The sequence below is a fragment of the Shewanella sp. MF08487 genome (assembly GCF_050848685.1).
GTDB lineage: Bacteria > Pseudomonadota > Gammaproteobacteria > Enterobacterales > Shewanellaceae > Shewanella > Shewanella glacialipiscicola.
Genome location: NZ_JBOZPB010000012.1, coordinates 1 through 57,671, shown reverse-complemented (window position 1 = coordinate 57,671; position 57,671 = coordinate 1). Strand labels below are relative to the sequence as shown.

At 45.8% G+C, this 57,671-nt stretch carries 46 protein-coding genes and 1 pseudogene; 21 read left to right on the top strand and 26 right to left on the bottom strand.

Features of this window, described 5'->3' with window-relative positions; genetic code table 11:
* The first annotated feature begins 84 nt into the window (after positions 1–84).
* Complete coding sequence (locus tag ACRN9H_RS10310; protein WP_432313613.1) at positions 85–1,824, top strand: M1 family metallopeptidase; 1,740 nt, start codon at positions 85–87, stop codon at positions 1,822–1,824.
* A gap of 554 nt (positions 1,825–2,378) precedes the next feature.
* Here the strand turns inward: ACRN9H_RS10310 and ACRN9H_RS10305 are convergent.
* The gene (locus tag ACRN9H_RS10305; protein WP_432313575.1) at positions 2,379–2,864 is read right to left on the bottom strand and encodes a glutathione peroxidase; all 486 of its coding nucleotides are present in this window, start codon (positions 2,862–2,864) and stop codon (positions 2,379–2,381) included.
* A gap of 149 nt (positions 2,865–3,013) precedes the next feature.
* On the opposite strand from ACRN9H_RS10305, the gene ACRN9H_RS10300 reads away from it, so the two are divergent.
* From ACRN9H_RS10300 to ACRN9H_RS10290, 3 genes are all read left to right on the top strand, one after another.
* The gene (locus ACRN9H_RS10300; protein WP_432313574.1) at positions 3,014–4,384 is read left to right on the top strand and encodes a magnesium transporter; all 1,371 of its coding nucleotides are present in this window, start codon (positions 3,014–3,016) and stop codon (positions 4,382–4,384) included.
* Between the two features lie 92 nt (positions 4,385–4,476).
* Positions 4,477–5,004 (top strand): GNAT family N-acetyltransferase, encoded by a 528-nt coding sequence (locus tag ACRN9H_RS10295; RefSeq protein ID WP_432313573.1) that lies wholly within the window; start codon positions 4,477–4,479, stop codon positions 5,002–5,004.
* 150 nt (positions 5,005–5,154) lie between these two features.
* Positions 5,155–5,694, top strand: a complete 540-nt coding sequence (locus ACRN9H_RS10290) for a YfaZ family outer membrane protein (protein WP_220774648.1) — start codon at positions 5,155–5,157, stop codon at positions 5,692–5,694.
* Positions 5,695–6,042: 348 nt separating this feature from the next.
* On the opposite strand, the gene ACRN9H_RS10285 is transcribed toward ACRN9H_RS10290, so the two are convergent.
* From ACRN9H_RS10285 to ACRN9H_RS10270, 4 genes are all read right to left on the bottom strand, one after another.
* On the bottom strand, positions 6,043–6,201 hold the full coding sequence (locus ACRN9H_RS10285; protein WP_220774647.1) for a small highly charged protein: 159 nt from the start codon (positions 6,199–6,201) through the stop codon (positions 6,043–6,045).
* A gap of 282 nt (positions 6,202–6,483) precedes the next feature.
* Positions 6,484–7,881: an RsmB/NOP family class I SAM-dependent RNA methyltransferase gene (locus tag ACRN9H_RS10280; RefSeq protein ID WP_432313572.1), complete on the bottom strand. Its 1,398-nt coding sequence runs from the start codon at positions 7,879–7,881 to the stop codon at positions 6,484–6,486.
* A gap of 238 nt (positions 7,882–8,119) precedes the next feature.
* The gene (locus tag ACRN9H_RS10275) at positions 8,120–8,788 is read right to left on the bottom strand and encodes a glutathione S-transferase family protein (RefSeq protein WP_432313571.1); all 669 of its coding nucleotides are present in this window, start codon (positions 8,786–8,788) and stop codon (positions 8,120–8,122) included.
* A gap of 78 nt (positions 8,789–8,866) precedes the next feature.
* On the bottom strand, positions 8,867–9,493 hold the full coding sequence (locus ACRN9H_RS10270; protein WP_432313570.1) for a glutathione S-transferase: 627 nt from the start codon (positions 9,491–9,493) through the stop codon (positions 8,867–8,869).
* A 196-nt stretch (positions 9,494–9,689) separates the two neighbouring features.
* Between ACRN9H_RS10270 and ACRN9H_RS10265 the strand changes: the two genes are divergently transcribed.
* Entirely contained in the window at positions 9,690–10,280 is a 591-nt protein-coding gene (locus ACRN9H_RS10265; RefSeq protein WP_432313569.1) for a TetR/AcrR family transcriptional regulator, read from the top strand.
* Positions 10,281–10,435: 155 nt separating this feature from the next.
* On the opposite strand, the gene ACRN9H_RS10260 is transcribed toward ACRN9H_RS10265, so the two are convergent.
* Entirely contained in the window at positions 10,436–11,149 is a 714-nt protein-coding gene (locus tag ACRN9H_RS10260) for a DUF2461 domain-containing protein (protein WP_432313568.1), read from the bottom strand.
* Positions 11,150–11,562: 413 nt separating this feature from the next.
* Here ACRN9H_RS10260 and ACRN9H_RS10255 point away from each other — a divergent pair, with 413 nt between their 5' ends.
* Entirely contained in the window at positions 11,563–12,126 is a 564-nt protein-coding gene (locus ACRN9H_RS10255) for a PhnA domain-containing protein (RefSeq protein WP_220774367.1), read from the top strand.
* A gap of 100 nt (positions 12,127–12,226) precedes the next feature.
* Here the strand turns inward: ACRN9H_RS10255 and ACRN9H_RS10250 are convergent, their stop codons facing one another.
* The gene (locus tag ACRN9H_RS10250) at positions 12,227–13,432 is read right to left on the bottom strand and encodes an MFS transporter (protein WP_432313567.1); all 1,206 of its coding nucleotides are present in this window, start codon (positions 13,430–13,432) and stop codon (positions 12,227–12,229) included.
* A gap of 232 nt (positions 13,433–13,664) precedes the next feature.
* Between ACRN9H_RS10250 and ACRN9H_RS10245 the strand changes: the two genes are divergently transcribed.
* The 3 genes from ACRN9H_RS10245 (at position 13,665) to ACRN9H_RS10235 (ending at position 16,053) form a co-directional block, all read left to right on the top strand.
* Positions 13,665–14,222: a MarR family winged helix-turn-helix transcriptional regulator gene (locus tag ACRN9H_RS10245; RefSeq protein ID WP_432313566.1), complete on the top strand. Its 558-nt coding sequence runs from the start codon at positions 13,665–13,667 to the stop codon at positions 14,220–14,222.
* Between the two features lie 168 nt (positions 14,223–14,390).
* Entirely contained in the window at positions 14,391–15,404 is a 1,014-nt protein-coding gene (locus ACRN9H_RS10240; protein ID WP_220774369.1) for a succinylglutamate desuccinylase/aspartoacylase family protein, read from the top strand.
* A 22-nt stretch (positions 15,405–15,426) separates the two neighbouring features.
* Complete coding sequence (locus ACRN9H_RS10235) at positions 15,427–16,053, top strand: fumarylacetoacetate hydrolase family protein (protein ID WP_432313565.1); 627 nt, start codon at positions 15,427–15,429, stop codon at positions 16,051–16,053.
* A gap of 36 nt (positions 16,054–16,089) precedes the next feature.
* Here the strand turns inward: ACRN9H_RS10235 and ACRN9H_RS10230 are convergent, their stop codons facing one another.
* Complete coding sequence (locus tag ACRN9H_RS10230) at positions 16,090–16,332, bottom strand: hypothetical protein (protein ID WP_432313564.1); 243 nt, start codon at positions 16,330–16,332, stop codon at positions 16,090–16,092.
* A 333-nt stretch (positions 16,333–16,665) separates the two neighbouring features.
* On the opposite strand from ACRN9H_RS10230, the gene ACRN9H_RS10225 reads away from it, so the two are divergent.
* A complete protein-coding gene (locus tag ACRN9H_RS10225) occupies positions 16,666–17,451 on the top strand; it encodes a hypothetical protein (RefSeq protein ID WP_432313612.1) in 786 nt (261 codons plus the stop codon).
* A gap of 255 nt (positions 17,452–17,706) precedes the next feature.
* On the opposite strand, the gene ACRN9H_RS10220 is transcribed toward ACRN9H_RS10225, so the two are convergent.
* Together ACRN9H_RS10220 and ACRN9H_RS10215 are read right to left on the bottom strand one after the other, a co-directional pair.
* Positions 17,707–18,264 carry a BON domain-containing protein gene (locus tag ACRN9H_RS10220; protein WP_432313563.1) on the bottom strand — a complete coding sequence of 186 codons (558 nt, stop codon included), beginning with the start codon at positions 18,262–18,264 and terminating at the stop codon, positions 17,707–17,709.
* Positions 18,265–18,529: 265 nt separating this feature from the next.
* Complete coding sequence (locus ACRN9H_RS10215; RefSeq protein ID WP_432313562.1) at positions 18,530–19,006, bottom strand: glutamyl-tRNA reductase; 477 nt, start codon at positions 19,004–19,006, stop codon at positions 18,530–18,532.
* Between the two features lie 246 nt (positions 19,007–19,252).
* Between ACRN9H_RS10215 and ACRN9H_RS10210 the strand changes: the two genes are divergently transcribed.
* Positions 19,253–20,626 (top strand): sigma-54 interaction domain-containing protein, encoded by a 1,374-nt coding sequence (locus ACRN9H_RS10210; protein WP_432313561.1) that lies wholly within the window; start codon positions 19,253–19,255, stop codon positions 20,624–20,626.
* A gap of 230 nt (positions 20,627–20,856) precedes the next feature.
* Here the strand turns inward: ACRN9H_RS10210 and ACRN9H_RS10205 are convergent, their stop codons facing one another.
* The 8 genes from ACRN9H_RS10205 to ACRN9H_RS10170 all read right to left on the bottom strand — a co-directional run bounded on the left by ACRN9H_RS10205 (position 20,857) and on the right by ACRN9H_RS10170 (position 42,683).
* Entirely contained in the window at positions 20,857–22,560 is a 1,704-nt protein-coding gene (locus tag ACRN9H_RS10205; protein WP_432313560.1) for a diacylglycerol kinase family protein, read from the bottom strand.
* A 114-nt stretch (positions 22,561–22,674) separates the two neighbouring features.
* On the bottom strand, positions 22,675–22,869 hold the full coding sequence (locus ACRN9H_RS10200) for a hypothetical protein (RefSeq protein ID WP_432313559.1): 195 nt from the start codon (positions 22,867–22,869) through the stop codon (positions 22,675–22,677).
* A 28-nt stretch (positions 22,870–22,897) separates the two neighbouring features.
* Positions 22,898–23,074: a DUF1328 domain-containing protein gene (locus tag ACRN9H_RS10195; protein WP_076496813.1), complete on the bottom strand. Its 177-nt coding sequence runs from the start codon at positions 23,072–23,074 to the stop codon at positions 22,898–22,900.
* A gap of 374 nt (positions 23,075–23,448) precedes the next feature.
* A complete protein-coding gene (gene pfaD / locus ACRN9H_RS10190; protein WP_432313558.1) occupies positions 23,449–25,095 on the bottom strand; it encodes an eicosapentaenoate synthase subunit PfaD in 1,647 nt (548 codons plus the stop codon).
* 119 nt (positions 25,096–25,214) lie between these two features.
* Complete coding sequence (locus ACRN9H_RS10185) at positions 25,215–31,238, bottom strand: beta-ketoacyl synthase N-terminal-like domain-containing protein (protein ID WP_432313557.1); 6,024 nt, start codon at positions 31,236–31,238, stop codon at positions 25,215–25,217.
* Complete coding sequence (locus ACRN9H_RS10180; RefSeq protein ID WP_432313556.1) at positions 31,235–33,559, bottom strand: PfaB family protein; 2,325 nt, start codon at positions 33,557–33,559, stop codon at positions 31,235–31,237. Before ACRN9H_RS10180 ends, ACRN9H_RS10185 begins: the two co-directional genes overlap by 4 nt.
* The gene (locus tag ACRN9H_RS10175) at positions 33,556–41,817 is read right to left on the bottom strand and encodes an SDR family NAD(P)-dependent oxidoreductase (protein WP_432313555.1); all 8,262 of its coding nucleotides are present in this window, start codon (positions 41,815–41,817) and stop codon (positions 33,556–33,558) included. Before ACRN9H_RS10175 ends, ACRN9H_RS10180 begins: the two co-directional genes overlap by 4 nt.
* Complete coding sequence (locus tag ACRN9H_RS10170) at positions 41,814–42,683, bottom strand: transcriptional regulator (RefSeq protein WP_432313554.1); 870 nt, start codon at positions 42,681–42,683, stop codon at positions 41,814–41,816. Before ACRN9H_RS10170 ends, ACRN9H_RS10175 begins: the two co-directional genes overlap by 4 nt.
* A gap of 505 nt (positions 42,684–43,188) precedes the next feature.
* On the opposite strand from ACRN9H_RS10170, the gene ACRN9H_RS10165 reads away from it, so the two are divergent.
* Together ACRN9H_RS10165 and ACRN9H_RS10160 are read left to right on the top strand one after the other, a co-directional pair.
* On the top strand, positions 43,189–44,157 hold the full coding sequence (locus ACRN9H_RS10165) for a 4'-phosphopantetheinyl transferase family protein (RefSeq protein ID WP_432313553.1): 969 nt from the start codon (positions 43,189–43,191) through the stop codon (positions 44,155–44,157).
* 88 nt (positions 44,158–44,245) lie between these two features.
* Entirely contained in the window at positions 44,246–44,791 is a 546-nt protein-coding gene (locus ACRN9H_RS10160) for a hypothetical protein (protein WP_432313552.1), read from the top strand.
* Between the two features lie 224 nt (positions 44,792–45,015).
* Here ACRN9H_RS10160 and queF read toward each other — a convergent pair whose 3' ends face one another.
* The gene (queF, locus tag ACRN9H_RS10155; RefSeq protein ID WP_432313551.1) at positions 45,016–45,873 is read right to left on the bottom strand and encodes an NADPH-dependent 7-cyano-7-deazaguanine reductase QueF; all 858 of its coding nucleotides are present in this window, start codon (positions 45,871–45,873) and stop codon (positions 45,016–45,018) included.
* 59 nt (positions 45,874–45,932) lie between these two features.
* Here queF and syd point away from each other — a divergent pair, with 59 nt between their 5' ends.
* A complete protein-coding gene (gene syd, locus ACRN9H_RS10150; RefSeq protein WP_432313550.1) occupies positions 45,933–46,583 on the top strand; it encodes a SecY-interacting protein in 651 nt (216 codons plus the stop codon).
* 90 nt (positions 46,584–46,673) lie between these two features.
* Here the strand turns inward: syd and ACRN9H_RS10145 are convergent, their stop codons facing one another.
* The 3 genes from ACRN9H_RS10145 to ACRN9H_RS10135 all read right to left on the bottom strand — a co-directional run bounded on the left by ACRN9H_RS10145 (position 46,674) and on the right by ACRN9H_RS10135 (position 48,514).
* The gene (locus ACRN9H_RS10145; protein ID WP_432313549.1) at positions 46,674–47,447 is read right to left on the bottom strand and encodes a Zn-ribbon-containing protein; all 774 of its coding nucleotides are present in this window, start codon (positions 47,445–47,447) and stop codon (positions 46,674–46,676) included.
* Entirely contained in the window at positions 47,447–47,830 is a 384-nt protein-coding gene (locus ACRN9H_RS10140; protein ID WP_432313611.1) for a hypothetical protein, read from the bottom strand. Before ACRN9H_RS10140 ends, ACRN9H_RS10145 begins: the two co-directional genes overlap by 1 nt.
* Positions 47,831–48,283: 453 nt before the next feature.
* Positions 48,284–48,514 (bottom strand): DUF2789 domain-containing protein, encoded by a 231-nt coding sequence (locus tag ACRN9H_RS10135; RefSeq protein ID WP_432313548.1) that lies wholly within the window; start codon positions 48,512–48,514, stop codon positions 48,284–48,286.
* A 150-nt stretch (positions 48,515–48,664) separates the two neighbouring features.
* On the opposite strand from ACRN9H_RS10135, the gene ACRN9H_RS10130 reads away from it, so the two are divergent.
* Both ACRN9H_RS10130 and ACRN9H_RS10125 read left to right on the top strand, forming a co-directional pair.
* On the top strand, positions 48,665–49,312 hold the full coding sequence (locus ACRN9H_RS10130) for a GNAT family N-acetyltransferase (protein ID WP_432313547.1): 648 nt from the start codon (positions 48,665–48,667) through the stop codon (positions 49,310–49,312).
* On the top strand, positions 49,296–49,601 hold the full coding sequence (locus ACRN9H_RS10125) for a DUF962 domain-containing protein (protein WP_259577292.1): 306 nt from the start codon (positions 49,296–49,298) through the stop codon (positions 49,599–49,601). Before ACRN9H_RS10130 ends, ACRN9H_RS10125 begins: the two co-directional genes overlap by 17 nt.
* Before the next feature lie 1,741 nt (positions 49,602–51,342).
* Here ACRN9H_RS10125 and ACRN9H_RS10120 read toward each other — a convergent pair.
* Both ACRN9H_RS10120 and ACRN9H_RS10115 read right to left on the bottom strand, forming a co-directional pair.
* Positions 51,343–51,729 carry a DUF3301 domain-containing protein gene (locus ACRN9H_RS10120; protein WP_432313546.1) on the bottom strand — a complete coding sequence of 129 codons (387 nt, stop codon included), beginning with the start codon at positions 51,727–51,729 and terminating at the stop codon, positions 51,343–51,345.
* Positions 51,726–52,739 (bottom strand): DUF3549 family protein, encoded by a 1,014-nt coding sequence (locus ACRN9H_RS10115; RefSeq protein WP_432313545.1) that lies wholly within the window; start codon positions 52,737–52,739, stop codon positions 51,726–51,728. Before ACRN9H_RS10115 ends, ACRN9H_RS10120 begins: the two co-directional genes overlap by 4 nt.
* Positions 52,740–52,902: 163 nt before the next feature.
* On the opposite strand from ACRN9H_RS10115, the gene ACRN9H_RS10110 reads away from it, so the two are divergent.
* On the top strand, positions 52,903–53,223 hold the full coding sequence (locus tag ACRN9H_RS10110) for a YqcC family protein (protein WP_263165815.1): 321 nt from the start codon (positions 52,903–52,905) through the stop codon (positions 53,221–53,223).
* The gene (gene truC, locus ACRN9H_RS10105; RefSeq protein ID WP_432313544.1) at positions 53,210–54,055 is read left to right on the top strand and encodes a tRNA pseudouridine(65) synthase TruC; all 846 of its coding nucleotides are present in this window, start codon (positions 53,210–53,212) and stop codon (positions 54,053–54,055) included. Before ACRN9H_RS10110 ends, truC begins: the two co-directional genes overlap by 14 nt.
* 121 nt (positions 54,056–54,176) lie before the next feature.
* Here truC and ACRN9H_RS10100 read toward each other — a convergent pair whose 3' ends face one another.
* Positions 54,177–54,371, bottom strand: a complete 195-nt coding sequence (locus tag ACRN9H_RS10100; RefSeq protein ID WP_432313543.1) for a hypothetical protein — start codon at positions 54,369–54,371, stop codon at positions 54,177–54,179.
* A 124-nt stretch (positions 54,372–54,495) separates the two neighbouring features.
* On the opposite strand from ACRN9H_RS10100, the gene ACRN9H_RS10095 reads away from it, so the two are divergent.
* From ACRN9H_RS10095 to purU, 3 genes are all read left to right on the top strand, one after another.
* The gene (locus ACRN9H_RS10095; protein ID WP_432313542.1) at positions 54,496–54,960 is read left to right on the top strand and encodes a flavodoxin; all 465 of its coding nucleotides are present in this window, start codon (positions 54,496–54,498) and stop codon (positions 54,958–54,960) included.
* Positions 54,912–56,393 (top strand): PTS transporter subunit EIIC, encoded by a 1,482-nt coding sequence (locus ACRN9H_RS10090; RefSeq protein WP_432313541.1) that lies wholly within the window; start codon positions 54,912–54,914, stop codon positions 56,391–56,393. Before ACRN9H_RS10095 ends, ACRN9H_RS10090 begins: the two co-directional genes overlap by 49 nt.
* Positions 56,394–56,579: 186 nt before the next feature.
* Positions 56,580–57,446 (top strand): formyltetrahydrofolate deformylase, encoded by an 867-nt coding sequence (gene purU, locus ACRN9H_RS10085; protein ID WP_432313610.1) that lies wholly within the window; start codon positions 56,580–56,582, stop codon positions 57,444–57,446.
* Positions 57,447–57,579: 133 nt separating this feature from the next.
* Here the strand turns inward: purU and ACRN9H_RS10080 are convergent.
* Positions 57,580–57,671: pseudogene (locus ACRN9H_RS10080) on the bottom strand (IS5/IS1182 family transposase); the annotation flags it as partial.

Genomic DNA, 57,671 nt, shown 5'->3' with positions numbered 1-57,671 from the left:
AACAAGCGAGCTAAAGGCAGATTAACGAATAGCCCCAACTTAGATTTAACCCTAGATTACCATTCTTTTGCCAATACGGAGCAAGTGCAAGTCACCCATGTATCGCTCGACTTAGTGGTCGATTTTGACGCGCAGCGTCTTTCTGGTTCTGCGACTTTGACCTTAAACTATCTTGAACATAAGGTGACTGAATTATGGCTTGATAGCCGAGATTTGACCGTACTTTCTGTTACAGCGGCGAATGATGAACCGCTTGATTATGTATTTAGTGAAATGAATCCCATTTTAGGGCGAAAACTGTGTATCCATTTGCCAAAGCCTTATTGCGAAAAAGTGTGTATTTTCTATCAAACCTCTCCCACAGCCCAAGGGCTACAGTGGTTAATGCCCGAACAAACTGCTGGGAAATGTTTACCTTATCTTTTTAGCCAGTCCCAACCCATAAATGCTCGCAGTTGGATTCCTTTGCAAGATACGCCTAAGGCACGTATTACTTTCGATGCTAAGGTGCAAGTCCCTAAAGGAATGCGGGCTGTCATGAGCGCGATGAACTCCCCTCAAACGCCACTGGATGGTGAGTTTTATTTTGAAATGGAATTGCCTATTCCCACGCATTTAATGGCGCTGGCGGTGGGCGATATCGCTTTTAAAACCGTAGGCCTAAGGTGTGGCGTATACACTGAACCGAGCATGCTCAGTGCTGCCGCTGCGGAGTTTGAAGATACCGAATATATGCTGGAGGTTGCCGAATCATTACTCGGCCCTTACGCGTGGGGTCGCTATGATATGATTATTTTGCCTCCGAGTTTCCCCTTTGGTGGTATGGAAAATCCCCGTTTAGCGTTTTTAACGCCCACACTTATTGTAGGAGATAAGAGTTTAGTATCCACCGTTGCCCATGAGTTAGCGCATTCGTGGACGGGGAATTTAGTGAGTAATGCGACTTGGCGTGATCTTTGGTTAAATGAAGGGTTTACCACCTATTTTACGAATCGTATCGTCGAGGCCGTTTATGGCAAAGAGCAGGCTGAACTTGAATGGGTGCTTGAGTTTGGGCGCTTAAAAGAGGAAATGGCATCTTTGCCTAAGGATAAGCAAACCTTGCCTTCCAATGTGCAACGGGACGATCCTAACTTAGCTTTCAATCGTTTTACTTACGATAAAGCGTCGATGTTCGTCCATGATTTAGAGCGCAGGCTGGGACGAATAGCGTTCGATGCATTCTTATTCAACTACGTGAAGCAGTTTGCCTTTCAAGCAATAACTACAGAGGTGTTTGTTGAATATGCAAAGCAAACCTTACTGCAATTACACCCAGATAAAATCACTGAAGCAGAGTTATTAACTTGGATTTATGGTGAAGGTTTGCCCAAGGGTTATTGTGCGCCGACTTCATCGAGTTTAGACAAAGTGGATGATGCGCTTGCGCTGTTTTTGCAAGGCACCGCTGCGAATCGCTTAATGGTTAAGGGGTGGCGCGTACATCATTGGCAATATTTTCTGAGCCAATTACCTGAAGTCATCAGCCAAATACAATTGATGGATCTGGACGATACTTTCCATTTCACTCAATCAAGTAATGCCGAAATAGCCTGTGATTGGTTTAGAGTCGCGATTCGTAATCACTACGACCCTATATTACCGACCTTAAGTGCTTTTTTAAACCGTATCGGACGAGGTAAATTTGTGCGCTCTCTTTATGCGGAGCTGCAAGTTGCTGGATACCATAAAGAGTTAGCTGGCATTTATGCTAAAGCCCGTCCGACATATCACCCATCGATTCAAGCACAGCTCGACAAAGCATTAAATATAAGTGCTGAGTAAAATAAGCAAAAAAAATGGCAACCAATGGTTGCCACAAGTAAATCAGTGCGGGATACCAATAGAATTCAGTGCGCTAGCGTGTTTTCTACAGTGTCCCAAAAGGGAGATGATGATGAACGATTAACTCATAAGATAAAATGTGATAAAACAGAAACTGTGTCATTTGAAATAATGAAACGATAAACAATTCCATAGTTCAATGTGCATTTAATCTTATCCGTTAATCCTTACATATACTCAGAGTCATGGTTTTTGATTAAGTTCCTTTAGAACAGAAAAAATATCATCTTTTTACAAAATTTATATTCCATAACGATGAAGTACATTTATTTTACAATTAAACGTAGAGATAAAAAAAGGCAACCAAATGGTTGCCTAGTGACCTATTTCTAGGTCAAGGGAGCCGCGCTAGAAGCTCCAGGGAGATGATGAACATGAAAAAGACATTCACTGTTCAATATATTTGAGGGCGCGTGTACGGTTAAGTTCCATAAAAAATGAAAATAAATTTAAAAATTAATAAGTTCAATAATTTCAGATGGATAACTAATCAATTATTTTAATAGCGCGACGATTTTACTTTCGAGCGCTTCTGGTTTTGTGGTTGAGGCAAAGCGTTCGATTGCTTCCCCCTGACGATTAATTAAGAATTTAGTGAAATTCCATTTTATGGCTTCAGTACCTAATACACCGGGGGCGGCTTTTTTAAGATATTGATAAAGGGGATGGGTATGCTCGCCATTGACCTCTATCTTGGAAAATAGTGGAAACGTCACGCCAAAGTTGAGCTCGCAGAACGCTTGAATACCCTGTTCATCGGCTTTTTCTTGAGCACCGAATTGATTGCAAGGAAAGCCCAAAATAACAAACCCTTTATCTTTATATTGTTGGTATAGTCTTTCTAATCCTTTGTATTGCGGTGTAAATCCACATTCACTTGCCGTGTTAACGATCAAAAGCACTTTGTCCTGATATAGGTCTAAGCTGACTGTGTTGCCTTGGATATCTATTGCTGATTGGCTGTATATATTTTTCGTCATGTTCACCTCCATTAAATCCCAATAACAAGCATAAACTTAAACATAAATATACACAAAATAATCGCGCACAATTTATTTGTGCGTTTGCTAATTTACTTCACTATCAATATAGTTACGATAATTTTGTAGCTAAATATAAGGGCATCTGTGTGACAGAACATGAGGCCGAATATGAAACCAATATGCCAACCGATGTGGGGCAAGTTGTTCAACAACTCACTGAAGCAGAAGGCGAAGACCAAGCTGAAGTTTTCAATGACATCTTAAATGATTCAGAGCCAGGAACTATTGCTCTCGCCCTTGAATCCTTGCCATTAGATGAACGTTATGATCGATGGCAACAAATTGAGTTTGCCGATCGCGTAACGGTATTGAGCTTAATGCGTGCAGATCCTCGCATGGGGATCCTAAAGCGGATGCCTAGTGAAGAAGTGGATTTACTATTTGCGCAGCTCAGTCCAGAGGACTTGATTGAGTGGAGTGACTATCTTCCTGAGAGTTTTACAGATCGTGCTTTGGCGCAGATGGGTGAGCGTCAGCGCCAAAGATTTGAGTTATATGATAAATATTCTGAGAATGAAATCGGTCGTTATACCGATCACCAGATGTTGGTGCTCAGTGATAAAGCCAGTGTGGCTCAAGCACAGCGTTTTTTTCGCCGTATAGAACTCGACTGTAACGATAATTTGTTTATCGTCGATGATAAAGACAGGTATCAAGGTACCGTGCGTCGTTATGATATTTTTAAACATAATCCCGATGAATTATTGATTTCGTTATTGGCTGATGACAGTCGCGCTTTATCTGCCGACACTAGCTTACTTGAAGCCGCTGAAGCGATAGAGCATAGCCGCGAAATTGAATTACCTATTATCGATGAGTCAGGCGAACTGATTGGCCGTGTGACTCTGCGTACGGCAACCGCATTAGTGCGCGAGCACTATGAGGCGCAATTGATGGCAACGGCAGGTATGGACGAATCCGACGACTTGTTTGCTCCTATTATGAAAGGCGCTCAGCGCCGTGCGGTATGGCTGGGAATAAACTTGCTGACGGCTTTTCTCGCCTCCGCGACCATAGGTTTATTTGAAAATGTATTATCTCAAGTTGTTGCTCTGGCAGTATTGATGCCGATAGTGGCATCTATGGGCGGTATCGCAGGCAGTCAGTCGTTGACGCTGATGATCCGCGGTATGGCCATGGGACAGATATCAGCGGGTAATCTCTTTTCATTGATGAAGAACGAATTGGGCATTGGTATCGTTAATGGGCTGTTGTGGGCAGTCGTTATCGGATTAGTAGCAGGCTGGTGGTTCAATGAAGTGACCATCGGCATTGTGATAGGCAGTGCGATTCTTATTAATATGGCCGTTGCTGCGATAGCGGGCGTTGTGGTGCCTATGGTGCTGCAGAAGTTTAATCAAGATGCGGCGCTGTCAGGATCGGTGATATTAACGACTGTGACCGATGTAATTGGTTTTTTTACTTTCTTAGGGATGGCGACGTTACTGTATCTCTAAAATTACGAGATTTATCAGTGATGCCAGTACGATAAACGGATACCGAGTGAGTGACTCATTCTGGTCTACCACGGTTTTATTTGAGTCAGCTTATGAGCAAAATTAATTTTGTGATCAGTAATGTGCCCGCTGAGTTAGCTTTAGCTGCACAGTTAATCGATAACCGCGATGATAATGCCCATCCCCTTAACCATAATGATTTTTATAAATCTCGCGCTGTTATCTTAGCAAAAACGGTTGTGGGAGAGATTGTTGGGTGTGCGGCGATTAAAGCGGGCGAGGGTATGGTCGGTGAATTAGGTTATTTGGTGGTATCACGCCACCATAGGCGGCGGGGAATTGCGCAAGGGCTCACCCAAAAGCGTATCGAAGTGGCACAGACGCTGGGTATTGCTATCTTATATGCGACTATTCGCGCCGAAAACGCTGCAAGTAAAGCAAATTTATTAAAAGCAGGTTTTCAATTTTGGCATAATTATTTAAGTATTCGCGGCACGGGTAATACCGTGGGGTGGTATTTCTTAGCCCTAAGAGAGGATATTGATGCGAGTGAGGTGATGCAGTCTTTGGTTGGCGATCGCATTCCTGTGAAGGAATGTTTTTTAGCTGAAAAGTCTTAGCTTCTTTTGTGTGGTAAATTTGTTTCGCACTTGTGCTTTATTCATGGGTTATTTCTATTTTTCAGTGTTTAATCGTAAAAAAGCTGTTTTTATCTATTTATTCGGTATGATCCGCGCTTATTACCCCACAGTCATTATCGAGGTGTTTTTATGGCTAAGTTCAAAGTAGCAAGTGTCTTATTATTGAGTGCAGCGGCGCTGCAAGTGAATGCTTCAGAATTTAATCTTGGGTTGAACAATGATGTTGTTTATACAGAATTAGAACTGCAACTAAACAAAGATACGAATGCGGTTTTAAGTTATATCTACGGAGATGAGAGCGGCCATATTGCTCAAGGTGCAATGCATATGACCCACGATTCTGGTGTGCATCACTTTGAAGTGGGCGCACAGTTAAGCCAACTTTGGGCTGATTATGCGCCCAATGGTAGTGCGTTATCGGTTGGCGGTCGCTATGTGCTAGCTATGGGACCAAAGATTTCTTTACATGCTGCGGCTTATTATGCGCCTTCTGTTTTGTCCTTTGGTGACGTTGATGGCCACTACGAGCTGGATTCAAAAGTACAATATCGTGTAACGCCAAATATGGCGCTGTATGTCGGTTATCGCAAAATAGCTTTCGAATACGATCACGCACGCGATTTTACCTTTGAAGATGGTGCTTATATTGGTGGTAAATACCGCTTTTAAGTGATGATTTATTGCTAGTAAAAGTCGGCTAAGGGCAACCTTTGCCGACTTTTTTATTGGTTGAGATTATGAGCTGTGTATTAAGTTAACAATGATATCTTGCTCGAGTTGAGAACGTTATCTGAGTTTAGGATGAGTCTTGTATTGCTTCAAAGCTGCTTCCGCTTGATTTTTGGCTTAGAACTGAAGATTTATCTGACACTATTCGATGTATGATTTTGATGAACTATAAAGCAGGGGAGAGGAGTTTTTAAAATAAATTAGCAAGTTGCAATGACTGCAACTTGCTCAGATTGGGTCAACTTTCATAAAGTACAAATTTGTGTAGGCAAACTCGTTAAAAACACGTTATTTGGTTTTATTCTGATAAACATTCACCTCTGTATCGTCCGAATAACTACGCTTTGTATCTCTACGGCGTTGTTTTACACGTTTGTTCTTTTGTTTACCTTTGACGTTATCGCCCCATGGCGCATCATCGTCGTCAAATTCATAAGAGTGTGACATGGTCAAAATTCCAAAAATATCTGTGCCATTCGCAGCACCCGATCTTTTTACCCAAAGGTGAGATGAAGCTAAAGCGAAATATTTCATCATTGATGGTGAAAAGTTTTGCCCAAGAGCGATATTTTGTCACTGAAATAGAGCCATTTGAGATTTTAACTGGGGATATGTGGTTTATCTTAATGATAATAAAAGAGTAAATTTTATTAGTATCGTAAATCATATTATGCAGTTGAAGTTGGCGCCCAGAACTAAGTGCGCCAAGTTTTGATACAAAATAATGAGTTAGTGTGACTTGCTGCGCTGCATACGTGCGACGAACATGCCATCACTGTTGGCCTCAAAGGGCCACACGGTCAGCATTTCTGTTTGTTCACCGCTAAAAGGGTGGCGTATCAGCGTGAGCGTGAACTCTGGATGTTGCTGTAAAAATGTCGTCACCACATCTTGATTTTCGATGGGCGACAAGGAGCACGTGGCGTAAACGAGTATGCCGCCGGCCTTAACTGCGCGGCTACTGCGGCTTAAAATATCGAGCTGTAACGCAGCTTTATCGGCCACAGACTCAACACCATCCAACCAGCGCATATCGGGATTACGTCGCCAAGTGCCTGTGCAACTGCACGGGGCATCGACTAACACACCGTCGAAATGAGCCGTAAGTACGGGCAGGGCATCACTCTTCCAACGGGCCACGCTAATGCCGTTAAAGTGGGCTCTTTGGGCGCGTTTAGTGAGTTCTTCTAGGGCATTGGAGCGAATATCGGACGATATGATGCTGCCCGCAGATGACGTTTGGTTGTCAGCCGCTTTAGCTAACATCAAAGAGCGCAGTTGCAGGGTTTTTCCGCCAGCACCGCTACAGGCATCCCACCAATGGGCATCGGGTTCAGGTGCGCAAATTTGTCCTATGACCTGTGAAGCCAAATCTTGGATCTCAATGTTACCGTCTTTATACAGGGCGATTTCATTAAGATTCATGCTCTTGCTGCCAAGATTGATGGTATCGTTAAAGTAATGACCATAACTTGCATCTATGCCGAGCGCTTGAAGTTGTGTCGCCGCATCTTGGCTAGTGATCCCCTGTGCGCGGCCCCAAATCGGTGGGCGACTGGACATAGCCTCAATTAATTGCGTTTGCTGCGCAGCATCAACAGGACACACTTGCCAGAACCAGTCGGGTAATAAATCCTGTGGTTTAAGCTTCGCCGTGGGAAATAAATGCTGCATTAGTGCCAGTTTGTCGTCGAGACTTTCAACGGCAAGTGCTTGAGCTTGCTGATAATCGATGGGCGATTGCGATAACTCATGCCAAGCAGTGGCGATATCTTGCCAAGCATGGGCTTCCAATAGGGCACTGGCGCTTAGGCTGGCAAAATAAACGGCAGATTCTTGCTGATCGCCTAATCGCTGAAACCAACCCCACCAGCGGAACAGACTAAATAAGGATTCACGAATGACTTTACGATCCTTTGAACCGTGTTTTTTATGTTCTCTAAAGTAGTTTGCCAGAATACGGTCGGCGGGCATTTTACTGCTTTGAATTTCATCAAATAATTGCTTAATTGTACTGGCGTAACTGAGCGCACGTTTTTGCGCTGGAGTGTTCGCCTGAACATTTAACGCCGATGATGTGACTGAGTTAGATGCCATACCGGAAGAGAAGCTGCTTGGATTACCCATAAATTTAGCCTAGATCATGCTTCTGTGACTGCGCCTTTATGTAAGAGGCATAGCTGAACAGAGGGGAAAAATAAGTGGCGCAGAGTGTAGCAGTTTTGCCCGATAACAGGCAGTAAAAAAGCCCCGAATTAGCATCAGCTAACGGGGCTTTTTGTGGTTGAGTCACTGAGACTCATGGTGCATTCAGTACCTAACGGTTATTTGCAGGCTATTCGCGCAATGACCCTTTAGCAGATGACTATTTCGTCACCATCTTTTGGATTTGTTTAGCCCGTTCTTCATCGCTCATTTCCACCGGTGGCGGCGTGATTATGCCTTTTTGGCACGCAGGTCTGAGCGCTAATTCATCTAACCAACGTTGCAAATGGATCAAACCTTCCATATTGATGCCGCTCCACTCGTTGATACGTACCCAAGGCCAAGTGGCGATGTCGGCAATCGTGTATTCGTCACCTGCAAGATATTGATTTTTCGCGAGTTGAGTATTCATGACTTCGAATAAACGTCGACCTTCTTTTTGATAGCGGTCAATGGCTGCGGGGATTTTCTCTGGGAAGTATCGGAAGAATACGTTTGCCTGTCCCATCATGGGTCCGACGCCGCTCATTTGGAACATTAACCACTGGATCACCTGTGAGCGCTTTTTCGGATCGGCTGGCAGGAATTTACCTGTTTTTTCGGCGAGATACAGCAGAATTGCACCCGATTCGAATACCACAAAATCTTCGTTGTCGCGGTCGATAATGGCGGGAATTCGGCCATTGGGATTAATGGCAATAAACTCAGGCTGTTTTTGCTCACTGGTGCTGAAATCTAATTTATGGACGCGATATTCAAGTCCCATTTCTTCCAGAGCGATGGAAATTTTAAAACCGTTAGGGGTCGCGGCGGTGTATAAATCTATCATGATGATTCCTTTAGGTTATAACGCTTATAGCTACTCACTTTAGTGCCCATGAATATTCATCATTAGGCATTAGTGCCGCTATTTTTTAGGGGTTAACGATACTATGGCAGGACGCTGCGCCATAGTGATGAACCAAGCCTTGAGATGCGGCAAGTTATTAGCCACTTCGATATCTAAATTTTTAATAAAACTGATAAAAACGTAAGCCGAAATATCGGCAATACTAAATGCATCGCCTGCTACAAAGGGCGACGTGTTCAATTGTTGGTCTAAGGTCGGTAGGAAGTCAATGACCCTTTGGCGTGATTCTATGCCCCAAGACTCGACACAATTTTCCCTGTCTTTATAGACACCGCTTAAATTACGAAAGGCTTGAAACCCGACCATTAATCCTTGTAACTCTATGATGCGTTGCCACATTTCTACTTTGGCGCGCTCAAGCGGTGTATTACCAAACAGTGAACGCTCACTCGGGTGGATTTCGTCTAAATAGCGGCAAATGGCAACGGATTCACACAGGTAGCTGCCATCATCGAGTTCGAGTAATGGAATGCGGCCATTTACACTTTTGGCTTTAAATTCAGCGCTTAAATTTTCCCCTCCGCGGATATCGACGTTCACTCTTGGCACTTCTATGCCTTTTTCCGCAAGAAAAATACTGACGCGGCGCGCGCTGGGAGTCGGAGCTAATTCGTAGAGTTTCATCTAAAGTCCTGTAGTTTTTATCAGTGCTTTATGCTCGATTTGAGCATATAAGGCTTTAACGGAACGATCGGTTAGGATAGAATTTACGTCATATCTAAACGATCAGTCAAGAATGATTTGCCCTTCAACTTTCTGCAGTAAAGAGGAATGGTAAAGCTGATCGTTAGCGCGTATTCAGAGATTAGGTCGCAGGCTTATGGCACGAAGTTGTAATTTTGATCGGCAAGAAAAACTCATATTGGCGATGGAGCTTTTTTGGCAAAAGGGCTTTGCCGAAACCTCGATTTCCGATCTCGTCGGCCATTTAGGCATTAATCGATTTAGTCTCTATAACAGTTTCGGCGACAAGCAGAAGCTTTACCGCGAGTGCCTCAGTTTCTACCTTGATCACTACTCCTTTGGTGCCTCAGATACTTTGCTGCATGAAAAAGCGGGCTTAGCTGAAATAGAAGCTTATTTAGCGCGCTTTGTTGCTTTGCAGCGGGAGCAAAAGTATGGCTGTTTTATGCAAAATGCTGTGCTCGAAAAGAGCCTTAACGATGAAAGTGTACTGCAGGAGTGTCAGCGTTTATTTTGCCGATTACAGACCTCATTCACCCAAGTGTTGTTGGACTGCCAAGCGCGAGGCGAGTTATTGGCCAATGTACAGCCGCATCAGGTCTCTGCATTTTTAGTACTGCAATTACAAGGGATTAGAGTGTTAGGTAAAGCGGGTGAATATGAGCTGTTAGACGATGCATTTGCGGTATTGCAGGGCTACTTAGGCAGTTTAAATACAAAAGTTTAAGTGCAGTTTAACTACAAATGCTTAAGTGCAAATCATGCCGTTTAACAGCAAAAGTTGCTGTTTAAATAGCCTAGGTTTTGCCTAGGCCATTTTGCTTTTAGCAATCTGTTTTTAACGGTCTATTTTTACAAATCAATTGGTTAAAAGTCTATTGTCTAGAAATCCAAATCCAGCGCGAAACACAAATAGGCCATCAATTGAGTACAGTGCGCAAATTGCTCGGCACAGAAACGGGCGGCATCTGGGTGGCAGAGGTCTTCAAAAGCGATATTTTTTATGGCGATAAAATCTTTGCGTTTTAGCTCTGCCAGCATAGAGTGATTTTTATCAAATCCCTTTGGCGGTCTAATCAAACTGTCACCATCCATGTTAAACCCATGACTCAGCAAGGTTTGTAGCGCCTTTTTATAGCCATTGGGATTCTCATCGATACAAGTGCGAATGGCATTTAAGGCTTTCGATTCTGGGTGCCAAATCCCCGCAGCAATAAAACAGCCTTCTTCGGCAATGTGCACATATAGCCCTGGCGCATGCACGTCTTTGCCCTGAAAATGCCGAAATTGAATACCGACATTGGTTTTATAGGGCGTTTTATCTTTACTGAAACGACTGTCTCGCTGTGGGCGCATCAGACTGCCACCGACTTTTTTCGGCACCGCAGTCAGTCTAGGTGAGAGGGCGAGAATACTAGGCTGCATTTGCTCGATAAACTGCAGCGCGGGGGTTCGCACAGTCTCTTCGTATTCTGCTTGGTGGGCTTTAAACCAGTCGCGGGAGTTGTTTTGCGCCAGTTGATGTAAAAATTGCAAACTCGTGGCACTGAACGTTGCACCAGTGGCAAAGGGAATTTTAGTTGTGAGAGTGGCCATTATTGGTGAACCTTTTTAATGCAAGTGAAACAGATTGTTCTGAACTCAATAAGTTTGTACTGAGCGAAAATAATACCTTAAAAATGATCTGTTTTTATTAAATAAGTATTTTATCACTGTTAGTTCTTCAAAAAATATCACTTCAACTTAGTTAACCCTATGCTTTACTTAGTTTTTTAAATCTATTATTAACATATGAGTTGCCAGTAAGATAATGCGAACCTGACGGTTCTTTTTACTACGTGGCGACATTCGTTTGAGTTTAACCTATGAGTTTTAAGCATAAATAAAAGTAACGTAATGGGACCTGTGTAGAAAACTTATAAAATATAAGGTTATCTCGCCGTGTCATCTGCCGTCTAAAGTCTATTTATGGCATAATCCATGTTTTACTTGGCATGAATGATAGAAAAATGACTGAAAATGAATTGTTAACCCGCTGTGGCGGCAAGTGTGAACTGTGTGGTAGCGAGCTTGAACTCTCTATTTATGATCTGCCGGCTTCAGATGGCTATGAGAATGAGATCATGATTTGTGAAACTTGCAGTAGCCAAATTGCAGCAGCGGATACTATGGACATGAACCACTGGCGTTGTTTGAACGACAGCATGTGGAGTCCTGTACCGGCAGTTCAAGTGATGTCATATCGTATGCTTAAGCGCTTAAATGGTGAAGGTTGGGCGCAAGATTTACTGGATATGTTGTATCTTGAAGATGATGTAAAAGCGTGGGGCGATGCTGAAGTGGCCGCAACGGGTGATGATACAACACCAACATTAGACAGTAATGGCGCCGTGATCAACGCCGGCGATACTGTGGTGATTATCAAAGATTTAAACGTTAAAGGCACCAGTTTTGTGGCTAAGCGCGGCACTGCAGTGCGTAACATTGCATTGACCAATAATCCAGAGCATATTGAAGGCCGTGTTAACGGTACTCGTATTGTGATCCTGACGTGCTTCGTTAAAAAGTCTTAAGTTGTACCTAGTGTGGGCTCGATTTATCGAGCCGCACACAATAAAAAACCGTCATGCTCGTTAATCGATATGGCGGTTTTTTTTATTTTAAATGTGAGTCTTAAGATACGCAGCGCGTGGCTTGGTACTGGCGTGCATAGCCTTGCGGATTAAATTGCCAAGATAGTATCCACGCTATCAGACTTAAGCCCCCGAGCAACAACCACGCACTGTTAAAGCTGTTGAAATTATCGCGAATTAATCCGGCAATCCAAGGCGAGATAGCCGCTATGGTATATCCCACACCCTGCACGAAGGCTGTTAACTTACCCGCTAACATCGGATTTTGTTGATGATCCATAGTTACAATCAGCCCTAGTGGAAAAATCCCGCCTATGCCTAAACCCGCAAGTCCCGCCCATAAAAATAGTGACACTTGAGGGGCGAGTGCAAGCCCCATAAAGCCGATGAGTTGCAGTAAGCACAGTAGGGCTATAATGGCGCGTCTGTCCGTTGACTTACTCGCTAGCCAAGGAAACACTAAGCCCGCGATCACTTCCATGCTGGTTAAAAAACCTAACACTAATCCTGATTGAGTTTGGCTATAACCTAGCTCGACTGCGTAGGGGGCTAACCATGCCAGCACACAGACATAACAGCTTGTGCCTAAAGCAAAAAATATCGCCAATAACCAGCTGCGACGAAAACGCCAAAAGCTAAGTTGCACAGCTTGTTTTTCAGTTTGACTCGGTAATGCGGCTTTGTGCTTAACAATAAGCCATAGCGCGAGTGCCAGTAAGCCTAGCCAAGTCCAATGACCTAATCCTGCACGCCAACCTAAGTTCATCCCGATAAAAGGCGCACTGCTTGCGGCCACAGCGGCGCCGCCCATAATGGCTGTAATATAAAGCCCCATCATTAAGGGCACCCGTTCACCGAAATTGAGTTTGATCATGGCAGGCATTATGGTCTGAATAAGGGCTATACCTACTCCGGCCAGTAATGCCGAGCAGATAAGCCAATTGGCATCTATTGCCCAGAATCGCATCGCCGTGGCAAGGATCAGCAGGAGCAATGATCCCGTCATCACGGTATTAAATCCTAACCGTTTAGCGATACTAAAGCCTGCAAAACAGCCGAGTCCCATGGCGAGTACGGGCAGCAATGTCAGCATAGACGCTAAGGTAAAACTTAAGCTGATATCCTCTTGTATGCTGGGCAGCAAAGGCCCGACGGAGGCGAGAATGGGACGTAAATTTAGACCGATAAGAATGAACGCGAATCCGAGCAGCAATAAATTCGCTTTCTCTGTCTGGGGTGACGACATTGTTTTCTCCAACAAAAACGGATATCAGTTTACGAAAAGTCTATAGGTGTGCACTGTATTAGATGCGAGTGTTGCGTTGCTTAGGTTTTTATCCTCGATGGGTTTAAGGGATAAACAACGCAAAAGAATCTCTTTTAAATGTATCTCTACATAAAGATATTTTAATTTTGCGGGAAAATGTCTAATATGTAAAGAATCTTTATGTAGAGATAAACCTATGGCGGCAAAACCGATGACATCAAACATTAAGATGGCTAACACTAGTCCAGCAGAAATTGACTCCACCATGACAATCAATCAACAAGATGGCCTTGACCGAATTGTTAATCAGTGGCAACAACAAGGAGTGCTAGAGGATTTGATTCCTATGGCGGCGCTGGGTCGTATTGCCCGGTTAACGAAATATATTGAGGCGATGTTACTGCAATGCCATGCCGAATTCGGTTTAGGTCAAGGCGAGTTTGATGTGCTCGCAACCCTAAGGCGTGCGGGGAAACCTTTTATGCTATCCCCCTCGCAACTGTATCAAAGCATGATGTTAAGTTCAGGCGCTATGACTAGCCGTTTAGACAGACTTGAAAATAAGCAGCTTATTGAACGAGCGCACAGCAAGGAAGATCGTCGCGCCGTACATGTGTCGTTAACCCTTGAGGGTAAGGCGCTTATTGATAAGGTTTTGCCGCATCACATTCAATGTCAGAGTACACTGTTAACGGGCGTTTCTACTGAGGATAGGCCTATTCTATTGCAGATATTAAAAACCTGGTTGAATCAGTTTGAGCCGCAATAAAACGTTTATTTTACGGTACTTAAATCAGTTTATTTATCATCACACGCTCTACAAAGTATAGACAAATCATCAAATTCATAGCTTTATGTTTAAGGGTACAGTTCTAGCCCTGATGGGCAGTGCCAATGTGTGCAGCGGGATAATATTTGATAGTACAAGGGAGTCGCCATGGTAAAAAGACGAGAAGCTTTTGAGTTAGCAGGAAACCGAGTCACCGCAGGAACCCAGTTAGGGATCAAATTACCCGCTGCAAAGTTATATACCGATACGCAACTTGATATCCATGTAGAAGTGTTTCACGGGACTAAACCTGGCCCTACGTTACTGGTGTGCGCCGCTATTCATGGGGATGAACTTAATGGTATCGAAATTTGCCGCCGACTATTAGCCAGAGTCAACCCTAAAAACTTAACGGGCACGTTAATTGTGGTGCCAATAGTTAATGTGTTTGGTTTTATTCAACAATCCCGTTATTTACCCGATCGGCGCGATCTTAATCGTTGCTTTCCTGGTTCCAGCAAAGGGGCGCTAGCCAGCCGTTTAGCGAATTTATTTGCGACTCAACTATTAGTCCATGCAACCCATGTAATTGATTTACATACCGGCGCCATCCATCGGGATAACTTGCCGCAAATTCGCTGCGATACAAATAACGAAACTATGCTCGCGATGGCGAATGCCTTTGGTGCGCCGTTGATCATGCACTCAAAGGCGCGCGGTGTATCTATGCGTGGCTATGCGAATCAACAAGGCATTCCTTGTATTTTGTACGAGGCGGGTGAAGCGCTGCGTTTTAGTGAATTATCGATAAAATCTGGCCTAAAAGGTGTGCTTAACGTGATGCGCAGTTTAGGCATGCAAAAGGGGCGGGTGAGCAACAAGGGCTCAAGTGTTAGCGCTATCCGCAGTTATTGGGTACGTAGTGAATCCGACGGTTTAGTGAATATGAAGCTTAAGCTCGGCCAACGGGTCACTAAGGGATATATCATTGCACATATCGTTAGCCCTCACGGTGGTGACAGTGTGGCGATTCGTGCGCCTACTGACGGCATCATTATCGGGATCAGTAATATTCCTGTGACTAATGAAGGTGAGGGTATGTTCCATATTGCCCAGTTTGAAGGTGATGAAATTGAAATTGCCAACGAACAACTCGATGAATTTTTGATGGAATATGCTTGATTAGACAACGAGAAGATAAAAGATGAAATCAGTCGTGTTAGGTGAAAATACCGTAGTACCCACCAAAATTATCTGTATTGGACGTAATTATGTCGACCATATTCATGAGTTAGGTAATGAAATAACTGACGACATGGTGGTATTTCTAAAGCCCAACTCGGCAATTTCGACTGTACTGCTTGCTAAGCATCAAGGCGAAACTCTGCATTATGAAACTGAGCTGTGTTTTATGTTTCAAGATGGACGTTTTAGTAGCGTTGCTGTGGGTTTAGATCTCACCAAACGTGAGTTACAAACTCAATTAAAAGCAAAAGGCTTACCGTGGGAACGGGCAAAGGCCTTCGACGGTGCCGCATTATTTAGCCCTTTTGTAGCGATTGATGATGTCGAGGCTGCGCTGTATTTTAGTTTGAGCATCAACGATAAACAGGTTCAAGAGGGGAGTATAGATTTAATGATTTATAAGCCCCAGTGCATAATGTCAGAGCTACGAACGTTTATTAGTTTAGATGAAGGTGACATTGTTATGACTGGCACACCCAAGGGCGTGGGGATGATTCCAACTAATAGTGTATTTAACGTCAAGCTATACCGTGGTTCGCAACTCAGTGCTGAACCTTTACTCGAATGGCAATGGTTAAGTGTTTGATAAAAATCTTTAAATGAAGCCGAATGACTAGGATAGTTAGAGTCCTGCGACGGCTTCCATATCAAGTTCAATATCAGTGCAACCTTTAGCACAATAGATGCCTGTCATTTGTTCTGCTTTTACCTGCTCAGGCAATATTACTTTTAGTGTTTGTTTACAGCTAGGGCATTGTACAGGCTTGCCCTTGAATACTCTTTTAATAAGATTTTTCTGCTCATTAAATGAGCTTGCAGTGGATTGATTTAATATGGCAAAAGGGCTGGTAGAAGCAGTTGTCATCGGCAGAGGGATCCATTATTAAGGCTAAGTGAATAAGAACAAATTAGTCAGGCAAGATATCTCGCCAATTTGAGGGATTATAGCCTGAGTTGGCTCTTTATTGAAAAGACCAATATCAGTACGCCTCCCAGTACTTTTACTCATGTTTTAATTTCTTGGTCATTCCAAGTACATAAGTGAACTCAGTCTAACCAAAATATAAAATATTTTTTACTTTTTTGATTTTTCCCCGCACCGTTTTAGTCCACTATCTGTAATACTGCACCAGCATTGATTTGATGTTTATCAGTGTTTAAAACGTAGCGCGCCAAGAGCGTGATTGGGGGAGATAAAATAAGTATGTTTTCAAAATTAACCATAACTGCAACCTTAGTGATATTGAGCATACTCGCTGCGGGTATTTACCGTTTTAATCTGACCAGTGATGATCTTTATGGTGAGATTGAAGAAGAGCAGGTGATGTTCGATGACAGCGCTGTTAATGAGGTTATGGCGGAGCAACCCATAAAACCGCAAGCGGGAGACGTTGAATCGGCAACATTTTTTGATAGTGAATCGGTTGTCAATGCATCGGAAGTGATGTCAAAACTCTTTAACTTACAGATAGTTAATTCTTTTAACGTTATTTTACCTGAAAGTGCTAAGCCTGTTGAATTGACCCATTTTATTAAGATTAATCAGACAGATTTGGCTATAGGAGATTATCAAGATGGTGAGGTAAAAGGTCGAGTGTTATTTGATTATTTGCGTATCACACCGCTTAATTTTGATCCAGCCCTTGAGCCAGATACCCAGAGTAGCGCTCCAATTCAAGACGATCCTACAGTGCAGATTATGCCTTTTGTTGCCCCCTTTATAGTTACGACCCAAGGCTCGGGAGCATTTTGGTATCTTGGATTTTTTAATCTTGATTATGAATACAAAAGCCTGAAACATTTAAACAGTGTGATGCTTGGCGATAGAATTGAAATTGAGAGCATTGAGCCTATCTATCCTTTCGAAGCACCCTATAAACTGTTAGTCACTTATCGGGATAGGGCGCCAAATCAACCTATGTCAGCTAATCCTGAAATCGTTAAAACCTTAGAGGTGAATGTGAGCGAAACCGGCATACACTAACTAAGTGCTTGGCCACCTTTGATTACAGAGTCCAGCTACGAGTAGATGTCATGGTTATTAGTCGCGTCACGTTTAAACGTATGCTTTGTATCTGTCAGGTAAAATATTTTAAGGTGAGTAGGTTAACTAAGAGTTATGTGTGGAGTAAGCATAAAAAAACCAGCCTAGGCTGGTTTTTTATGACTCTTTTTTATGAGGTACTCTAAAAAATAATCTACATTTATGTACGGTTAAAATTGCGAGTATTCGTGAGTTCTAAGAGGCTTTTTTAACCACTTTAATCTTATCAACGACCTTTTTCACATCGTCGGTATTTTCAGCGATTTTAAGTGCTAACTGACGTTCAGCATCGCTCGCAACCTCACCTTTTAAAGTAACAACGCCATTGGCGACATTAACATCAATCTGGGTACCAGAAACATCGGTTGAAAATAGTAAACGAGTTTTGATGACGGTAGCAACTTTAGAATCGGTTAAAGTGGCGACAACTTCACTCGTGCCTTCTTTCTCATTCATCACTGTTAGTTGGTTATCAACATCTTTCACGCCGTCTAAGCTTTTAATCAACTCAGTGGCAAGTGCTTTATCTACGCTACTTTCTACTTTACCTGTTAGTGTCACCTTACCGTCTTTCACATCGGTATTGATGTCAAAGGAATTCAGGTTAGTGTTAAGCAGTAAAGTGGTTTCTGCTTTACCATCGATCCATGCATCTTTAGCCCCATCTTTCCAGTCTTGAGCGGCGACATTTAAGCTGATTGAACCGACAAGTAAGGTCGCAATTATTGATGCTGCTACAGTTGTGGTTTTCATAAGAATATCCTCCGTTGTTTTCTTGAATAAAGATAATGCTCGAATCGTGCCATCTTTTATATTTGATTGATTTTAAAGTCATTTTTTATTTTTACGGATATTAAGTTTATTTTTCTTCTATTCTTTTCGGTCTTTTTTACCGACTCAATGTAATTGTTGCATCGCAGTTTTTCAGCTGTGGGAGCGTGGGCGTCAGTGAAATATAAACCTTAAGTAATAAAAAACCGCACTTTGTGTGCGGTATGGCCTAAGGCGAACTCGAATGTTAACGTCGGCAAAAAGAGATCATTTCATCACAACTGCTTTGTAGCCAAGCGGCACTATCGGCAAGCTTTTGGGCAATATGAGGTTGATAGACTTGTTTAACGGCATGTTTTAGTTGTACTAACCTGCATTGTTCAAGTTCAATTAAGTGGGCGACGCCCTTATGCCAACAATCTTGTTGAAGTAAGATTTGTGCCTGTGCGTAAGTCGTATGCTGTGTATGTCCCCCGTACGCTGGCAAGGCTAGGTATGCTGTATTTGATAGTATAATTCGCCGTTGTGGTGGATCCAGCAGTGCCAATATTCGTTGGTAGATATGTATCTGCATTGAAAAAATACGTTTCAGATTGTAGTCGTCAATCGCCGTTATAGCGTGAGTGTAAAACCTCAAGCTATGCTGACTAGATGTCACAATCTCATCAATTAACATGATGTCTGCGTTGATATCGGTCTGATGTTGCACAACATTAGACTTCATAATGTGCCTCCTTAATGCGTGTAGCTAACATGCTTAGTAAATAATTGAATGTTGTTCAGCTACCATGCATTTTTTGTTCTCTTTTTAAGTGATATTTTAAGAGGCTGATTTTTAGAATGATATTTTTTATACACACTAGATTAACGCTAGATTAACGCTTTTGATTAGGAAACTATTACCGCTCTTATTGTTAAAATTTCACGGTTAACATACAGTTGCTATCTACACACAGGGAGTGAAACTCGCATGACTCGACCCACACTTTTTTATCATCTGCATGACATTGGCAGCGAGCAAGCCTTAATCCAACTTGAGGGAGCAAAAGAGTTTAATAAATTACGCAGTGTTGATGATATCTCTTGGCTAGCACAACTTGAGTCGAATCGTATTGATGTAGCAATTATAGAGTTACCCCGCCTGAGCCATGAAGATTATTTAAGCTTAATAGAAAGTGCTGCGATGACACATATCGAGTTTATCTTTCTGTCTGATGGGCAACCTAATCCGCATCTTGATAAATTAATGTCCCAGTGCGCGGGTTACCATTTTCGCCAGCCCTACGATATGGCGCTCATTAGCGATACTTTAGCTGAGTTTGCACAGTATTTAGTGTCGACCTCCGTCCACCGCCCACGACCTTTTTCGAGTGAATTGGACCAATACGGTGTACTGGTTGGCTCTTCGGGCGCTATGCATAAACTTTATCGTACTATTCGCCGAGTTTCAGTGACTGACAGTAATGTGCTGATCATCGGTGAAAGTGGTGCTGGTAAAGAACTGGTTGCCAATACCATCCATCTTGCCAGCCCACGGGTGAATGCACCTTTTATTGCCATTAACTGCGGGGCGTTGAGCCCTGAATTAGTGGATAGTGAGTTATTTGGTCATGTAAAAGGTGCCTTTACCGGTGCCAACCGTGATCATAAAGGGGTGTTTGAGCAGGCCGAAGGGGGAACGCTATTTCTTGATGAAGTCACTGAAATGCCCATTGAGCATCAAGTTAAGCTATTGCGGGTGCTTGAAAATAGCGAATATCGTCCCGTTGGTGGCGCTAAGGTGCAATTAGCCAATGTGCGTATTGTGGCGGCAACCAACCGCGATCCTATTATGGCGATTGAAGAAGGGCATTTCCGAGAGGATTTATACTTCCGCCTAGCCCAGTTTCCTATTCGTGTTCCTCCCTTACGAGAACGTGGCGATGATATTATCGGGCTGGCGCGACATTTTTTGGCTTACCGTAATGTGGCTGAAAAGCAAAGTAAGTATTTCACTGACGAGAGTATTCAACTTATTATTGCTCATCCTTGGTGTGGCAATGTGCGTGAATTAAAGCATGCCATTGAGCGGGCGTATATTTTGGCAGATCAAGAGATTCTCCCTAGCCATTTGCAATTAACTACAGCAAGCCAAATCAATAGTCTAGAAGCTGAACACGTTGTGATCCCTCAAGGAATGCGTTTAGACGATTTAGAAAGGATCGCCATTTATCAAGCGTTAGAAACGACTCAAGGTAATAAAACTGATACGGCAGAGCAACTTGGGATCAGTGTAAAAACTCTTTATAACAAACTTAGCAAGTATGAGCATCAAGTTGAGTTAGATGAGCCTGCAGTAGAATAATCATTATATTTCGCTGATGCTAAGCTATTAGCATCAGTTTTAATTTGATGTTAGCCCGCGAGTTAACGGGCTGCAGTTAGGATCCTAGCATCAGTTTTATAATGCCTAAGTTTTTGGATTGATTTACAACAAGCGTGACCTCAATAGTGTTGGCCATTAAATATTGATGCTTTACGTCAGTCGTTATTTGCTTTGGCCGCCAATTAACTAAAAAACATTTATGATAAAGGTTACTCAGTTTCTGTTAGCGGATCCTGGTAAGGAATAAAAACCTTAAGGGATGCTGGTTGGATTTCAATATTTAGATCGTCTGGCTCAAATAGTTCGCCATCGATCACGTACTTATACTTCGGTTGGCAGCTAATACGCACTTTTTTGGCATGGGCGTGGTTAACTTTACTGCTGCGAGTTTGCAGAGTCTGCTCCGTCATGGCTGCTTTTTTATGTGCCTCAGAACGGTCTTCTTTAACCCATCCGGCCATCATGAGCTCTGCGAGACTCAAGAGTTTATCGCTAGGTTCATCCGCTGAATTTAACCAAGTAATATCGAGCAAACCATCCGTCATATTTGGCTCACCATCCCCCTGTGCGAGAACGCTGGTGAAGGGAGCGGCATTAGCGATAACAAGGCTGTGAGTGGTGATATTCTGCGGCTCGGCATCGTCTAAACTCAGCTGGATTGTTAATGCATTATTGGCTTTTACTGCGCGCCACAACCCATCAAGATAGGCGAGTTGCCCCAGGGCATTCTTACGCTCACGACTTGCAGATTCAATCATTTGTTGCTCAAACCCTATACCCACAAGTAACAACACTAAATGTCCATTACAGCGGGCGGTATCTATGGCTTGGTAATGGCCTTGTATAATATTATCCAAGGCTTGAGATACAGGGATCAGTTTACTGCTTAAGCCGAATAGCGCATGGCTTAAGGCGTTGGTAGTACCTAATGGGATAATGCCTAATGCGATATCGGTATCGACAATTTCTGAGGCAACCTCAGTCACTGTGCCATCACCTCCGCAGGCGATAATAATATCAGCGCCAGCATCGCGGGCTTGTTTGGTGAGGGTGTTGGCTGAAACGTCTTCAGTTGTTAACGCTAAATGAACATCAAAATATGCCTTAAGTTCACCTTGAATTTGTTCGTTATATTCTTGCCATTTTCCGCCACCCGAGACAGGGTTAGCGATAATCCATGCCATTTTATGGATGTTAATTTGTTTTTGGTGGTACATTTTTTCAACGGCTCTTAATTGCCATTTATTTAATCCCGCCGTTTTGCGGGCTTGTTTTATGCGTTGCAAAACCTTAGGGAAACTTTGGTGTTTATCTTGGCAAACAAGATAGGCCGCAAGAACCAATACTGAGCGGCCACGGCCCATAGCACAATGAATGAGTACGTTTTTTTGAGCTCTCACTTGGCGGTGTAACCAGTTAACCGCTTGATTAAGCTGGGCACTCGTTGGCACACTATGGTCTAGAATGGGAATATTTAAATATTCGATATGATCTTCAAATTGTGACCAATCCAGCGCATCAAATTCAGCAGTAACATCGAGAATCGCGGTGATCCCATTGGCTTTTATCTTGGCAAGATCGGCAGGCACTAACCTGCTACCGAGGTAAAGTTGCTCGTCAATCTTTTGCATTGACGGTACAGAATCGTATTTTCTGGCCCAGTAATTATAGAATTGACTGCCCAGTAAAAAAGGAATAAACCCCCAGCGAATATACCAAGGAATAGTGCCATCTTGGCGTTTCCTAAAAATACTCGCCATATTAAACCAATACGCCGAGCTGACTAAAAATAGTGACAAACTTACCCAAGCATATATAAACGTCAGCAGAGGAGAGGTACCGATTATCGCAAAATAGGCCAGTATTACAGCACCCACAGAATAGAAATACTTGATGTGAATATTGGCTAGCATGGGTCTCCTCCAAGGTCATTGGTATCCGTTATGGTAGGTAATTTATTGCGGTTCAGGCGGATCAAAAAGGGTGGTAATAGATTTATCTATTACCACCCTTAAACTTAACGGCTATTAGCACTTTTTATCTTTAGCATTAACGCCTTCTTTAACATCTTCACAGGCATCTTCGATAGCGTTACCTGCATCGGTAATCGCTTCATCAATTTTTTCACCCGCATTTTCGGCTTTGTTATCACTACAAGCGGATAAACCTAAAGCAAGAAATAATGTTAGTGCTGCGGTGCTCATCAGGGTAAATGGTTTCATATCTATTCTCCTTTCTAAAAAATTAAAATTAAAGTCGCGGTCCTTTACCTTTAAAGGCGTTGATCAGCAGTGAAATCACGAGTAATACAATAAACAAAAAGAAAATGATTTTTGCGATCCCAGCTGCGGCGCCCGCAATACCGGTGAATCCAAATACACCTGCAATTAGTGCAACAATTAGAAATATCAATGTCCAACCTAACATATAAACCTCCTTGCCCTTGTATTAATCCTGCATCTGACCTTTTGTATCATTTGAAGGTTAATGGCGACTGGTTAATGGTAATGGTTATATTGCTATCTTAGTGCCAACTTTTACGCGTGGCATTAACTACTTGATTTTATTTGTATTTTAAAATTCACATCAGTGTGTGTAGGCCATGAAGTGGGGAGGGGGTAGGCAATTTTTACCTAACCTTCGGTAAGAGTTTCAGTCGTAAAACGCCCCAAATAACATCATGCATAATCCCATTAAAATACAGCCTATTTAAAAGTATAGCCTCTTAATAAATAACGTTTATTAAAAAGCCGACATTGTTATAAGTGTTGGCTTTTAGTAAGACTGTCTGCTGCTAGCGTTTAAAAACGATTCAGCGGTTTCCAGCGTAGTAGTGTGACCGGAATGCTCGCGCCTTGGGATAACAGCAGGTTAATCCGGGATTGATACGCTGCGCCTACCATTAAATGTTTGGCTAAATCCACCGCATTACGGGCCTTATAGTCATCTAAATAACTGCCTTTGGCCCACGCATTAAATGCGCCGAGCGCTGGGCCTGCCCAAATTTGGTAATCCATTTCGCGGCCGACTTCACCTGTGTTCGACCAGCGGCTAGACAGACCCAAATACCAGCGGAAAATCAACGCCATCTTACGTTTTGGGTTATCCAGTGCGCGCTCGATTTGCTTAGGATCGCGCTCGTTAAAGTGGGCGACTGTGCCCGCCCAAATATCATCGAGTGATGAACGGAACACTTGCTCTTCGAGTTTTTTACGCTCGTCCGCAGGGATGGCATCAATTGAATCGTAACGGGTATAGATTTCATACAGCTTATTGGCGCGCATTGGGAACAGAGTGCCGCGCTTAACCACTTGTAATTTCACGCCCATTTCGAACATATCGGCGGCAGGCGCCATAGTTACATCGGCCATTTCTGTGGTGGCGAGTAACTTACGGGTGTGTTCACTCGCGCCCGCTTCGACGCAAGCTTGGTTGATAGAACCTGTGACGATAAACGCCGCGCCCATGTTGAAGGTGGCTAATGCTGCATCGGGTGTACCGACGCCGCCGCCAGCACCCACGCGGATGGGTGTCTTGTATTGATACTTAGCTTGGATTTCATCTTTGAGCGCCAAAATCGTCGGTAATAGCGTGACCAATGGGCGATTGTCGGTATGGCCGCCTGAGTCGGCTTCGGCTGTGATGTCGTCTGCCATTGGCACAAGTTGCGCCATCGCCATTTGGTCTTGGCTGATAAGGCCGTCACTCACTAATTGCTGGAGGATTTTGGCTGGCGCGGGCTCCATAAACTTAGTCGCGACTTCGGTACGGCTGATTTTGGCGATGACTTTGTTGCCAATGACGATGTCGCCATGTTCGTCGCGGCTCAAACCCGCCGCGCGGTAATAGACGATTTGCGGCGTTAAACCTAAAAATGCCGAGGCTTCGACCGTGCGCACTTTATGTTTTAAGAACAACTCAACACTGCCGCGCTCTAATGCGGGCTCGCTTGGGCTGTGAATTAAATTAAAGGCGTAGGGACCATTGGGTAGCGCCGCTTGAATGCGGGTAATGGCCGCTTCAACGCGGGATGGAATTAACCCCGCCGCGCCAAATGAGCACAAAATGCCCGCTTGGCCTAGGGCGATAACCAGTTCTTCGGAGGCAATACCGTTGGCCATCGCGCCGGCGTAGTAAGCGTATTTGACACCGTGGACGCGGCGAAAATTACTGTCGCCTAAACTTTGGGTGCCAAGGGCAGGGGCAAAGGCGCTGACAGGATGTGAGCCCAATGGCGCTTGGCTGTCACTGGTGGTCACTTCAGCCGTTTGCGCTATGCCTAAGCCTTTTTCACTGTGATTGACTAAGTAACAGGCTTGGCTTAAATCTTTGAGTTTTTTGCCTAATGAGTCGATATCAAAGCTCAGCTCTGCATCGTTGACTTGCCACGGCCAAGGGCTGAGTTTTTCGTTATTACTATTGAATTGATCTAGAGTATGGCTAGTCATCTTGGGTCTCGTTTTTATTGCTACTGCGTTGTTATTACTTGAGTAAAAAGTTCGGGTGTAAAAAGCCAACGCAGCGGCAGGATTATTTTTAAGTGATTCAATAAATAGAATTTACCGCATTAGGCTTCTTCAATACAGATGGCGATATCTTTGACTTCATAAATCCGCAGACCATCTTTACTCAAGTTGGCATCGCCCATAATGATGCGTTTGCCATTGTCGTCTGTCACGCTGGTAATGTGTACATCCAGTGACATCTGCTTGTTTAATGGGTTGATTTGGCCGCGATACTTCCATTTGATATCCGATAATATCTGGCCGAATTTTGGACTCTTAAAGCCCGCACCAAGGTCTTGGTCAATCGCATAGGTTTGCATCAGCTCGATAATCGCTTCAACCCCTAATGAGCCTGGCATTACCGGATCTTGATGGAAGTGGAATTGGAAGAACCAATCACTCGGGTCAATGGTGCGCTCGGCGTACAAATAGCCAAGGCCCGCTTTACCGCCAGCTTTCACGATTTCAGCCTTGTCGATAAAGTTAAGCTGACCGCCCGCTAAACGGTAATGCGGCTGACCTTCTGGCGCGTTAAAGCTGCGATGCTGTTTATCTAACAGATTGATTTGGCTATCGGCGGCTATACCATTTTGCACATGCCAAGGCTGTGTGGTTTTGCCGTTGTCTATGCCGAGTTGGTTTTTCAGCGCTTCGCCCTTGAAGTAACCAAATACCGCTTTACCTTGGTAGAAAGGCTCTCCATCGCAGCTTAATTCGAAGCTAAAATTCTGGATAATGTTACTGCCAGCAATCACAGTCGATAACAGACGTGAGTCGTTCACTATGGTTTTACCGCGTAAATCCACATGGCGCAGCAGCTTACCGCTACCGTCTAAGTTGCGGAAAAACAGCTCTTGGCCGGGGAAGCCCAAGGTGGTGCCCATATAGCCTGAGATAAAGCCGTTTGGCTGCAGTGATATTTCCATCAGCACAGAATAGGGCATCACGGCTTGATGGCTATTTTTGTCGTAATACCAAGCGTTTGCGGGCACTTCGTATTCAGCGATACACGAAGAGGGCTTTTTCAGCTCGCCGCGTTTGCCGTCAATTGCAATGACGCGAGTCGTGAGCTGCAAATCACCGCAAGGCGTGCGCGGTGGAATAAGACCGCGATAGATGCTGAAATCAGGGCCGAAGCAGTTTTCGATATCGCCAGTGGCAAATTCGAACATGTGATACGGCGTGAACGGCAGGGTATCGGGCACGCGGTTAGCGTACTTTGAATCCGCTGGCGCAATCGGCGCAGACACATGCTTAAGCGGCACTACGCCTTTATTGGTTGGTGCAGTTAAATCTGGCAGCTGCGCCATCAGCGGCGCAGCTAATGATACGGGTGTTGTTGAAACCAGCGGCGCAGCCGAAGCAGTATTTTTAGCTACATTTTTAGTTGTATTGTTAGCTGTGCTGGCATGATTATCCGCGAGGTAGCGGGTGCATTCGGCTTCTTCTTTGATCATCACCCCAAGGTTTTGGAAATCCACCACCACTTTGCCGTTAAGCAGAATATCGATATTCGCCTTAGCATACGGGCGCGGGCTCATACCTATTTCGGTGATTTCCATGCGATAGGTGAGCAGGCCAGATTGCGGCAAAACCTGACCGCGACAGCGCACTTTTTGTGATGCGTTTTCGAGCGGTTGGAAACGACCATCTTTAACACCGAGGTGCATTCCAATGTGCAGCATAAAGAATTGCAGTAATTGACCACAGCCTTCGGCCATTAACGAGCCCGCCATCACTTGGTCGCCCTTGAAATGACATGGGAAATACCAATGATCGGCTTCGAGCTGCTTATGGCCTTGAACTGAACCTAAGCCCCACGCGCCGCCATGCACCTCAAGATTGCTGACCTGTTCAATCATCAGGAATTTTTCAGATGCAAAACATAAAGAGGGCTGCAAACCATATTGGGCTTGATGCGCCGCGTGTGCACCGCCAAAACAGCCACCGATATCCGCGCCGAGCAGTTTATGGATTTGGCTGTAATCAAATTGGTTTTGCGCGCAGTTCAGTAACGGATTAAAGCGCGGCTTATTCGGATTATTCAAGGCAAGGTTGCGCGCTTTGATTTCGGCTTCGGTGTGAATAACGCCTTTGCCGTCGGCGAGTTCCTTGTCGGTGAAGAAGCCGGCACAGCCGCCATCCATTTTCAGGATCAGCTTGTCGCCCACGAAACATTCGTAGGAGAAGAAGAACAACAAGGTATCGCCATTGCGGGCAAAGTGATTGATGGAAATGTCGTAGCGCAGGGTGTCGCCACCGCGCGGTAAGTCGCCAAGGAAGGTCAGGGTGCAATCGAGCAGACGATAAACGCGCTCGCCTTTATTTTCAAAGTCGATACCTAAGTAGCTGATCAGCATTAAGTCGCATTGACCCGATTCAACGGCCACGGCCCACGGGATTTGGCCATCGACCAAATACGGCGCGTCCACAGGAATGTCGTATTCTGTGGTCATGGTGCAAGGCTGATATTGGTTCATCTGGGCGTTTAATTTCGTTACCCGAGATACCAGTAAATAGTCTGTGGTTGGCAGGCGTACACGGCGAGAATAGCTGTCGATAATGGCGTAATCTTGGCCAAAGACGTTAGCGATATTACCTTCGGCGTACTCGACTAAATCCGCATAATCCCAAATGCAAGGCTTGCTTATCGGTGTTGGCGGCGTGTACAGAGGCACTTTTGCATGGTTTGGATAAAGCGCAGCTGGGTTTGCCTCTGAGTTAACAACTGGAGCTAGCTCAGGTGTATGAGCTGATGCATACGCTGGCGCCTGAACGATGGCTTGCTGTTGTAGCGGCGCAACTTGGTCATTGACGGCTAACTCGCTGGCAAGCTGGGCTTTCATCAAGGCATCGGCTAGTTTCAAGCCTTCAGCACGGCTTTGTAAAAAGGCTAGATGTGCTTCACGGGCGAGTTGCTGATTACGTATAAATGCAGCGTCTTTTAGCTCTGCTTGAGCGGCGTTGTTATTGGGTGTACTTAGGGCATTAATTGGCATGCTGCTTAATGTCTCTTTTTGTAGAGCCGTGGTTGGGCTGCTTGTTGCAAAGCCACTCGTGTCTTTGCTCGCTATTGGGGCCAAATGTTTGCGTTGGCTGTGCGCTGGCAATGCCGTCATGGCTCGGGCTTTTTGTTGTATAGCATCAAGGCCTGCGAGCGGCGTATCAAGGATATGCTGATAGATATCGCGGCCACCGAGTGTCACTTGTTTTATTAAGTGTTTTTGCTCAGAAAGCGTTAAGTCTTGATCTAGCCTTTGCTGCAAATTGTATGCTTGCGTGGCACTTTGGCTGAGCAGTAACTGCGAGCATTTACCTTGGCTAAACGTGGCAACGAGCGCGTGCTGCTGAGCTTGAGAAGAATGCTTGTTAAGTTGCGCTTGATTTTTAAGCTGCACCTGATTTTTAAGCTGAAGCAGCGCGCTCAAAATACTCGCCATTCCCGCAGCGGCAAAGTTGTGGCCTAGGGTATCAGCGGCTTGGCTGCGCTGGTTCACACTCGGCAACAGGGTATTGAGTACCAACTCTGGAAGGCTGAGTTGCTCAACTGCAATACTGGTTTCAATCAAGCTAATCTGGCTGCTATTCACCTTGGCTTGGGTTAGCAAGTCATCGCAAATGCGCGCTGTGTTGCTATTACCTTGTATGTCACAAATCGCGCCAAATACTTGGCCGCTGATGTGACCATAACAGTCGCCATAGTTGTTGCTATTGGCATTGTCAGCGGCAGTGCTTGGCTGGGCTGCACTTGATTGTGTTGTCGTGAGCACTAATGCGCCTGCACCTTCACCAACTTTCCAGCCTGTGTCAGTGGCAGTAAATGCCACTGGCGATACGGCGTTTTTGAGGATCACTTGCTCAAGGCTGCCACTTAAATCGACGGCGGCGATCACTACGGCATCTAAGGATTCTTGGGATAACAGGTTTTCGGCCACATCGATACAGCGGGCGACCGATTGCTCCGCCGCCGAAATGGTAAAGGCAGGGCCGTTAAAGTCCCAAAGGGATGCGATGCGTGACGCCATGATATTGCCAATAAAACTGGTGTATTGATTCAGTTTGGCGGCATCGAGCACACTGTCCATGGCGATTTTTTCAAGGGCTAGATATTCCTCATGCGAGAGTGTTATCCCTTGTTTTTTAAGGCTGTCTGCCAGTTGAGTGTGTAGATTTACGCGGCCACGGAACTGGTGTAATTCCAGTTCAGTTTCCATCGCCACTAATACAGCAACCTTGCCACCGGGCTTTAAGTTGGCATCACGGATCGCTTCATCGGCCACTTTGATCAGCAGCAGTTGCTGGGAGATCAGGCGGTCATCCTCATTGGGCGGCACCTTAAAACGCAGGAAGTCAAAATCGAACTGGTCGATATATGCGCCTTGCGGTACAGAAAGCAAGCCAAAGTTAGCTAAAATCTCAGGATGTTTATCTAAGCCTTTCCAACGTTTAGTGGGCAGCGGGATAAAGGCATGTTGCCGAGTATGAATCGTGTTATCCAGTGCATTTATGGAGGATAAAGGCCCGAAGTGTGATGCTAAGCCAATGATATTTAATGGCGTATGCTGGTAACTTACTGTGGCTGTGGCTGCGGCTTGTTCATTCTTTTTGTTTGTATTGGCAGCATAGGATTCCAGCAATAAATGCGCGTTACAGCCGCCAAAACCAAACACAGAAACACCCGCGTGGCGGCGGTCATTGCCGGCTTTATCGGGCCAAGCATGCAGTTCTGTCGGTAGATTTTTAGCGCTAAATAAGCCCTTAGGCGAGGATATCGGCGCTGATAAGTTAATACTTGGCGGCAGTCGACCCGAGCGCATGGCAAAAATCATCTTCATGATCCCCGGCATGCCCGCGGCTGTGAGTAAATGGCCTAAGTTGGATTTTGCCGAACCGATCAGCGGCACTGCTGAGCCCGCGAGTTTGTCCTCAAAAAAGCGTTCCATCGAAGCGAGTTCGACCTTATCCCCAAGCGGCGTGCCTGTGGCATGGCATTCAATCACTTCGATATTGGCGGGCAGTGTGTTTGCGGCACTATAGGCGCGCTCGAAGGCTTGCACTTGGCCCTTGCTGTTGGGGCTTAATACAAACTGGCCTTTACCGTCGTTCGACAAACCAATGCCGCTAACGACGGCATAGATGTTATCGCCATCGCGCTCGGCATCTTCTAAGCGTTTTAAGACTAAAACCCCTGCGCCTTCTCCGGCGAATAAGCCCTTGCTGTTGCTATCAAAGGGCGCCGAAATACCATGGTCTGGGTAGGCGTGGAAAATCGAGAATCCCATGTTGATAAAGAAGGGATCTGCGCCCGATACTGCGCCCGCAAGCATCATATCGGCCTTGCCTGTGGTCAGGTAATCGCAGGCGAGTTTAAGTGCGTAAACCGAGCTGGCGCAGGCGGCGTCCAGACTTAACTGAGTGCCACCTAAACCGAGTGCATCGCTGACCAGCTTTGAGGCTGTGTGGGCAACGGCGCCATTGGCGACGTTTAATGCTTGCTCGACGTTTAACGCTTCTCCAGCGTGAGCTTGGTTAAAATCAGCCAGTTGAAAAGCGCTTTGGTTAAGTTTGTTTTGCAGCGCCTTTTCAACGGTTTGATGATACAGAGGCAAAAACAGTTCGTTGGAGCGGGCAGTGGGGAACGACAAGGTTCCCATCACGATACCTGTGCGCGCCAGTACGGCATCGCTTTGTGCAATCCCTGCGTCTTGGAGGGCTTTGCGACTGCAATCGAGTGCCCATAAAAAGCTTTCATCTAAACCGTCAAAGGCAGACTCAGGCAGTTGATAACCTTTGGCATCAAACTGGAAGTGTTGGATGTAGCCGCCTTTATCACAGTAAAAACGGTCAGACTGACCCTGCACACCTTGGTAATCGGCGGGATTAGCATTGAGCTTTTCGCGACTGATTTGGGTGCGAGAGTCTTTTTTATCCAACAGATTTTGCCAGAAGGTTTGCGGATTATCGGCGTCAGGATACTGAGTCGCGAGACCGACGATCGCGATTTTTGGCGCACTGTTTGATGCGCGGTTTGACGCAATGGTAGGTACGGTAGTTTTATCAATCGTAGGGGAATGCTGAGAACTCACTGGGGTTCTCCTTCTGGTAATGCTGCTGATGATAAAGGGGCTGCGTTAGCACTTAGTGGCTGAATGAGCGGCGCGAGCGAAAGCGGTACTCTGTGGCTTATCAGCTGAGCTAAACACTTGAGTAAGCTGGTGATCGCGTCAGCACCTTTGGCATTGCAAGCAATGGCGGCTGTCGCCGCGTTCGCAGTGCTTTGGCTTGCGTGGGCGTGGCTGATTTTATCTATGAGTGTGCTGGTTTGCCTATCGGCGCCCACTTCGACAAACAGCCTTGCGCCTTGCTCAGTGGCATTTTGAATGAGCGCACTAAAGTCGAGCGGCGAACAAAAGGTATCGGCAATCGCGCGGCCAATGCTGTGGCTATCAAGGGTTACTGGCGCAGTTTGCGCTGCGCTGATAAAGCGAATAGGCAGATCTTGCGCCGCCGCTTTCAGCGCCTCAGGTTTTAGCGCTTGAGTATAGAAATCTTGTACTTGCCCATGGACTAACATAGCTGGTGCGGTATGCATGGCCGTGACTCGATTGGCGGCAATCCCGCGCTTACCTAACTTTGCAAGCAGGGCTTTGCAGCTTGTTTCGCAACCTGCAATGACGCAGGTATCACCTTGAATGATGGCTAAGTAGGCGCGAGGGAACTCTGGCAGTAATGCTTTGATTTCGTTGCTATCGGCGCGCACCACAAAGCTGTTCCACACTATGGATTCATCATCCTTAAGCTGCCATGCTCGGCGCACTGCGGTTAGCTCGCCAGAAATGGCATGGTTGAAAATATCGCTATTTTCAGTGGCATTGATCATCCCGTGGGGCGTTTGCCACACATCTAGGCTGGCCCACATGGCCGCTTCGCCCATTGAGTAACCGAGCGCCATTTTAGGCTTAATATTAAAGACTTGGGTCAACAGTTTAGTGAATAGATAACTGGCACCCACGCCACTAATCGCTTGCTGACTTAGGTTCATGCCAGCCGCGGTTTTAACATCTGCCGCATATATCAGCGGAGATTGCAGCATGGCGCTTAAATCGCCTTCACGCTCCAGTTGGTGATACAGCGCGGGGAAATACTCATGCAAGTTATTGAACATATTGGCGTAAACCGTGCCAACGCCGGGATATACAAAGGTGAGTCCCGCATCCCCTAGCGGCTTAGCGGTAAAGCAGCTGCCCGCTGGGGTCTTAAAGTGTTGACCGTGATGATGAATAGCATCACTTTCAAGCGCCGTAAGCATGGCTTTGGCTTCAAGTCTGAGGTCATCAATCGATGCAGCCATTAAGACTAATGCTAGTGGTGCGTTGGCATCATAGCGTTCAAACCAAGGTTTGAGATATTCCGCGCTAAAGTCCGTGCTATTTTCCAGAGTGCCCGCACCATTTTCTACTGTGTTAACTATCTGCAATATTTGCGCGATGAGATCATCAATATTGTCAGCGCTTATCGGCACAAACAGCCTGTTTTCATCGACAAGGGCTTTGGGCGCGGCAAGTTGTGTGCCTTGGGTCAGCACTAGGCTCTGGCTTAGATTTCGAGACTCATCCGCTTGATGTGACGTCTTTGCTACAAGATTTAGACACAACACCCGCGCTTGATGTTGGTCGCTAAACCAATAGCCAGCTTGATGATTGGTGTTGTTTGTCTGTTTTATATCAGTAGTGCCTTTAAGCGGCGATTGTGTTCGCGCGGCGAGTGCGGTTACACCTTGGCGTAGCGCAACAAATGCCTCGTTGAGAGTGTTGGCGACAGTCTGATGTTGAACGGTTTGAGCTGGGCTGCGCTTTGCTGCCGCTAATGCCGCATTAGCAACAGTCGCCGCATTTTCAACTGCCACATTTGTAACACCTGTAGTCTCATTGCCAGCGGCAAAACCAGCAATAAACGCGTGGGCGTGAAGGCGCAGTTTGGCGGCGCGTAAACCATCGAGCAAATACAGAGACAGGGGCCGATTGCCATCATTGAATTTAAGTTCAACGAGCTTGCCTTGCTCAATAGCTGTTGTTGCTTGGCCTAACAAGGCAGTGAGCGACCTTTGCTCATGCACTGACGGTTCATGCTCTTTTGGTTCATGAGCTGTCGGCCTATGTACTGTCGATTGGTTGGCATTGGCAGCGCAAATCTGAACTCTTTCACGTTCCGCAAACGTGCCTAATACTTGGGCTGAGTGAGAGTCAAGGTTGACGGCATCGCCAAGCAACACTGCAATACGCAGTGGCTTGGCAAGCTTTTCAGTAATAACCGTGTCTGCAATAGCCTTGTCGGCATTAGCTGTGTCAGCTATCGACGTTTCAGTTTGGCCGCTATGGGTCGTTGCTAAAGGGTGGGCTAAGTTCACTCGACTTTTGCCTCCACGCTTTCAATGGCTTTATTCGCAGCGGTTTGATTAGCAGCAACTTTATTGGCTAAGAATGCACCGTTGAGGTTTTTGCTGATGGTGACTTTGGCGTTGTTCATCTCGCAGCTCAAGCGGCCATCTTGATGATACAGCGCAATATTGGCTTCAAGGGCACGGCCAGAGTGTTTTACCACCTCGAGCACTAGATAGCCTTTATCGCCAAAGGCAAACGGCGCATGGGAGATAAACTCACCAATGCTTGATGGCAAACTCGCCGCACCATATTTGAGTCTCGCCCACACCAGCATCGCCTGCAGCAACAAATCTTCCGCAAAGGCTTGTGAGCCTTTAGGGGCCAGATTGGGCACAAAACTCCCGCAGTCCGCTAACGCAACATGGGGAAGACTTACCTTGGCGACTAAGCTCGCATCGTCAAACTTCACCACAGACTCAATACCTTGCAGTCTTGGGCCGTGGAAAAGCGTGCCGTCGCTGTAAAGGCTGCTTGCGGTTGTGATGGCAGAAAGTCCTGCCAAGCTATGCGCGTCAAAGGCGGTTGCTTTGCTGTTAGTGGCTAAGTAATCGTTAGCCGCGTCATCAACAGTATCATCAACGACTAGGATGGCCTGATATTGCGGACGACCTTCAAAGCTGATTAAGGCACTGAATTGTCCACTCAAGTACTCGTCTGTGTCTTTCGCGGCTTTATCCGTTAACGCAATCGGTGCAAGCTCAAGTTCTAGCGTGATGGGGGCTGCACTTTCTAACGCTCCATTTTGTAACACGGCAGTGTCGAAAATAATGCCCTTCAACAGCTTGTAGCTTTGCACTTTGACAGGCTGCTTGAGCACATCAAAGGCGGCTTCACGCATCCACTGAATCGCGCACACAGTCGGTAATACGGGATTACCGTTAATGCAATGATCTTCAATAAAGATCATTGCCTTAGGGTCCAGTGTGCGCTGCAGTTTTACAGCGCTTATATTTACAGCGCTTATATTTACAGCGCTTGGATTTAAAGCGTTAAGCAAAGCATGCGGATCCGACGCGTCAGTGGTCAGATCCGCTTCAGGCTTTTTTAGATTACTACCTTCAGTTTCTTGTACTTCGTTAGGCGTGTCGTCATGAGGTGCGCTGCCTTGCATGTCAGTACCGACCAGCAATTGTGCGCCTGTATTGCTCAGTAATTGGCTCGCAAATAACTCAGCACCCGCCTTTAGCGGGATCACATAAACACCGCGATCCATAAACATCTTTTTCAGCGCAGGATTCACCATGCCGCCATCCCACGGACCCCAATCGAAGCTCATCACTTTGGCATTTGGCAGTTGCTGCGCCAGTTGCAGTGCGGCTTTGTTGAGTATGTCGTTGGACATAGCGTAATCGCTTTGGCCGGTATTGCCGTAAAAACCCGCCGCCGAAGAGAACAGGGCGATCAGTTTTACTTTATCTAAATCCAGTGCGGCAAGCAGATTGCTAATGCCTGTGACCTTAGTGCCATACACCCGTGCTAATTCATCTAAGGTCTTGTCTTGAATGTGTTTATCGGCGAGTACGCCCGCACCATGAATGATGCCGGTAATAGGTGATAACTCGGTGATCGGCACTATCGTGCTGGCGATCGCGTCTGGATTGTTAACATCGAGGCTTAAGTACTCGGCACTCGCGCCTACTGCGGTAAAGGCTTGCAGTGCTGCTGCAATTTCTTGGCTGCTTTGAACTGGCCATACTAAGGCATCCACTTGTTTTGGGGTGGGTTTCTCACCCAAGCTTTGAATATGGGCAATGGCAGCGGCTTTAAGTTCACTGTTATTCTTACCCTGTGCCCAAGCAGGAATGGCTTGTTGGCTGCTTCTGCCAGCAAGGATAAAGTGCGCCTTGCTGCGTTTTGCCAGACTCAAGGCACATTCAAAGGTCACGCCTTTTGCGCCGCCAGTCACCAGTATTTTATCTGCATTGGTCAAGTTAGCTGCGCTGTGGCGGGTATCTGCCTTGCCTGCAACTAAGGTTACGCGTGCCAGCGTTTCTGTTGCGCCTGCTTCACTCACACCGACTTCTAATAGCTTATCGGTTGCAAATAACTCAGCGATGACCGCATTGGCCAGTTGTTTGGCATCAAGTGCTGGCGCGATATCTAAGGCGCGGCAATGCACGCTTGGCCACTCGTGGCTCAAGGTTTTCGTCAGACCTGCTAATGCCGCTTGGTTTAACTCGCTGCGGGCAATTTGGCTGTGGTTAAGATAACCAAAACCACCGTCGATACGACTGACGCTGATAAAGCTGCTATCAGTATTTGCCGTTGCTGCTGTTGTTAAAAGCGGTTGTAAGTGTTTGGCGAACAAGAACGCTTGCTCGACCGACGCTTTGGCGGCACTGGACAACACTAAACCTTTCGCATCGGCTGAGGTTTTATGTTGTGGTTGCAGATGAATAAAGCCTGCAACTGTACCTAAGCTTTTGATCTCATTAATCACTGCGCTGATGCTGGTATCGTCAATCGCCGCCAATGTGAAGCTGGCAATGTGGCTATTGAGCGGTGATGCACTGGCTACAAGGCTTTCTGGCGAGCGCACAACCGCAACCGTTAGACCTTGAGCATGCAATTTCTCGGCAAGTACGCCAGCATTGTGACCATCATCGCTAATGATAATGCAGGCATCTTTAGCAAAAACACGTGGCAGAGCTTTTTGTGCTGATTGCTGCGTTAGCTCAGCCGCCGCTGGCAACTTTTTTAGCACTACCTCGCTATGGGGTGGTAAATCATGTGGTGGCAAATCGATAGTAGGTTCAGGCTGAACGACAGCGCTAATTGGCGCGGCATTCTGGCTTACCGCGTTTTGGCCTAGCTTGCTTTGCCCTATTTCTTTCGAAAAGAGTGCAACGATTTCACCTAAGGTGCGACACTCGGCCAGATCTTCAGGATTGAGTTCAGGCAAACCCGGTAGCTCGTCTTGCACTGTGCCTAAAATTTCAACGCGCTTGATGGAATCGATACCTAGATCGGCTTCCATATCCATGCTGAGTTCTAGCATTTCAGTGGGGTAGCCCGTCTTGTCGGCCACTACTGACATCATGGTTCGTTGGACTTTTTCAGCACTTAAGCCGTTATTTGTTGTAGCGGTAACAGTGACTTGCGCTGCTGTTGTAGCTGAAACCGAGCCAACCGCAGGTAGTTTGCTGTTCCCTATTTCTTTCGAAAAGAGTTCAACGATTTCACCTAAGGTGCGACACTCGGCCAGATCTTCAGGATTGAGTTCAGGTAAGCCCGGCAGTTCGTCTTGCACTGTACCTAAGATTTCAACGCGCTTGATGGAATCGATACCGAGATCGGCTTCCATGTCCATGCTGAGCTCCAGCATTTCAGTGGGGTAGCCCGTCTTGTCGGCCACCACAGCCATCATGGTTTGTTGAACAAGAGCAGCACTTAAGCCGTTAGATGCAGGAACTGCAATGGTTTGCGCAACTGGCGCTGCTGTCAAAGCAATAGCTCCCGCTGCAGGTAATTTGCTATTCATATAGCTTACGATTTCACCTAAGGTGCGACACTCGGCGAGATCCTCTGGGCTAAGTTCGGGTAAGCCCGGTAGCTCGTCTTGCACTGTGCCTAAGATTTCAACGCGCTTGATGGAGTCGATACCGAGATCGGCTTCCATATCCATGCCAAGCTCTAGCATTTCAGTGGGGTAGCCTGTCTTGTCGGCCACCACAGCCATCATGGTTTGTTGAACAAGAGCAGCACTTAAGCCGTTAGATGCAGGAACTGCAATGGTTTGCGCAACTGGCGCTGCTGTCGAAGCAATAGCTCCCGCTGCAGGTAATTTGCTATTCATATAGCTTACGATTTCACCTAAGGTGCGACACTCGGCGAGATCCTCTGGGCTAAGTTCGGGTAAGCCCGGTAGCTCGTCTTGCACTGTGCCTAAGATTTCAACGCGCTTAATCGAATCTATACCTAAATCGGCTTCCATATCCATGCTGAGCTCCAGCATTTCAGTCGGATAGCCTGTCTTGTCAGCCACCACAGCCATCATGGTTTGTTGTACTAACGCAGCGCTTAAACCGTTAACGGCAGGTGCGGCTGTTGCCACTTGAGTTGCCACATTTGCAGCAGTAATAGGCGTTACGATAATTGAACCCACTGCTGGAAGCTTGTCATTTTGTGTAAGCTTACTTTGCATGTAGTCAACGATTTCACCTAAGGTACGACACTCGGCCAGATCCTCTGGGCTGAGTTCAGGTAAGCCCGGCAGTTCGTCTTGCACTGTGCCTAAGATTTCAACGCGCTTGATGGAGTCGATACCTAAATCGGCTTCCATATCCATGCCAAGTTCCAGCATTTCAGTGGGGTAGCCTGTTTTATCGGCAACCACAGCCATCATGGTTTGTTGAACAAGTGCAGCACTTAAGCCGCTCGTTGCTGGTGCCGCAGGTGTCACTTCTGGCATCACTACAGCAGGCATGACTAATGCAGGAGCGGCAGGAGCTGCTGGCGCAACTTGTACAGTCACAGCAGGTGAATAAGCAACGGGAGCGGTTTGCACAACAGGCGCAACAGGTGTGCTAACCGCGGGTCTCGTCGCAACAGCTTGAGCCGCTACTGGTGCAGCATTATGTGGCATTGTCGTTGCAGCAACAGGTGCAGGAGCCGGCGCAGTTGCTCGTGGCTGACTTGCAACTGCTGGAGTAAAGTTAATCGGCGCATTGTTTAGCATGGCCAAGGCCGCTTGGCTGCTACTGCTTTGCAGTTGCATAAATTCGGCGTGGCTTTGCAGGGTTTGCGCTTGATGCTGGTGGAACATTTCCATCGAGCGTTGCAGGCTTTCAGGGATTGCAATGCCAAGGCTTGCCATCTTGGCTTGTTCAGTCATCAGTGTCGTGAAGGTATCGCCGTATTGCTGCGGGATAGCTAAAAACTGTTGATGCAACTGCGCCGCTTGAGATTGTGCGCTGAAAAATGCCGTTAATGCATCGCCGCTGACGTTTGGTGTGCTTGGGCTTAACTGCGCCGTCGCTTGCTGCTGGTGATTGTTTAAGCCTTGCGTCACGCTTGAGGATTTTTGTTTCATTTCAACAGCTGCCACTTGATTCGCTTCCACTTCTATTATTTTCTCAACAACTTTTTCGACGATGACTTCTTTCTCAACAATTTTTTCGACTTCTTTTTCGACAACCGTTTCAACGATGCGATCCACATATTGCACTTGGCTAGTCACGCTGCCTGTGGCGAGGGATTTGGCCATCTTAGCTTTGGTCGCAGCACTAATATGGTTAGTGGCGGTGAGTTTGATGTTCATCGCCGATGGCGCTTCACGCTCGGCAATCTCTTGTGACGTGACGGCTTGATAGGGGTCAACCTCAGTTAACGCCACACCGGCTACCGCGAGTTGTACTGCGGCTAAGCGTAATTGACTGTCACTGTCGCCCTTAGGATTAGGGTTCATGCTGACAAGGCAAAGCTCATTTAAGTGTTCACCTAAGGTATTTTCAACTAACTTTTGCAGTATGTTCTTAGGGCCAAACTCAACAAAAACACGGGCGCCAGCGTCATACATGGCCTGCAGTTGTTCGCTAAAGCGAACCGATTGCAGCATGTGTTGTTTGAATTCTGCTTTAATCGCTTTGCCATCGGTTGGGTGCAATTGACCTGTGCTGTTGGCATAAAGCATTACTTTTGGTGCGCTAAATTTTGCTTTATCAATGGCTTTGGCAAAGGGTTTTTGTGCGTGTCCAACCAATGGAGTATGGAACGCGCCTGAGACAGGCAGGGCAATCGCTTTAAAGCCCAGTTCGCTAATGGCTTTCGCGGCCAGCTGAGTTTGCTCTGTGCCACCTGCGATGACTAATTGTGTCGGCGCGTTGTAGTTGGCAATTTTAACGCCATCAAACTGGGCTAAACAGCTATTGAGCGCATCGATATCATTCTTTTGCTTAAGAATGATGGCGAACATGGTTCCTAAATCAACTTGAGTCCCTAAGTCTGCTGCTTTACTCGCGGTATCGCTCGGCACTTGCGCCATGGCATGTCCGCGGGCGAAGGCCAGTTCGACGTAATCATCATTGGAAATCACGCCTGCCGCGCAAAGGGCTGACAGTTCACCAAAGCTGTGGCCTGCCACCATATCGGGGGCAAAACCCGCTTGCGTTAATAGCGAATATTGCGCCATTGAAACCGCGCCTATGGCGCTTTGAGCGAACATAGTATTGGTCAGCGCCGCTTCTTGGGTTTTCACCGCATCGGCATCGAATGCTGGAATAGGGTAAAGGATGTTGGATAACGGTGTTTGGCCGTGGTGAGCAAATACCTTATCGCTGGCCGTCACTTGTTGGCGCATTTCCGGGAAATGGCAGGCGAGTTCGCGGCCCATGTTCAGGTACTGTGAACCTTGACCGGCAAACAGGGCGGCTACTTTCTTTGATTCACTCTTGGCCACTAAGGCATGAGAGCGGTAGCTGATACCAGAAGGTAATTGCCACGCCTCGTTGGCATTACTTTCTAGGTGCCCGCTTTCTAAATGCGCACTGCTTTCTAGATGAGAGATGGCTTGATTTAACTGAGCTTGCAGCTGAGCGATATCCTTAGCCACAAAACCTAAACGGGCATCTGTGCTTGCCAGTGTGCGCAGCGGATATTGCTGAGCGATAGCATTCAGGCTCGCAGCGCTGCTCTTATTCGCGTTTGCGCTCGTGTTCACGCTTTGGCTCAGCGCAGCTTTTAACTCGCTAAGCAGCGCGGCTTTATTGGCGGCGGCAAACAATAGCGTTTGCGGCACACTGCGCTGACGATATTGCTCATCGCGGCTGTGCTCAGGTTTGTATTCTTCTAATACAAGATGGAAGTTCGTGCCGCCAAAACCAAAGGAGCTTACACCTGCACGGCGCGGCGTTGCATCGGCGCGCTGGAACCATGGGCGAGTTTCGGTATTTAAATAGAATGGCGAACTTTCGATATTCAGTTTTGGATTAGGCTTGCTAACGTTAATGGTCGCAGGTAATACCTTGTGGTGCAGCGCTAGCGCGGCTTTGATCACCCCGGCAGTACCCGCAGTTGATTTAGTGTGGCCCACTTGGGATTTCACTGAACCTAACGCGATATGCTGATTGGTGTCGTTGCCTTGGGCAAATACCGATTTTAAGCCATTAAATTCAGCCACATCACCCGCGGCAGTACCCGTGCCGTGGGCTTCAACTAAGCCAATGCTGTGCGGGGCAAAACCTGCATCGTCGTAAGCGCGCTCCAATGCTTTAGCTTGGCCTTCAGGGCGCGGTGCATAAATACTCTTAAACTTACCGTCCGATGAGGCGCCAACGCCTTTGATGACGGCATAAATTCGGTCGCCATCGCGCTCGGCATCTTCAAGGCGCTTAAGCGCGACCATGCCAATACCTTCGCCGATCATCATGCCTTTAGAATCGATATCAAAGGGTTGAATGGTTTCGTTAGTGGTGAAGGCTGGCGTTTTTGAGAAGCTCATGTACATGGACGGCGAGTTGTCAGTACAGACACCGCCGGTTAACATCATGTCGCTGCGACCTTCGGTCAGTTCCGTCAACGCCATACGCATAGCGGCCAGCGAGCCCGCACAGGCAGCATCGACCACACAGTTCATGCCGCCAAAATCAAAACGGTTGGCGATACGGCCTGCAATCACGTTGCCTAAGGACCCTGGGAAAGAGTTTTCTTCCCAGTGGATATATTGGTCTTGGAACTTTTTGATCAGCATTTCGCTGTCTTCATCGCTCAGTCCGCTGCTTTTGAATACTTTTTTAAGCACTGGATATTGCAGGCGCGAGTTCAAGCTCTGACTGATTTTTTGACCACCGCCCACGCCCAGCGTGATGCCAATACGATCGCGATCGTAATCGGTGGGCAGATTGGCATCGGCGAGCACTTCTTTGGCGACAATCAGCGACAGCAGTTGCGAGGTATCTGTTAGCTCAAGAATATTGGGCGGCAGACCAAATTCCATGGGATTAAAGTCGACTTCAGGCAAAAAACCACCGCGTTTACAGTAGCTTTTATCAGCTTTGCTTTTGTCGGCATCGTAGTAATCTTCAGCGCGCCAATGGGTGTCTGGGATATCAGTAATGGCATCGATTTTTTCGCTAATCAAATCCCAAAATTTATTTAAATAACGCGAGTTAGCGAAGATGCTGGCCATGCCGACGATGGCAACGGGCATATCTTTCAAACGTTTGTTGAGTCGTTTATCTTTTTTTGACTCAGTCGCAGAATTAGGTACAGAAGGGGTATGGCTCATAAAGAGTCTCCACGGGTCGACCTGGATACGGTGACCTTGTTTTGGGATTCAGCCGCGCTTGTCTTTGGCGTGCCATGGGCACCGGGAAAACGGGCTAAGAAGGTGTGATAGTTGCGAACGAGCAACTTTCGTAAATGAAACGGCCCATGTCTGAGGACATAGGCGATATATCTATTGGTCGCTTGGGTATTGCTGTCTTGATAAATATCGAGGTAAATCCAATCACTTGCTGTGTCTACGCCTAATAGTACTGAGCTTGGAGCTTGCTCAGTAAGCTGCGGCGGTATGGTGAGTGACACCACTTGCACTACAGTATTGCCGTCGGTACTCGGCAATGCGAGCGCCTTAGCCAAGGTTTCTGGATTGACCGTATAGGTTTGGATATCGCTGCCTTGAGTCACAGGCAATTGATTAAAATAGCGTTCGGGGACTTGCGGTGCTTCAAATTCATCGAGCCGCGATATGCCGTAGCGCTTTAAGCAACGGGCAAGGCCGGAGCGCGACACATTGGGATTAATAAAGGTTTGGGTGACCTGAAGTAATCTATCTAAGGTGAGTTTTAGTTGATAGCGTAATCCCACCACCACATATTCTTCCATCGGCGTGAGCGTGGTATTGAGGTGATGGGGCGTGTTCGAACTGTTACTAATGGACTCACGCTTCCGCCATTTACGGACTGTTGCCTCAGTAATATTTAAAATTTTTGCCAGCTGGCTGACGCTCAGATCCGATTGCTGGATAAATAGTCGCATTTCAGGCGTAGTGGTGGCGTTTCGATGCCGAGGCGCGCTGTCTTTTTTCGCCGCTTGAGTCTTGCTCTTGGGGGCGTAAGACGGCGTTTTAGATTGAGCGTCGTGAGTTGCCATTAATAATAATTATCATCCGACATAATCTATTGGGACTGGTAAGCGATTTTTACGAAGTTACCACAGTTGCTCTTGATGAAAAGGCTGGCACTCGTTGTCAAACCAGCGCTTATCATCAGTGTCTCATAATAGGAAAGCAGATTACCTGAGGTTTCGGGTCGATACAATCATGTGGGACTGTAAATTGTAGGCTTTTGTGAGCTGAGACTATTTTTTGTGCGGTTAGTTAGATTTTAGTTTATCGTTTGGGGCTTTTAATACTTTGATAATTGAGTAATTCTCTTCGTAGGATAGATTAAAGCCGCTTTTTTGAGTTTACGGGGTAAAATAACCCCTGTTGGCTTAAGTCGCTAAGGTCTTATTGGTGACGAATTTGGTGTTATCGTTAGATTTTATCACCCTTAAACTGATAATTTCGCTATCACGCGACGATTTATCACGCGATTAAAATATCATACGATTTAAAGTGACTCTAAAACGTCGTTAACACTATATAAGATGAAGAATGAATCCAGATCATAACGCTGCAGTGTGTGCTCCCCAAAGCCAAAATATGACTGAGCATCAGCCGCAAAATACGGCAAAGCCTAACTCTGCCGTATCTGATGCTCAAACATTGGGCGAGAGCGAACGCAGTGCGAATGTGGGACTGTTTTTTATTCCGTTTAGCGAGATGTCACCGCTGCATACCGTACTGGCCCAGTCTTGGTTGAGTGATGATGAACTCGCTAAGGTCGCGCGTTATCGCGATCCCAAGGCGCAAATGAAGGGATTGCAGGTGAGGGCAGCGTTGCGGGCCGTGTTATCTCGCTATGCGGATTTATCGCCACACGAGTGGTGTTTTGAATATGGCGCTAAGGGCAAGCCGAGTTTAACGGCGAAATTGCAACAGCAAACGGGGCTTGAGTTTAACCTAAGCCATAGCGGCGATTGGTTATTGATTGGTGTGGTTCAGTTTCATGGCGTTGAATCTGGTTTATTTGGGGTCGATATTGAAAGATCGCGGCCGAAGACGGATATCTATCCAATCCTAAATCATTATTTTTCCGCCCAAGAAACTGCAACTTTGTTAGCTCTTGCCGATGAAGCGAGTCAGCGGCAGCGCTTTTTCGATTTATGGGCGTTAAAGGAATCCTATATTAAGGCGACTGGCCTAGGTCTAGCGCAGTCGCTTAAATCCTTCGGCTTTGATCTAAAGCCATTCGAGCAATTGGTGGCCGGATCGGTTGAGCTTAGATGCCAAGATGCAGCGTTGATGCCGTTCTATGGTGTGGCGCCTTTGCTGAGTGTCTATCCTAATATCCCGCTGCAAACTATTGATGCAAGTTCATTGTATTGGCAAACCTATTTTGGGCGTTTGACCGAGGAGTACCGTTTTGCCGTGAGCTTAGGGCATGCTGGTAACACAGAGATTTCCATAATGCTAACGGCGCAACTGAGCAGCATAGAAGCCTTATTTGCCAATTATGGTTAACTGGTCTTATTCATCTTCGGTTAAACATTGCTGGGTATAGTTACGCCCATAATATTTTGAATTTGAATGAAATAAATGAGGTTTAACAATGAAACGGATTAAGTGCCTAATACCTGCCACTATGATGGTGTTGCTATCTGGTTGTGGTTATTTTGGTGGCGATGAAAAGCAGCAATTAGAGCAGGCTTGGTTAGCCCAAGATCCACAGTTGCAGCAAGTGGTTGAGCAAATTCGTGCCAATGGCTTAGATGTTGTGGCGCAAAGCGCGGCAGCTGGCACTGTTTCGGCCTGTGTGGCTGAAAAACTCAGCCAAGATCCGCTGGGTAAGTTAGTCAATGTTGAAGGCTCGCTGGTGGAGTCGGCTAAAGTGGCAGAGCTGCTGGGGGACTTACAGAAAGTCATGGAGCAAGACATCAGTTTTGATCAGGTCGCGAGCTTGCTACAAAAGGGCGCCGATGCGGCGGCCTATGCTAAAAGTCTTATCGAGCAACAAGGTTTAGATCAAGCCTTACAAAGCCTTAAGCAAATGGCGCTCGCGAGTGAACAATTTGCCAAGCAAGACTTAGGGACACATTTTCAGCAATTATTGCTTGAGTGCAAAACTACAGAGCCAACGTCCACCTCAGTAAATTAAATTTTTATTTCAGTAAACAAATCGCCTTTAAGATAGTGCCTATAAGTACGAATGATCTTTCTCGATAAATAAACCTATGTTGAAGCGCTATTTCGTTGTTGAATCGCGTGGCGAATTTGGGATTATAATGGTTTATTAAAATGTTAACGCAATAAAAAGCCCTGATAATTCAGGGCTTTTATTGAGCGAGCCGCTTTACAGTAAACCTTTGATATTATCTTGATTTACTGTCTTGCAAGCCTGTGATTTTCACCGGGTTGCTCAAAATCGCTACGATAAGGGTTAATGTCTAAACCACCACGGCGAGTGTAGCGCGCATAAACAGTGAGTTTGGCGCAATGACAAAAACGTTTGAGATCGACAAAAATCCGCTCAACACACTGCTCGTGGAACTCGTTATGCTGGCGAAAAGAAATCAAATAGCGCAGTAGCTTCTCGCGATCGATTTTAGGCCCTTGGTAGCGGATCATCACGCTGCCCCAATCAGGTTGCGAAGTAATTAAGCAGTTAGATTTTAGCAAATTGGAATTGAGCGTTTCTGCAACAATTTGTTTTTCATCAGTACTGTTTTCTAAATAATCAGGATTAAAAGTATAATCACTAACTGTAATATCGAGATCGTCAATACAAGTGCCTGGTAACTCGATGATCCGCTGAGTGGCGAAGTTTTTTGGCTCGATAATCTTAATATTAACATCGCCTTGGGCGCATTGGCTTAGGTCCTGTATTAAGGTTTTTTGCAGTGAGTCTATGTTATCAAACTTGGTTTGATTAAAGCTATTGAGATACAGTTTAAACGATTTTGACTCAATCAGGTTCAGGCTTTCATAGCTCAAATACACTTCTACTATGGCCACCATAGGCTTACCTTTGGCATTTAACCAAGATAGTTCATAACCCGTCCAGATATCGGCACCATGAAATGGTAGCCTCTCTGTGAGTGCTATAGCGTTACGGTTTAGTGAGCGTGGAACCCCTTGTAGCAGCGACGCGTCATATTCAGCTTGATAGTCTGTGGCTTTACCTAACGTCAGGCCAACAAGCGCTTGCGCATCACTATAGGGATCGTGATTCTGTGTCATCAATACTGTTTCCATGTCAAAATAGGCATACATTATACCTGAAATTGGATTGTGCTTAAGTGTCTTGTCTGCCTGCACTCGATAAATTTTTGCAAAACTATCATAAAGCTTACTTAACGAGCTTAAGTGAACTACCGCGTTATTACCCGCAGGGTGAACCTTCTGTGTGTATTCAGGGCGAATTTCAACCCGAACTAGAACAGGCGGTTTTTTGGCAGCCGGTTAAACGCGAGGTCGAAGGGAGTTTCGCCAATGTTGAGCATGCGCTAGAATTAACTTTATGGCCAGAAATCAATCACTTTTATGGTCAATATTTCTCTGCACCACTATTATTTGACTCAAAGTGGGGCGCGGGTGAGTTATTGCAAGTATGGAATGAAAACGATTTTGATTGCCTGCAGCAAAACCTCATTGGTCATTTGATGATGAAGAAAAAACTCAAGCAGCCACCGACGTGGTTCATCGGTCTGTTAGATGATGGCGATAAAATGCTCACTATTGATAATAATGACGGCAGCGTATGGATAGAGCTACCTGGTGAGTTACCTTCGCAGCAATTATCACCAAGTTTAGCTGAATTTATCGGGGCGTTATCGCCACGGATAACACCGCCAGTAAAACATGAAGAATTACCTATGCCGGCCTTAGAACATCCCGGTATTTTAGCTCGCTTCAAACTTATGTGGCAAAACTTGATGGGTAAACGCTAGCTGGCGTGAGCGACGCTCACTTATCAGAGTGAACTCAAACTAAGTGTGGCTTATCTTAGATTGAGTTCTAGAGCGGGATACTATGTGATGTTATTGATGATCCCAAGACAGATTCGACACTATGCGGCAAGGCTCGCAGCGAAAATGAAACATATCTAACAGTGGTTCATCGAGTTTCCAATCATGACTGCCACAACGTGGGCAAGGTCGCGCTTTTTCTGAGGCCAAATCTTGGCCGCCGACGCGGTATAAGTAGTAATAGGTCGGGATCTGAGTGAGATATTCGATACGGCCGCGCAAATCCCAACCTCTGCGAAATAAATCACTGTCTGGACTCGATAATTCCTCAAGTGCGGCAAATTCTGCTTTGGTGGCCGCCGCCATTTGTAACTCGTCACAGGCTTGCCATTCGCTCTGCCAACGGATAATGCGTTTGTGATCGCCATTAAAGGTTGCTGGGAGTCGATATAAAGGAATGGGCAATAGATTATCGCCGCTGCGCAGGGGCGAGCACATGTGTACAAAGCTGGTATACAGAAGTTGCCAGCTCGGTGTGTCAGTATTGCTGACCTCAGAATTAATGTCCTGACCGATAAACTTTTCCCGCGGCGCGAGTAGCTTAGCGTCGGTTAACTCTGTTAACGCTTTTTTGACCCAAGGGCTGTGGTATTTGTGCGCTAAGCTGCCTTTTTCTGGCATTAACAAACGCACTCTAAATTCACCGTCATTAAAGGCGACCGCAAATTCTCGCCCTAAGATTTGACCGTTGGCTCGATAGGCTTCGAGAAGTTGATTAATGGCTTTTTCGGCTGCAGAAATAGTCGTGTCGGCGAAACATTCGAAGCGCAGTTCAGTGACAAACATTAAGCTGTTTTCCCTTGGGATTCTAGTAGGTTGATGCGTTGTTGAAGTTTGAGTAACTCATTTTTTAGTTGCACTATTTCTGCTGTTTGCTGTTCGGCATAGCGGTCAAAATGTGTTTGTTGCGTCAATAGGCGCTCAGCAAGTGTAATAAGAGTTATGGCGTCGTGAGTTATAGGTGCTTCTTCTGTCGGGGACGTTGCTTGCAACTCGGTTAAACGTTCTCGCTCCGCCTTAGGCATTGATTTAAATTGTTGTAAGCCTTGTATCAATATAGGCAAAGGTAAGCGGCTGCCTACGCGGGTTTTAATTAAGGCTAGGCTGGGGGTTTTGCCGCTGGCTTCGAGCGAACGTGCTGCCGCTAATACTTGGTCAATAGGACTCATCATTAGCAAAATTCCTTAAATTGTTGAATGTTTTTAATCAACTTTAATATCACTTTTTAAATAATGACCTAAAAAAATATGTCATTATTTCGGAAATTTATGTTGCGCTTAACTCGGTTTTGATAAAGCGAAAACCCGATTTAATCTTTATTATATAAGATGTTATCCGATGAATTAGCAACCGAGTCACTCAATTATTGCTAGTGTTTTTTTACTTAGCGCGCAAGCTTAGGTCCTAGTGGTTGTGCGGTCAATGTTGGCGAGGGCTACATTTAATAAGGTGAGCAACAGGAAGAGACTAATTAAAAAGATTTCAATGTTGTGTTATTGCGCTCAGTACCCTAATAATTAAGGAAAACCACTAAGGATATAATATATGCCAATGATTTTTTGGAATAATGTCTTAGTGGTTTTTGGACGCTGCTTAGCATCAACTATAATCGAGTAACCTTGTTATTTACGAAGCTGAGTGTCTAACTTTTCAATGAGTGGCGTCCATTGAGCATCTGCTTCTAGGGCTTCAGTTAGAAAACTCTTTTGGGCGGAGGTCCAAAAGGGGGCTTGATTTAGATGAATGTGATCATCAATTTCGTGGGTTTCAATAAACTGCGCTATAGCTTCATCGCTACTGTCTAAACCGAGTTGTTCGAATAAGTGGCTTAAGTCGACTTGAGTAGTGTCCATCATTATTTCCTTTTCAGTTATAGTGCCTGTGTTTAGAGTAAGCGTCTGATTGAAAAATGCAATCTATGATTAAAATTTGCACTTTGTCGTTTCCTTGATAAATTAACGGTTACTCATAAAAAGTGTGAGCTCATTCAAGGAAAACTCAGAATGGATAATCAGACCTTGGAAACCTATCGAGCAGTCTATTTGACTGCGGAAGATTTACGTATTGCAGCTTCTATTCTTTATAACGCTTATCACGATGACCCCTTTTTTATTGACTCACTTTTTACCTCAGATAAAGCCGCTTATGAGCAAAAACTGCGCGCCGCAATCAGGGAAGAACTCAATACGTTATGGCAACAAAAACAAGCAATCATTGGTTTATTCGACCATGAAAGACTGGTTGGGTTAGCCGGTGTAGTTACTCAAGAAGTGCCTTTAGGGGAAGGGCGTTATTGGCATTGGCGCTTAAAGATGTTGTTAGGTACAGGGTGGCAATCGACTCAAGCACTAATGAACAAAGAGTCCAGTATTATTGAACTTTTACCCAGTAAGCACTGCGGTATTTTGCAGTTTATTGCTCTTGCACCAAATGAACAGCACAAAGGACTTGGACATAAGTTAGTGCAAGCTGTGATGAGTTGGTGTGATGAGCAGCCTGATTTGGATGGCATTGGTGTGTTTATCGCTCAGGAGAACCACTTGCAACTGTTTACCCAGCATGACTTTGTATCCATAGGCGAGCTCACTATCGGCAGTGTCCATGGCCAGTTGTTATTCTATTCGGTTCAACAAGATGACTCACTCTTATAAACGGTTCGCCGATTTCTATCCTTTCTATTTATCCCAACACCAGCACCCGACTTGCCGGCAATTACACTTTGTTGGCAGTTGCTTAGTCCTGCTGCTGATTGGCATTGCCTTGGTTTCACAAGCCTGGTGGCTATGTTGGTTTATTCCTGTTGTTGGTTATGGTTTTGCGTGGGTGGGACACTTCGTATTCGAGAAGAATCGACCCGCGACATTTCAGTATCCCTTTTACAGTTTGATGGCTGATTGGGTAATGTTTGCTCAGATGATCAGCGGCTTTTTTAAGCGTTAAAAAAGCCGTCCGAGTGAGATGCCCATGCCCGTGTGAGAGATCGCTTACAAACGCTGTAGGACATAATGTTTTCTTTTTGATTGTTTTTTGTTCCATTGTGTTTAATTTTAAATAGAATCATTTACTTATGTTTATTTAGTTTATGTTTGACCGTAATTTCTTTTGTAGTCCGTTCTTTGAGCCGAACAAAAAAGTTAGGGTTAACGTAGAATTCACTCATGGCCAAAGCAAATGTATAGCAAGGAAAGCGAAACAGGCCAAAGGGACGCAAGAAGCAACGAATTAAGATTTCAAGGTTGAAATCGCTGACGGTAGGAAAACTGTCATTCGCCTAGGATAGGCTAAGGAAAAGCAGGATTGCTTTTCAAGGATGATTAGAGACAGTGAGTCGTATCGTCAGGATGATGAATTTCAGGAAGAATACAGGACACGCTTAAGGATTAAGCATGAACTCGAGACAGGATGTGTCGAGATAAGGATAAAGTATAAGGGTGAACAGCTTGTACTACTCTATGGAAGACAAATTTTTGCAGGATGCAATAGGAAAAAGTCATAGGAAGTGACAGGCTCTGTAAAATGGATTTACAGGTCAAAGGACTGAGTGTTATCTCACGCAAGTTTGATACACAGGGACGAAAAGGGATTACAGGGACGACGCAGGACGCAAGCAGACGCATGGATGGTGCAGGGAGCACAAATCGAGCAGGATGGCTTACAAAGGATAAATGGGGCGCACTTTAGTTGCGCCCTTTTCTTTGGTTCATTTTCAGTATTAATCTCGCTTTGCCAAGCTATAACGCTATTCACATTGACTTTGTAACTCTGCTTAAAGACTTCTCACCGTAAAGCATGTTCACCAGTCTTACTTCTCTTATTGCCTAATGATTTACTCTCTGTGTTGACTGTGTTTGGGTCATGCGCCGAATACTTGTCGAATTTTGAGCGATAGCGGTTTATGCATAAGTCCTTCAGGGGAGAACATCTAGCACTTGCTTACTTTTGATTCGAATTGCCATCCTCCGTGTAAGAGATCTCTCACAAGTATGTAAGTAATTTGTAAGTCCAAAGGGTGGTTATGTCTTGGGGTTGGTTATTATTTTTATTTATATCAGTCGGTTAGTCTATTTTTTGTTAGTTGAGCTCACCATCTTCGTTAACATTTTAAATAATCCACAATGAGTACTTTCGTTGGTTGGCGTAGAATTCATCTTGTAGAAGGAATTGCGGGCAACAGGATGTTGGCGATCAGGATGATTGAACAGTGACTAAGGAATGTGACTTAAGGAAAGATAGGGATATAGGCCTTTCAGGATGAAAGAGAGCCAATACCAAGGAAGGGAGACTATCAAGGATTGATAGACTCATTGCATAGGATGGCAATGGCACAGGGAATACAATTGAATGGATGCAATACCCGTTTCATGGATGATGATGGAACCGCTCAGGAAAGAGCAAGCTTGGGACTGGATGACCAAGAAATAGGGAAGTACACAAGTACAAGGACCTCAAGGATTGAGCAGGGATGAAGCAGGACGCAGATTGACGCATGGATGGTGCAGGGAGCACAAAAATAGCGGGATAGCTTAACAGAGAATAGGAGGGCGTGGCTTTAGGGCCGCGCCCTTTCTTTTTTAACTTTTACAGTGAGTTATTTTTTAGCCGTATTTACGATAAAAAAGAATGATGTCTTGCTCTCTATGTTGGCCCACATTTTATTTGAGCCAACATTGTCGATAAAAGCTTAATGGCATTTGCCTGAGTTGCAACCACTTTGCGTACCACAACCGCCAAATTTACCCTGCGCTGTCGGCGCTTCTTGCCATTCTGGCTCTGGGAAGATGGGCCATTCTATTTTTTGAATTTTCTTGCCTTGCATCCAAATATGGCCACTGTACTGGTTAATGCCGTCGGTGCTGAATTCAAATAAATATTTCGCTTTCCAACAAATCCCCGTGGTGCCGCCAATACTTGGGCGGGCGGTTTCCATTGCTATGGCTAACAGTTGCACTTTTTGTCGCCAACATTCTTTTTCGGCAAAAATACGGCTCAACTCTGCCATTTGGCGTAACTGCCAAAAAAATGCGGCAATCACGACGAGGCCAATAATTAACAGTAAATCTGACATCATTTGCTTGCTGCCTTAAACAAACCACCTATGGCTTGTGATAGTTGAACGCTTCGATTGGGGTTTCTTAATTCGCCTAGTAATTGATTGCGCAAACTAGGAATAGCCACAATATCAGCAAAGACCTGATTAAAAAAGGCTTGGGGCTGCAGTGCTAGGGCTTCTAAGTAAAGACTGCGACTTGAATCTTGTTTTAATACCGACCAGTTACGCCCGGCAATGCTGATGAGGGCATTGGTATCTAAAGAGGCTTGGCCGTGTAGATGCTCAAACGCCTTTTGGCTGTGTTTGGCGCTAGAAGCCAAAGCCCGTAGGAAATAGGCTTGGTGTTCTGGGGCTGCATCTTGAAGTTTTGCGAGAATTTTATCGGCGAGCGTGTCGCTAATCAGTAAGTGTTCAAGACATTGACACAGGGCGATTTGCACTTCGATGGCGGCTGTATCAAAACTCGATACTAATTGCTGCTCATGATCAAATTCATTGGCGCGCGCACATACATCGGCTATGCCTTGCATTCCAATATGTTGCCATTGTGATGGGGCAACTTGGCCTGACAGATATTGCACGGCAAACTCGTATTGTGATGAAGCGCGTTGGCCAAGTTGTTTACGAACGAGTGCGTTGAATACGGCGAGTTTTTCCTGGCTTGGCTTGAAGTTAAACGGATTATTCGCGAGTCGTTCTTGCTGCTCATCACTGAGTGGCTGAGTGGGATCTTGCCCTAATGCCGCTAATATCATTTCGATAAATTGTGAGCGAGGCGCGGGCGACAGTAATCCTTGCTCATCTAACGCCAGCTTTAGAAACCAAATAAAGTGCTGCTGGCTAGCATCCCAAAAGACAATAGCAAATTGCGCATTCCCTTGAATAGGGTAAGGATAAGGCGTAGCGAGAGATTCGATTTGGTGAAATGCGAGCATATCAATATGTTGCACCCTACGGCCAAGATCATACACTTGGAACTGGGTTTTGGCTGTGGTTAAAAACTGGCTTAAAGTTGTAATTTCAGTCATTTGGCTGCCATATCAATCAAAGAGGCTCAATAAATTGGCGCCATTATAGGGGGAAGTGCGTCTGGATGGTATGATTGCGGCACTTTAATCGACCTATTCGGCCAGTGAATTGTGGGAAGTTTTCGAATCACACAGGGCTAATATGAGAATGGATCTGAAAGCTATGTTATACAGTCAAACCCAAGCTAAATTGGCTCAGATTACCCACGCGCTGCAAGCGGCCGAGTTGTGGTCTGAGCAAGCGCCTTCTGCCGCTGCAATGGCAAGCACAGCACCTTTTGCCTGTGATCTTATGCCCCTTGAGCAGTGGCTGCAGTTTATTTTGCTGCCTAGAATGCAGACTTTAATCGAAACGGGGGCGCCATTGCCGACTCAAATTGCGATTGCCCCTATGGCTGAACATGTTTGGCTGGATATACCCCCGCGCCAAACTTTAATTAGCCTATTGAATGAATTGGATATGTTGTTAAATGAATCAAGATGATATCTGGCTTGAAACGCCTGAAAATGCTGTGAATGTATCCCAAGAGGATGATTCAGAAGAGCAGGCGCCTGAGATTGAAATTCTTTATGAAGATGAGCACTTAGTGGCAATTCATAAACCCGCAGGCTTATTGGTCCACCGCAGTTATTTAGCGCGTCGGGAGCGATTTTTTGCCATGCAGCTGACCCGTGACTTAGTGGGCTGTCATGTGTTTCCTGTACATCGTCTTGACAGGCCGACATCCGGCGTGCTCTTGTTTGCCAAGAGTAGTGAAGTGGCCAATGCTCTGTGTGAGCAATTTGCCTCCCATACGGTTGAAAAACAATATCTGGCTTTAGTGCGCGGTAATATGCATGAGAGCGGTATTTTAGACTATGCACTCAAGGTTGAGTTGGATGAGTTGGGCGATAAGAATGCCGATCCCAACAAAGCGGCACAGGAGGCTGTGACGGCGTATGAGCCACTGCTCAATACTGAAATTCCGTATCAGTCAGGCCGATATCCCACTAGCCGATTCGCACTGGTACGCTTGAGCCCTAAAACGGGGCGTAAGCATCAGCTCAGAAGGCATATGGCGCATCTACGCCACCCCATCGTCGGTGATACCACCCATGGCGATGGTAAGCAAAATGCATTTTTTCGTGAGCATTTCGGTATTAATCGCCTGTGGCTTATCGCAAAAAAGCTCACCTTTACACATCCAATAACTCAAACTCGGCTCAGCATAGAAACCGAGCTCGAGCCTGATTGGGAAACCGTGTTTGCCGAGCTAGGTTGGGACGAGGCGACTTTGAGTCAGCAAGCTGAGTTATTCATCGCCCAAGAGGCGTGAACAGTAAGCGGCCAATGCTTGATATGGTGATATCAACTTAGCCGCGTGAATAAAATTAAGAGCATTCACTTCGCTTTGTTATTGAAACTAAAGTCATCGAATTTAAAACTAGGTGGATTACTTAATCGAGGAGTTGTGGCGTTTGTGCTGTTTGCGGCCGCAGCTCTTGCATCATGACGGCTAAGGTTGAGAATCCAGAGGTAAGCGCGAGTGGCGAAGTGAGGTTTTGCTGGGCGGAGTGGAAATAATTTTTACGTCGTGTTTGGATAGTTTTGTAGTGTTGCTTGAGGTGTTTTTGGCGGGCGGACTGTCGCATCAGATATTTCCTCATGCTCAATGACTTGATTTATAAAAAATTTACGCCTTAGTAGCTTGCCCATAGACTCAACAATAACGTAAGGTCAGCCTATTAAGGTTTGCAATAGAATGTGGAGTGTATCATGAAAAAGGTGAATCTGGTGTTTGGCACTGTGTACGGAAGCGCACAATTTACTGCAGAAGCCCTAGAGAAAGAGCTGCAAATCCTCGGTTATGATGTGACATTATGGCAACCCGATGCGGTCGTAAACTTTATTCCTCCGCAGGATGAATTGTTAATCGTGATTACGTCAACGACCGGCCAAGGAGATTTACCCGAGGATATTCAACCTTGGTATCATAATCTTAAAACTCACTCGCCCTATTTACCGGCGCTTAAATATAGCGTGATAGCACTGGGCGATTCAGGTTATGAGACTTTTTGCGGCGCGGGTAAATCTGTAGATGCACTCTTGAGTGAACTTGGCGCTAAGCCGCTGGTGGAATTATTCGAAATTGATGCCTGTGAAACCATGGAACCTGAGGTTGAAGCAATAAAATGGCTAGAACGCTGGAATCAAGTCGTCAAAACCGAGCTCGTCGCTTAGGTAGTTTCGTCAATCTACAGTGGTTTAAATTTGCCCAGCGCTTAAGCCAAGCGCTGCTTATTCCTATTGCTATTTTACCCGCCGCTGGGGTTATGCTTGGCTTAACTGTTAGTCCAATTCCTTTTATGCCCGAAGAGCTGACAGTGCTGATGCTGGCGGTAGGCAAACTCATTTTCGCCATTATGCCGATGTTATTTGCCGTGGCTGTCGCTATTGGTTTTTGTCGCGATCAAGGCATTGCCGCCTTTACGGCGGTGTTTGGTTATGGTGTGATGACGGCGACGTTAGCCGCACTGGCCGATTTGTATCGACTTCCAACCCAACCTTTATTAGGAATGGATACCTTAGATACTGGGATTGCAGGTGGCATGATGCTCGGTGGTATCACTTGCCTTGCAGTCCGTTGGAGTCAATATATTCGCTTGCCTGCGATTTTCTCTTTCTTCGAGGGACGTCGCAGTGCATCTTTACTTATTATTCCCCTAGCGATGAGCCTAGGTTATGTACTCGCCCATGTGTGGCCACCCTTAGCTTTATTGATTGAGCGGGTATCCGACTGGGCGGTTTATCAAAAACCAGCCATCGCCTTTGGCGTGTATGGCGCATTAGAGCGGTTACTTATTCCCCTTGGGTTGCACCATATTTGGAATGCGCCTTTTTACTTAGAGGTGGGCCAATATCAGTTATTGGGGCATGAAGTCGTTCGTGGTGAGGTGGCGCGCTATTTAGCGGGCGATCCGCAGGCAGGAAACCTTGCCGGTGGTTATCTGATTAAAATGTGGGGTTTGCCAGCTGCGGCACTGGCAATGTGGCGCTGCGCCGATCCCTCAGAGCGCAATCGCGTGGCGGGTATTATGCTCTCGGCGGGGGCGGCCAGTTGGTTAACTGGGGTGACAGAACCTATCGAATTTGCCTTTATGTTTGTGGCGCCAATCCTATTTATCATTCATGCCTTACTCACTGGGCTCGCTTATTTTGTCTGTATTATGCTGGATATTCACCACAGCATAGTATTCTCCCAAGGGCTGGTGGACTTTACGCTGCTATTTCCATTGTCCCGTAATGCCAGCTGGTTTATTTTCCTCGGGCCTTTAACCGCCATAATATATTACCTGTTGTTTAGGCTGAGTATTTTAGCCTTTAATTTGAAAACGCCCGGCAGGCTTGAGCATAACGACAGTAAAGGACCCAAAGAAAGTTTACGGGCGATTATTGCGGCGCTCGGCGGGCGTGAAAATATCGTGGAGCTGAATGCCTGTTTGACTCGTTTACGCCTAAGCGTGCACCGACCTGAGTTAGTCAATAAAGTACGTTTGAGTCAGTTGGGGGCAAAAGGGGTGATCGTTATGGGTAAAGGCGTACAGGTGGTTTATGGCACGAAGGCAGAAAACCTGCGTAAAGTATTACAGCGTTATTTAGATACACGTGGTTAAGGAAGTAACAGACGCCGCAATAATTATATTTTTACAACATAAATAGCTTAAATTTTACATTTTATTGATTCAAGCCTCTGAAATATCATTTTTATTTTCGCATTATAGGGTTTTCATACTGTTCAGCATGATTTGCTATGGCAAACTCGATGTAGGGACAATATAGGAGAGCCAACTTTGCAACAGATGACTGAAACTCACGGTAATACTTCGCCATCCATAGAACGTAAAATCTTACTGACGGATTGCGCTGATGCCCAAGGCCTCATCGCTAAAATCACCAGTGTTTGTTTTACTCATAAACTGAATATCATTAAAAATAGTGAGTTTGTGGATAATGCCCAAGGGCGTTTCTTTATGCGAACTGAGTTAGAGGGTATTTTTAACAGCGAACTGTTATTGCAGGATCTGCGTGACGTGCTGCCTACGCAAAATCATATGACGTTAGTTAGCGCGGGTAAAAAACGCATTGTGGTGTTAGTCACAAAGGAAGCGCACTGTTTAGGCGATCTGTTGATGAAAGCCTATTACGGAGGTTTAAGTGTCGAGATTGCCGCTGTGGTGGGCAACCATGATGCGCTGCGCGAACTGGCAGAGAAGTTTAACATCCCCTTTCATCTGATGAGCCACGAAGGCTTAGACCGAATTCAACACGAGCAAGCACTGTTGGCCGCGGTATCTCAATATGAGCCAGATTATCTGGTGTTGGCTAAATACATGCGGGTGTTAACCCCTGATTTTGTGGCGCAATATCCCAATCGAATTATCAATATTCACCATTCCTTCTTACCCGCCTTTATCGGCGCTGCGCCCTATCGACAAGCTTGGGAACGTGGGGTGAAAATCATTGGCGCGACGGCGCATTTTGTGAATAATTGCCTCGATGAAGGGCCGATCATCAAGCAAGACGTGATTCCCGTCGACCACAGTTATAGCGCCTTAGAAATGGCGCGAGCAGGGCGCGATGTAGAAAAAAGCGTCTTGAGTAAAGCACTGCAATTAGTATTGAATGAACAAGTGGTTGTGTACGGTAATAAGACCGTCGTTTTTTAAAGCGGTAAATAAAAATGCCAAGACAAAATCTTGGCATTTTTATTGGTATTTGAAGTTACACTCAAATTTACAGCAGTTAAACACTAGCAGTTAAATGATTAGGGTCTGTTGATCTTTGCTGTACAAATGTTGCTCAGCAATACATCGGCAGCCACATTAACATAAACGCCAGTGACACCATACTGGCGTAATTTCTTGCTAGCTTGTCATATCTTGTTGATATTG

Coding starts and splice junctions, on each gene's coding strand:
- ACRN9H_RS10305 (WP_432313575.1), bottom strand. CDS start 2,864: ATGACGAAAAATATATACAGCCAATCAGCAATAGATATCCAAGGCAAC.
- ACRN9H_RS10295 (WP_432313573.1), top strand. CDS start 4,477: ATGAGCAAAATTAATTTTGTGATCAGTAATGTGCCCGCTGAGTTAGCT.
- ACRN9H_RS10290 (WP_220774648.1), top strand. CDS start 5,155: ATGGCTAAGTTCAAAGTAGCAAGTGTCTTATTATTGAGTGCAGCGGCG.
- ACRN9H_RS10285 (WP_220774647.1), bottom strand. CDS start 6,201: ATGTCACACTCTTATGAATTTGACGACGATGATGCGCCATGGGGCGAT.
- ACRN9H_RS10280 (WP_432313572.1), bottom strand. CDS start 7,881: ATGGGTAATCCAAGCAGCTTCTCTTCCGGTATGGCATCTAACTCAGTC.
- ACRN9H_RS10275 (WP_432313571.1), bottom strand. CDS start 8,788: ATGATAGATTTATACACCGCCGCGACCCCTAACGGTTTTAAAATTTCC.
- ACRN9H_RS10270 (WP_432313570.1), bottom strand. CDS start 9,493: ATGAAACTCTACGAATTAGCTCCGACTCCCAGCGCGCGCCGCGTCAGT.
- ACRN9H_RS10265 (WP_432313569.1), top strand. CDS start 9,690: ATGGCACGAAGTTGTAATTTTGATCGGCAAGAAAAACTCATATTGGCG.
- ACRN9H_RS10260 (WP_432313568.1), bottom strand. CDS start 11,149: ATGGCCACTCTCACAACTAAAATTCCCTTTGCCACTGGTGCAACGTTC.
- ACRN9H_RS10255 (WP_220774367.1), top strand. CDS start 11,563: ATGACTGAAAATGAATTGTTAACCCGCTGTGGCGGCAAGTGTGAACTG.
- ACRN9H_RS10250 (WP_432313567.1), bottom strand. CDS start 13,432: ATGTCGTCACCCCAGACAGAGAAAGCGAATTTATTGCTGCTCGGATTC.
- ACRN9H_RS10245 (WP_432313566.1), top strand. CDS start 13,665: ATGACATCAAACATTAAGATGGCTAACACTAGTCCAGCAGAAATTGAC.
- ACRN9H_RS10240 (WP_220774369.1), top strand. CDS start 14,391: ATGGTAAAAAGACGAGAAGCTTTTGAGTTAGCAGGAAACCGAGTCACC.
- ACRN9H_RS10235 (WP_432313565.1), top strand. CDS start 15,427: ATGAAATCAGTCGTGTTAGGTGAAAATACCGTAGTACCCACCAAAATT.
- ACRN9H_RS10230 (WP_432313564.1), bottom strand. CDS start 16,332: ATGACAACTGCTTCTACCAGCCCTTTTGCCATATTAAATCAATCCACT.
- ACRN9H_RS10220 (WP_432313563.1), bottom strand. CDS start 18,264: ATGAAAACCACAACTGTAGCAGCATCAATAATTGCGACCTTACTTGTC.
- ACRN9H_RS10215 (WP_432313562.1), bottom strand. CDS start 19,006: ATGAAGTCTAATGTTGTGCAACATCAGACCGATATCAACGCAGACATC.
- ACRN9H_RS10210 (WP_432313561.1), top strand. CDS start 19,253: ATGACTCGACCCACACTTTTTTATCATCTGCATGACATTGGCAGCGAG.
- ACRN9H_RS10205 (WP_432313560.1), bottom strand. CDS start 22,560: ATGCTAGCCAATATTCACATCAAGTATTTCTATTCTGTGGGTGCTGTA.
- ACRN9H_RS10200 (WP_432313559.1), bottom strand. CDS start 22,869: ATGAAACCATTTACCCTGATGAGCACCGCAGCACTAACATTATTTCTT.
- ACRN9H_RS10195 (WP_076496813.1), bottom strand. CDS start 23,074: ATGTTAGGTTGGACATTGATATTTCTAATTGTTGCACTAATTGCAGGT.
- pfaD (WP_432313558.1), bottom strand. CDS start 25,095: ATGACTAGCCATACTCTAGATCAATTCAATAGTAATAACGAAAAACTC.
- ACRN9H_RS10175 (WP_432313555.1), bottom strand. CDS start 41,817: ATGAGCCATACCCCTTCTGTACCTAATTCTGCGACTGAGTCAAAAAAA.
- ACRN9H_RS10170 (WP_432313554.1), bottom strand. CDS start 42,683: ATGGCAACTCACGACGCTCAATCTAAAACGCCGTCTTACGCCCCCAAG.
- ACRN9H_RS10165 (WP_432313553.1), top strand. CDS start 43,189: ATGAATCCAGATCATAACGCTGCAGTGTGTGCTCCCCAAAGCCAAAAT.
- ACRN9H_RS10160 (WP_432313552.1), top strand. CDS start 44,246: ATGAAACGGATTAAGTGCCTAATACCTGCCACTATGATGGTGTTGCTA.
- queF (WP_432313551.1), bottom strand. CDS start 45,873: ATGACACAGAATCACGATCCCTATAGTGATGCGCAAGCGCTTGTTGGC.
- ACRN9H_RS10145 (WP_432313549.1), bottom strand. CDS start 47,447: ATGTTTGTCACTGAACTGCGCTTCGAATGTTTCGCCGACACGACTATT.
- ACRN9H_RS10140 (WP_432313611.1), bottom strand. CDS start 47,830: ATGAGTCCTATTGACCAAGTATTAGCGGCAGCACGTTCGCTCGAAGCC.
- ACRN9H_RS10135 (WP_432313548.1), bottom strand. CDS start 48,514: ATGGACACTACTCAAGTCGACTTAAGCCACTTATTCGAACAACTCGGT.
- ACRN9H_RS10130 (WP_432313547.1), top strand. CDS start 48,665: ATGGATAATCAGACCTTGGAAACCTATCGAGCAGTCTATTTGACTGCG.
- ACRN9H_RS10125 (WP_259577292.1), top strand. CDS start 49,296: ATGACTCACTCTTATAAACGGTTCGCCGATTTCTATCCTTTCTATTTA.
- ACRN9H_RS10120 (WP_432313546.1), bottom strand. CDS start 51,729: ATGATGTCAGATTTACTGTTAATTATTGGCCTCGTCGTGATTGCCGCA.
- ACRN9H_RS10115 (WP_432313545.1), bottom strand. CDS start 52,739: ATGACTGAAATTACAACTTTAAGCCAGTTTTTAACCACAGCCAAAACC.
- ACRN9H_RS10110 (WP_263165815.1), top strand. CDS start 52,903: ATGTTATACAGTCAAACCCAAGCTAAATTGGCTCAGATTACCCACGCG.
- truC (WP_432313544.1), top strand. CDS start 53,210: ATGAATCAAGATGATATCTGGCTTGAAACGCCTGAAAATGCTGTGAAT.
- ACRN9H_RS10100 (WP_432313543.1), bottom strand. CDS start 54,371: ATGCGACAGTCCGCCCGCCAAAAACACCTCAAGCAACACTACAAAACT.
- ACRN9H_RS10095 (WP_432313542.1), top strand. CDS start 54,496: ATGAAAAAGGTGAATCTGGTGTTTGGCACTGTGTACGGAAGCGCACAA.
- ACRN9H_RS10090 (WP_432313541.1), top strand. CDS start 54,912: ATGGCTAGAACGCTGGAATCAAGTCGTCAAAACCGAGCTCGTCGCTTA.
- purU (WP_432313610.1), top strand. CDS start 56,580: ATGACTGAAACTCACGGTAATACTTCGCCATCCATAGAACGTAAAATC.